Annotated in this window: 54 protein-coding genes (2 of these 54 running past the window's edge); 23 read left to right on the top strand and 31 right to left on the bottom strand. The window is 64.8% G+C overall.

The window, feature by feature from the left end:
* The 7 genes from ACMGT0_RS01515 to ACMGT0_RS01485 all read left to right on the top strand — a co-directional run.
* A protein-coding gene (locus ACMGT0_RS01515; protein WP_054059151.1) for a Na/Pi cotransporter family protein crosses the window boundary here: on the top strand, positions 1-128 show its final stretch. Its footprint begins 1,531 nt before the window's first position; the window shows 128 of its 1,659 coding nt (coding positions 1,532-1,659); its start codon lies beyond the left edge, outside the window; it ends in the stop codon at positions 126-128.
* Positions 129-183: 55 nt separating this feature from the next.
* Entirely contained in the window at positions 184-1,560 is a 1,377-nt protein-coding gene (locus tag ACMGT0_RS01510; protein WP_054063370.1) for a M16 family metallopeptidase, read from the top strand.
* A 188-nt stretch (positions 1,561-1,748) separates the two neighbouring features.
* Positions 1,749-2,780: a DUF5924 family protein gene (locus ACMGT0_RS01505; RefSeq protein WP_416771214.1), complete on the top strand. Its 1,032-nt coding sequence runs from the start codon at positions 1,749-1,751 to the stop codon at positions 2,778-2,780.
* Positions 2,781-2,844: 64 nt separating this feature from the next.
* Positions 2,845-3,990 (top strand): ABC transporter permease, encoded by a 1,146-nt coding sequence (locus tag ACMGT0_RS01500; protein ID WP_054059154.1) that lies wholly within the window; start codon positions 2,845-2,847, stop codon positions 3,988-3,990.
* Positions 3,987-4,790, top strand: a complete 804-nt coding sequence (locus tag ACMGT0_RS01495) for an ABC transporter ATP-binding protein (RefSeq protein ID WP_054059155.1) — start codon at positions 3,987-3,989, stop codon at positions 4,788-4,790. The genes ACMGT0_RS01500 and ACMGT0_RS01495 overlap by 4 nt, the downstream gene beginning before the upstream one ends.
* Before the next feature lies 1 nt (position 4,791).
* Positions 4,792-5,730 carry an MlaD family protein gene (locus ACMGT0_RS01490; protein ID WP_054059156.1) on the top strand — a complete coding sequence of 313 codons (939 nt, stop codon included), beginning with the start codon at positions 4,792-4,794 and terminating at the stop codon, positions 5,728-5,730.
* Positions 5,727-6,359: an ABC-type transport auxiliary lipoprotein family protein gene (locus tag ACMGT0_RS01485; RefSeq protein ID WP_054059157.1), complete on the top strand. Its 633-nt coding sequence runs from the start codon at positions 5,727-5,729 to the stop codon at positions 6,357-6,359. Before ACMGT0_RS01490 ends, ACMGT0_RS01485 begins: the two co-directional genes overlap by 4 nt.
* A 34-nt stretch (positions 6,360-6,393) precedes the next feature.
* Here the strand turns inward: ACMGT0_RS01485 and ACMGT0_RS01480 are convergent, their stop codons facing one another.
* The 5 genes from ACMGT0_RS01480 to ACMGT0_RS01460 form a co-directional block, all read right to left on the bottom strand.
* A complete protein-coding gene (locus tag ACMGT0_RS01480) occupies positions 6,394-7,629 on the bottom strand; it encodes a nucleoside recognition domain-containing protein (RefSeq protein ID WP_416771211.1) in 1,236 nt (411 codons plus the stop codon).
* Positions 7,630-7,753: 124 nt separating this feature from the next.
* On the bottom strand, positions 7,754-9,055 hold the full coding sequence (gene gltP / locus ACMGT0_RS01475) for a glutamate/aspartate:proton symporter GltP (RefSeq protein WP_054059159.1): 1,302 nt from the start codon (positions 9,053-9,055) through the stop codon (positions 7,754-7,756).
* Between the two features lie 669 nt (positions 9,056-9,724).
* On the bottom strand, positions 9,725-10,192 hold the full coding sequence (locus ACMGT0_RS01470; RefSeq protein ID WP_054063373.1) for an inhibitor of vertebrate lysozyme family protein: 468 nt from the start codon (positions 10,190-10,192) through the stop codon (positions 9,725-9,727).
* 2 nt (positions 10,193-10,194) lie between these two features.
* Positions 10,195-10,359: a DUF1328 domain-containing protein gene (locus tag ACMGT0_RS01465; protein ID WP_017902664.1), complete on the bottom strand. Its 165-nt coding sequence runs from the start codon at positions 10,357-10,359 to the stop codon at positions 10,195-10,197.
* 89 nt (positions 10,360-10,448) lie between these two features.
* Positions 10,449-10,733, bottom strand: a complete 285-nt coding sequence (locus tag ACMGT0_RS01460; RefSeq protein ID WP_054059161.1) for a hypothetical protein — start codon at positions 10,731-10,733, stop codon at positions 10,449-10,451.
* Between the two features lie 450 nt (positions 10,734-11,183).
* Between ACMGT0_RS01460 and algB the strand changes: the two genes are divergently transcribed.
* Both algB and ACMGT0_RS01450 read left to right on the top strand, forming a co-directional pair.
* On the top strand, positions 11,184-12,530 hold the full coding sequence (gene algB / locus ACMGT0_RS01455) for a sigma-54-dependent response regulator transcription factor AlgB (RefSeq protein ID WP_054059162.1): 1,347 nt from the start codon (positions 11,184-11,186) through the stop codon (positions 12,528-12,530).
* Positions 12,531-12,540: 10 nt separating this feature from the next.
* Entirely contained in the window at positions 12,541-14,316 is a 1,776-nt protein-coding gene (locus ACMGT0_RS01450; protein WP_054059163.1) for an ATP-binding protein, read from the top strand.
* Positions 14,317-14,320: 4 nt separating this feature from the next.
* Here ACMGT0_RS01450 and ACMGT0_RS01445 read toward each other — a convergent pair whose 3' ends face one another.
* The 7 genes from ACMGT0_RS01445 to ACMGT0_RS01415 form a co-directional block, all read right to left on the bottom strand.
* The gene (locus ACMGT0_RS01445) at positions 14,321-15,937 is read right to left on the bottom strand and encodes an EAL domain-containing protein (RefSeq protein ID WP_416771207.1); all 1,617 of its coding nucleotides are present in this window, start codon (positions 15,935-15,937) and stop codon (positions 14,321-14,323) included.
* Between the two features lie 76 nt (positions 15,938-16,013).
* Positions 16,014-16,796, bottom strand: a complete 783-nt coding sequence (locus tag ACMGT0_RS01440; RefSeq protein WP_054059164.1) for an N-acetylmuramoyl-L-alanine amidase — start codon at positions 16,794-16,796, stop codon at positions 16,014-16,016.
* A gap of 99 nt (positions 16,797-16,895) precedes the next feature.
* Entirely contained in the window at positions 16,896-19,031 is a 2,136-nt protein-coding gene (locus ACMGT0_RS01435; protein ID WP_054063376.1) for a GGDEF domain-containing protein, read from the bottom strand.
* A gap of 19 nt (positions 19,032-19,050) precedes the next feature.
* Positions 19,051-19,908, bottom strand: coding sequence for an endonuclease/exonuclease/phosphatase family protein (locus ACMGT0_RS01430; protein ID WP_416771205.1), 858 nt, complete (start codon positions 19,906-19,908; stop codon positions 19,051-19,053).
* A gap of 12 nt (positions 19,909-19,920) precedes the next feature.
* Positions 19,921-20,571: a thiol:disulfide interchange protein DsbA/DsbL gene (locus tag ACMGT0_RS01425; protein ID WP_054061259.1), complete on the bottom strand. Its 651-nt coding sequence runs from the start codon at positions 20,569-20,571 to the stop codon at positions 19,921-19,923.
* Between the two features lie 193 nt (positions 20,572-20,764).
* On the bottom strand, positions 20,765-21,370 hold the full coding sequence (locus ACMGT0_RS01420) for a c-type cytochrome (protein WP_054061260.1): 606 nt from the start codon (positions 21,368-21,370) through the stop codon (positions 20,765-20,767).
* 44 nt (positions 21,371-21,414) lie between these two features.
* Complete coding sequence (locus ACMGT0_RS01415) at positions 21,415-21,705, bottom strand: c-type cytochrome (protein WP_054061261.1); 291 nt, start codon at positions 21,703-21,705, stop codon at positions 21,415-21,417.
* A gap of 201 nt (positions 21,706-21,906) precedes the next feature.
* On the opposite strand from ACMGT0_RS01415, the gene yihA reads away from it, so the two are divergent.
* Positions 21,907-22,551, top strand: coding sequence for a ribosome biogenesis GTP-binding protein YihA/YsxC (gene yihA, locus ACMGT0_RS01410; protein ID WP_054061262.1), 645 nt, complete (start codon positions 21,907-21,909; stop codon positions 22,549-22,551).
* A 612-nt stretch (positions 22,552-23,163) separates the two neighbouring features.
* Here yihA and polA read toward each other — a convergent pair.
* The gene (gene polA / locus ACMGT0_RS01405; protein WP_416771201.1) at positions 23,164-25,977 is read right to left on the bottom strand and encodes a DNA polymerase I; all 2,814 of its coding nucleotides are present in this window, start codon (positions 25,975-25,977) and stop codon (positions 23,164-23,166) included.
* A 74-nt stretch (positions 25,978-26,051) separates the two neighbouring features.
* Between polA and ACMGT0_RS01400 the strand changes: the two genes are divergently transcribed.
* A complete protein-coding gene (locus tag ACMGT0_RS01400) occupies positions 26,052-26,342 on the top strand; it encodes a DUF2782 domain-containing protein (protein WP_054061264.1) in 291 nt (96 codons plus the stop codon).
* Between the two features lie 59 nt (positions 26,343-26,401).
* Positions 26,402-27,352 carry a homoserine kinase gene (locus ACMGT0_RS01395; RefSeq protein ID WP_054063379.1) on the top strand — a complete coding sequence of 317 codons (951 nt, stop codon included), beginning with the start codon at positions 26,402-26,404 and terminating at the stop codon, positions 27,350-27,352.
* 66 nt (positions 27,353-27,418) lie between these two features.
* Here ACMGT0_RS01395 and ACMGT0_RS01390 read toward each other — a convergent pair whose 3' ends face one another.
* Complete coding sequence (locus ACMGT0_RS01390) at positions 27,419-28,348, bottom strand: zinc ABC transporter substrate-binding protein (protein WP_416771199.1); 930 nt, start codon at positions 28,346-28,348, stop codon at positions 27,419-27,421.
* A gap of 57 nt (positions 28,349-28,405) precedes the next feature.
* On the opposite strand from ACMGT0_RS01390, the gene zur reads away from it, so the two are divergent.
* Genes zur through ACMGT0_RS01370 form a run of 4 tightly spaced genes read left to right on the top strand, consistent with a single transcriptional unit; the run spans position 28,406 to position 31,211 of the window.
* Positions 28,406-28,888 (top strand): zinc uptake transcriptional repressor Zur, encoded by a 483-nt coding sequence (zur, locus tag ACMGT0_RS01385; RefSeq protein WP_054063381.1) that lies wholly within the window; start codon positions 28,406-28,408, stop codon positions 28,886-28,888.
* Complete coding sequence (gene znuC, locus ACMGT0_RS01380) at positions 28,888-29,676, top strand: zinc ABC transporter ATP-binding protein ZnuC (protein WP_054061499.1); 789 nt, start codon at positions 28,888-28,890, stop codon at positions 29,674-29,676. The genes zur and znuC overlap by 1 nt, the downstream gene beginning before the upstream one ends.
* A complete protein-coding gene (znuB, locus tag ACMGT0_RS01375; protein ID WP_054063382.1) occupies positions 29,669-30,457 on the top strand; it encodes a zinc ABC transporter permease subunit ZnuB in 789 nt (262 codons plus the stop codon). The genes znuC and znuB overlap by 8 nt, the downstream gene beginning before the upstream one ends.
* 37 nt (positions 30,458-30,494) lie before the next feature.
* Positions 30,495-31,211: a PA5502 family lipoprotein gene (locus tag ACMGT0_RS01370; RefSeq protein ID WP_054063383.1), complete on the top strand. Its 717-nt coding sequence runs from the start codon at positions 30,495-30,497 to the stop codon at positions 31,209-31,211.
* A 67-nt stretch (positions 31,212-31,278) separates the two neighbouring features.
* On the opposite strand, the gene katE is transcribed toward ACMGT0_RS01370, so the two are convergent.
* Complete coding sequence (katE, locus tag ACMGT0_RS01365) at positions 31,279-33,417, bottom strand: catalase HPII (protein WP_416771195.1); 2,139 nt, start codon at positions 33,415-33,417, stop codon at positions 31,279-31,281.
* Positions 33,418-33,672: 255 nt separating this feature from the next.
* Here katE and ACMGT0_RS01360 point away from each other — a divergent pair, with 255 nt between their 5' ends.
* From ACMGT0_RS01360 to ACMGT0_RS01350, 3 genes are all read left to right on the top strand, one after another.
* The gene (locus ACMGT0_RS01360) at positions 33,673-34,680 is read left to right on the top strand and encodes a methionine ABC transporter ATP-binding protein (protein ID WP_054058284.1); all 1,008 of its coding nucleotides are present in this window, start codon (positions 33,673-33,675) and stop codon (positions 34,678-34,680) included.
* Positions 34,680-35,354 (top strand): methionine ABC transporter permease, encoded by a 675-nt coding sequence (locus tag ACMGT0_RS01355; RefSeq protein WP_017902568.1) that lies wholly within the window; start codon positions 34,680-34,682, stop codon positions 35,352-35,354. The genes ACMGT0_RS01360 and ACMGT0_RS01355 overlap by 1 nt, the downstream gene beginning before the upstream one ends.
* Positions 35,355-35,443: 89 nt before the next feature.
* A complete protein-coding gene (locus ACMGT0_RS01350) occupies positions 35,444-36,217 on the top strand; it encodes a MetQ/NlpA family ABC transporter substrate-binding protein (protein WP_054058285.1) in 774 nt (257 codons plus the stop codon).
* 115 nt (positions 36,218-36,332) lie between these two features.
* Here the strand turns inward: ACMGT0_RS01350 and ACMGT0_RS01345 are convergent, their stop codons facing one another.
* Complete coding sequence (locus ACMGT0_RS01345; RefSeq protein WP_416771192.1) at positions 36,333-37,187, bottom strand: LysR family transcriptional regulator; 855 nt, start codon at positions 37,185-37,187, stop codon at positions 36,333-36,335.
* Between the two features lie 141 nt (positions 37,188-37,328).
* Between ACMGT0_RS01345 and ACMGT0_RS01340 the strand changes: the two genes are divergently transcribed.
* The gene (locus tag ACMGT0_RS01340) at positions 37,329-37,754 is read left to right on the top strand and encodes a VOC family protein (RefSeq protein ID WP_416771190.1); all 426 of its coding nucleotides are present in this window, start codon (positions 37,329-37,331) and stop codon (positions 37,752-37,754) included.
* Between the two features lie 56 nt (positions 37,755-37,810).
* On the opposite strand, the gene ACMGT0_RS01335 is transcribed toward ACMGT0_RS01340, so the two are convergent.
* Genes ACMGT0_RS01335 through ACMGT0_RS01315 form a run of 5 tightly spaced genes read right to left on the bottom strand, consistent with a single transcriptional unit; the run spans position 37,811 to position 41,725 of the window.
* On the bottom strand, positions 37,811-38,446 hold the full coding sequence (locus tag ACMGT0_RS01335) for an SCO family protein (protein ID WP_416771188.1): 636 nt from the start codon (positions 38,444-38,446) through the stop codon (positions 37,811-37,813).
* Positions 38,443-39,342, bottom strand: a complete 900-nt coding sequence (gene cyoE, locus ACMGT0_RS01330) for a heme o synthase (protein WP_273824910.1) — start codon at positions 39,340-39,342, stop codon at positions 38,443-38,445. Before cyoE ends, ACMGT0_RS01335 begins: the two co-directional genes overlap by 4 nt.
* Positions 39,330-40,409 carry a COX15/CtaA family protein gene (locus ACMGT0_RS01325; protein ID WP_273824908.1) on the bottom strand — a complete coding sequence of 360 codons (1,080 nt, stop codon included), beginning with the start codon at positions 40,407-40,409 and terminating at the stop codon, positions 39,330-39,332. Before ACMGT0_RS01325 ends, cyoE begins: the two co-directional genes overlap by 13 nt.
* 10 nt (positions 40,410-40,419) lie before the next feature.
* Entirely contained in the window at positions 40,420-41,013 is a 594-nt protein-coding gene (locus tag ACMGT0_RS01320) for a hypothetical protein (RefSeq protein WP_054057602.1), read from the bottom strand.
* Entirely contained in the window at positions 40,979-41,725 is a 747-nt protein-coding gene (locus ACMGT0_RS01315) for an SURF1 family protein (protein WP_054057603.1), read from the bottom strand. Before ACMGT0_RS01315 ends, ACMGT0_RS01320 begins: the two co-directional genes overlap by 35 nt.
* 72 nt (positions 41,726-41,797) lie before the next feature.
* Between ACMGT0_RS01315 and ACMGT0_RS01310 the strand changes: the two genes are divergently transcribed.
* Positions 41,798-42,001, top strand: coding sequence for a twin transmembrane helix small protein (locus ACMGT0_RS01310; RefSeq protein ID WP_054063391.1), 204 nt, complete (start codon positions 41,798-41,800; stop codon positions 41,999-42,001).
* 13 nt (positions 42,002-42,014) lie between these two features.
* Here the strand turns inward: ACMGT0_RS01310 and ACMGT0_RS01305 are convergent, their stop codons facing one another.
* From ACMGT0_RS01305 to coxB, 4 genes are read right to left on the bottom strand one after another with little or no spacing between them, the layout of a single operon-like run.
* Complete coding sequence (locus tag ACMGT0_RS01305; RefSeq protein WP_054057605.1) at positions 42,015-42,911, bottom strand: cytochrome c oxidase subunit 3; 897 nt, start codon at positions 42,909-42,911, stop codon at positions 42,015-42,017.
* Positions 42,912-42,944: 33 nt separating this feature from the next.
* Positions 42,945-43,493: a cytochrome c oxidase assembly protein gene (locus ACMGT0_RS01300; protein WP_273824901.1), complete on the bottom strand. Its 549-nt coding sequence runs from the start codon at positions 43,491-43,493 to the stop codon at positions 42,945-42,947.
* 16 nt (positions 43,494-43,509) lie between these two features.
* Positions 43,510-45,099: a cytochrome c oxidase subunit I gene (gene ctaD, locus ACMGT0_RS01295; RefSeq protein ID WP_186686870.1), complete on the bottom strand. Its 1,590-nt coding sequence runs from the start codon at positions 45,097-45,099 to the stop codon at positions 43,510-43,512.
* Between the two features lie 55 nt (positions 45,100-45,154).
* Positions 45,155-46,282, bottom strand: coding sequence for a cytochrome c oxidase subunit II (gene coxB / locus ACMGT0_RS01290; protein ID WP_054057608.1), 1,128 nt, complete (start codon positions 46,280-46,282; stop codon positions 45,155-45,157).
* A gap of 360 nt (positions 46,283-46,642) precedes the next feature.
* On the opposite strand from coxB, the gene ACMGT0_RS01285 reads away from it, so the two are divergent.
* Positions 46,643-47,293, top strand: coding sequence for a hypothetical protein (locus ACMGT0_RS01285; RefSeq protein ID WP_054057609.1), 651 nt, complete (start codon positions 46,643-46,645; stop codon positions 47,291-47,293).
* 16 nt (positions 47,294-47,309) lie between these two features.
* Here ACMGT0_RS01285 and ACMGT0_RS01280 read toward each other — a convergent pair whose 3' ends face one another.
* From ACMGT0_RS01280 to ACMGT0_RS01270, 3 genes are all read right to left on the bottom strand, one after another.
* Positions 47,310-48,848, bottom strand: a complete 1,539-nt coding sequence (locus tag ACMGT0_RS01280) for a SulP family inorganic anion transporter (RefSeq protein WP_054063392.1) — start codon at positions 48,846-48,848, stop codon at positions 47,310-47,312.
* A 176-nt stretch (positions 48,849-49,024) separates the two neighbouring features.
* Positions 49,025-49,756, bottom strand: a complete 732-nt coding sequence (locus tag ACMGT0_RS01275) for a carbonic anhydrase (RefSeq protein ID WP_416771183.1) — start codon at positions 49,754-49,756, stop codon at positions 49,025-49,027.
* 258 nt (positions 49,757-50,014) lie between these two features.
* Positions 50,015-51,073 carry a PA0069 family radical SAM protein gene (locus ACMGT0_RS01270; protein WP_054057611.1) on the bottom strand — a complete coding sequence of 353 codons (1,059 nt, stop codon included), beginning with the start codon at positions 51,071-51,073 and terminating at the stop codon, positions 50,015-50,017.
* A gap of 172 nt (positions 51,074-51,245) precedes the next feature.
* Between ACMGT0_RS01270 and ACMGT0_RS01265 the strand changes: the two genes are divergently transcribed.
* Complete coding sequence (locus ACMGT0_RS01265) at positions 51,246-51,893, top strand: dual specificity protein phosphatase family protein (protein WP_416771181.1); 648 nt, start codon at positions 51,246-51,248, stop codon at positions 51,891-51,893.
* On the opposite strand, the gene ACMGT0_RS01260 is transcribed toward ACMGT0_RS01265, so the two are convergent.
* The 3 genes from ACMGT0_RS01260 to prlC form a co-directional block, all read right to left on the bottom strand.
* The gene (locus tag ACMGT0_RS01260) at positions 51,870-54,095 is read right to left on the bottom strand and encodes a M3 family metallopeptidase (RefSeq protein ID WP_416771179.1); all 2,226 of its coding nucleotides are present in this window, start codon (positions 54,093-54,095) and stop codon (positions 51,870-51,872) included. The genes ACMGT0_RS01265 and ACMGT0_RS01260 overlap by 24 nt on opposite strands.
* Positions 54,096-54,201: 106 nt before the next feature.
* Complete coding sequence (locus ACMGT0_RS01255; protein ID WP_054057613.1) at positions 54,202-54,483, bottom strand: YheV family putative zinc ribbon protein; 282 nt, start codon at positions 54,481-54,483, stop codon at positions 54,202-54,204.
* Positions 54,480-55,526, bottom strand: partial view of an oligopeptidase A gene (prlC, locus tag ACMGT0_RS01250; protein WP_416771177.1) — the final stretch only. Its footprint extends 1,053 nt past the window's final position; 1,047 of the gene's 2,100 nt are visible here — the last part of the coding sequence; its start codon lies beyond the right edge, outside the window; its stop codon occupies positions 54,480-54,482. Before prlC ends, ACMGT0_RS01255 begins: the two co-directional genes overlap by 4 nt.

Here is a 55,526-nt window from a genome sequence, read left to right as displayed (position 1 = left end):
TGGAGCTGATTGCCGACATGAAGCGTTTGAATTCGTTATTCTGCAGCAGCGCCTACGTGGTCCTGGAAACCTCCGAGACCGGGGCGCTGGCCTCGGAAGAAACAGCCGATATCACCCACTCGCCCTGAACGTCCACGGTTCGACCGTTGTCTGTGCGTAGGAACCCGTCCGCGGAAATTGGTTATGCGTTGCCTGCTGTTCGTTTGCCTGCTGTTCACGCTGATCCCCGCCCAGGCCCTTGATCGCTTCCAGGTCGAGGGCTACCAGTTACCCAACGGCCTGCAACTGCTGCTCAAACCGGGCAGCGAGCGTGGGCACGTGTCGATCCGGTTGGTGGTGGGCGTCGGTTTCGACGATTTCGCCTGTGCCGACAAGGAACTGCCGCACCTGCTCGAACACCTGCTGTTCAGCGGTATCGACGCCAGCGGCGAAGGCGGCCTGGAAGAACGCATGCAGGCCCTGGGCGGCGAATGGAACGCCTATACCAGTGACGCCGACACCACCTTCGTGATCGAGGCGCCGGCCGCCAACCAGCGCAGGATTCTCGACCTGCTGCTCGCCGTGCTGACCAGAACCCGCTTCAGCGATGCCGATATCGCCGCCGCCAAGCAAGTGGTCGAGCGCGAGGACGGCGGGCATTACTCGCACCTGCAACGCTGGCTGGACATTCAGCAGACCGGCCATCGCAGCAGCGAGCAGTTGGCCGTGGAGCTCGGGCTGAAATGCCGCGAGCGGGCAGGGGTCGCGGACCTCACCCGGGAACAGCTGGAGGCGCTGCGCAAGAACTGGTACGCACCGAACAACATGACCCTGATCATGGTCGGCGAGCTTGACCGCCTGCTGCCGGCCTATCTGGATCGGACCTTCGGCGCACTGGAGCCGGTGGAGCCCAACGATCACCTGCCGCTGCCGCAGATCCTGCACCACGCCGCCGCCGAGCGGGACCTGATCCGTGGCTGGGTCGGCAACGGCGCGAAGATCCACTGGCTGTTTCCCGAACCGGCGCTGGAAGACCAGCCCGACGCGGCCGTCGACCTGCTCAAGGACTACCTGGACTGGGCGCTGTATCGCCAGTTGCGCCTGGCCCACAGCCTGTCCTACGGGCCCTGGAGCGAGCGCGAAGTGCTCGGTGGCGTCGGTTTCTTCAGCCTCAATGCCGATGTCGAGCGGGACAATCTGGGCCAGGCCAGACAGGTGCTGGCCGACCTGAAGGCGCAGTTGCTCAGGGACGGCCTCGACCCGGCCACCTTCGCCCGCCTGCAGCAGGCCGCGATCGCCCGCCAGGCCTGGGCGGTGCAGGGCAACAGTGCGCTGGCCGACTATTACTGGGGGGCCCTGGGCGATTACGAGGACGGCCACTTCAGCAACCCGGCCAAGGCCCTGCAGGCGGTGACTCTCAAGCAGGCCAACCAGGCCCTGCGCAAACTGTTCGAACAACCGGGCTACCTGCGGGTCGAGAAGCCGCTGCTCAGCTATGACCAACTGATGTGGCTGGGTGCCAGCCTGCTGGCATTGCTGGTGCTGATTCCCCTGGGATGGCGGGCCTGGCGCCGGCGCTAGCCGCACCCCTGGCAGGAGCGGGCGTGTCCGCGAAAGCGCCCCCGAGGCCGCCAAGGGCTTCGCGGGCAAGTCCGCTCCCACCAAAGGGGCCTCCAGGGGTGCTGTCAGGCAGCGGGATCGCTCCCATCCCTGGCACTAAAACTGTATTGTGTCGGGCCATTTCGCACCCCAGTCCAGTGAACCACCGCATGACCAAGCTGACCCTTCTCATCCAGCGCGTCCTCGAACTGATGAAGCGTTACCCGGGAGCCATCGCCGCCTTCGGCTTCTGCTCGGGGATCGCCAGCTTCATCCTGGTCGACCGCCAGCAGAGCAAGGCCAGCCTGATCGCCATCGTGCTGTTGCTGAGCTGGGTCTGGCTGATGCTGGAAAACACCCTGACCCAACTGTTCAGCCGCCTGTTCAAGCGCGAAATCCCCGAACCGCTGCTGCGCTACGCCACGCAACTGATCCACCAGGAAAGCCTGTTCTTCGTCCTGCCGTTCTTCTTCATCACCACCACCTGGAACAGCGGCCAACTGATCTTCACCAGCCTGCTCGGCGCCGCGGCACTGGTGTCGATCACCGACCCGCTGTATTACAAATGGCTGGCGCCCAAGCGCTGGCTGCTGCTCGGCCTGCACACCCTGACGCTGTTCGCCGCCATGCTCACGGCGCTGCCGATCATCCTTCACCTGACCACCGCCGAAAGCTACAAGCTGGCCCTGGGTACCGCGCTGCTGCTGTCGATTCCGAGCCTGGCGGTGAGCCTGCCGCTGCGCAACCTGCGCGGCTGGCTGATGCTGGTCTGCGTGACCCTGGCCATCGGCGGCGCCGGCTGGCTGCTGCGCTCCTGGGTGCCACCGGCGACCCTGTGGATGACCGAAGTCGCGGTGACCACGCAACTGCAGGACCGCACCCCCGGCGCCAGCCTGGAGCAGGTGGACGCCGCCCAGGTGCGCAGCGCCGGCCTCTATGCCTACACCTCGATCAACGCGCCACGGGGGCTGGATGAGCGGATCTACCATGTCTGGGAGTTCAACGGCCGTGAAGTCGACCGGATCGCCCTGGACATCCATGGCGGGCGCAAGGAGGGCTACCGGGCCTGGACCCACAAGCAGAACTTCCCCGCCGATCCCAGCGGCAGCTGGCTGGTACGGGTGCTGACCGAGGACGGGCAGATGCTCGGCGTGCTGCGTTTCGAGATCACCGGTCCGGCAAAGACCGCACAAGGGTCCTAGTGATGGATCAGGCTATCGTGCTATTACAGTGGTTTGCGTAAACGCCTGTTAAGCCCGGAAGCCCATGATCATCAGCACGACGGCCGGCAACGCCCAGCTGGACACCTCGACGAGCCCCGCACGGCTGCGGATCAGCGGTGACTGGACGCTGGCCCACTACAGCGTCCTGAAACGCCGCAGCGCCGAGCTGCTCGGCCACTATGACGCGAGCACCACCGTCGACCTGGACCAGTTGGGCGCCCTCGACACCGCCGGCGCCTCGCTGCTGGTGGAGCTGCTGGGCGCCCAGCGCCTCGGGCAACTGGCCGAGCACAGCGAACACCTGTCCGCCGCCGACCGCGCGCTGTTGCAGACCGTCTACTGCTCGCTGACCGACTTCTGCGTCCCGGTCAGGGAGCCGGAACAGGCCGCCGGCATGCAACTGCTCGAACGGATCGGCCGGGCCGTCGACCAGGTCTGGCAGGACACCCGGCAACTGCTCGGTTTCATCGGCCTGATCCTCGAAACCCTCGCTCGCGGTCTGCTGCGACCCTCGCGCTGGCGGCTCACGCCGATGGTCGCGCATATCGAGCAGACCGGCCTCGACGCCGCCCCGATCATCGCCCTGCTGACCTTCCTGGTCGGTGCCGTGGTGGCGTTTCTCGGCGCGACGGTGCTGGCCAGTTTCGGCGCCAGCATCTTTACCGTGGACCTGGTGGCGTTCTCCTTCCTGCGTGAATTCGGCGTACTGCTGACCGCGATCCTGATGGCCGGCCGTACCGCCAGCGCCTTTACCGCCCAGATCGGCTCGATGAAAGCCAACGAGGAGATCGACGCCATTCGCACCCTCGGCCTGGACCCCATGGAACTGCTGGTGCTGCCACGGGTGCTGGCACTGCTGATCGCCCTGCCGATGCTGACGTTCCTCGCCATGCTCTGCGGGATCGTCGGCGGAGGCGTGGTCTGCGCGCTGTCGCTGGGGATTTCGCCGGCGATGTTCCTGTCCCTGCTGCAGGCCGACATCGGCCTCCAGCATTTCCTGGTCGGCCTGGTGAAGGCTCCGTTCTTCGCCTTCCTGATCGCCGCGGTGGGTTGCCTGGAGGGCTTCAAGGTCAGCGGCAGCGCCGAATCGGTCGGGGCCCACACCACCTCCAGCGTGGTCCAGTCGATCTTCATCGTGATCGTGCTCGACGCCGTCGCCGCGCTGTTTTTCATGGAGATGGGCTGGTGAGCCGGGTAGCAAGGCCGCCCAGCGAGGCGGTGATCCAGGTTCGCGGGCTGTGCAACCGCTTCGGTGCGCAGAGCGTCCACGAAAATCTCGATCTCGACCTGTACAAGGGCGAGATCATGGCGGTGGTCGGCGGCTCCGGCACCGGCAAGTCGGTGCTGATGCGCAGCATCATCGGCCTGCGCCGGCCCAGCGACGGCCAGGTACGGGTGTTCGGCCAGGACCTGCCGAGTCTGCCGGAACAGGCCCGTTCGCAGGTCGAGCGGCGCTTTGGCGTGCTGTTCCAGCAGGGTGCGCTGTTTTCCTCGCTGACCGTGGTGGAAAACGTCGCCCTGCCACTGATCGAACACGCCGGCCTCAGCCGCGCCGACGCCGAACACCTGGCCTGCGTGAAACTGGCGCTGTCCGGCCTGCCGCTGTCGGCCGCCAACAAGTACCCGGCGTCGCTGTCCGGTGGCATGATCAAGCGTGCCGCCCTGGCTCGCGCCCTGGCCCTGGACCCGGACATCCTGTTCCTCGACGAGCCCACCGCCGGCCTCGACCCGATCGGTGCCGCCGCCTTCGACCAGTTGATCCTGACCCTGCGCGACGCCCTCGGCCTGAGCGTGTTCCTCATCACCCATGACCTGGACACCCTCTACACCATCACCGACCGGGTCGCAGTGCTGGCGCAGAAACGCGTGCTGGTGGCCGACGCCATCGACCGGGTCGCCGAAACCGACGACCCCTGGATTCACGAATACTTCCACGGCCCGCGGGGCCGCGCCGCCTTTGACGCGGCCACACCGCTCAAGGAGGGATGAGATGGAAACCCGTGCCCATCATGTGATGATCGGCCTGTTCAGCGTACTGGTGGTGCTCGGCGCGCTGCTCTTCGGCCTGTGGCTGGCCAAGTCCAGCGTCGACACCGCGTTCAAGGACTACGAAGTGGTCTTCAACGAGGCGGTCAGCGGCCTGTCCCGCGGCAGCCCGGTGCAGTACAGCGGGATCAAGGTCGGCGACGTGCTGCAACTGAGCCTCGACCCGAAAGATCCGCGGCGGGTACTGGCGCGCATCCGCCTGGTCGGCGACACCCCGATCAAGGAAGACACCCGGGCCAAGCTGGCGTTGACCGGAATCACCGGTACCTCGCTGATCCAGCTCAGCGGCGGTACCCCGCAGAGCCCCGAACTCAAGGGCAAGGACGGCAGGCTGCCGGAGATCATCGCCACACCGTCGCCGATTTCCCGCCTGCTCAGCGACAGCAGCGACCTGATGAGCGGCATCAACGTGCTGCTGCACAATGCCAATGAGCTGTTCTCCCAGCAGAACGTCGAGAACGTCAGCAAGACCCTGGACAACCTGCAACAGACCACCGGTGCCATCGCCGGCCAGCGCGACGACATCCGCCAGGTGCTGCAGCAGATGACCCAGGTCGGCAAGCAGGTCAGCGGTACCCTGGAGCAGACTTCGCAACTGATGCGCAACGCCAACAACCTGCTCGACAAGCAGGGCACCCAGGCCCTGGGCAGCGCCGAGCGGGCCATGCAGTCGCTGGAACGCAGCAGCGCGACCCTCGACAAACTGCTCGCCAGCAACCAGGACTCGGTCAACAGCGGCCTGCAAGGGCTCAACGAACTGGCGCCGGCGATCCGCGAGCTGCGTGAAACCCTGAGCAGCCTGCGCACCGTCTCGCAGCGCCTGAACGCCAACCCCAGCGGCTACCTGCTGGGCCGTGACAAGAACAAGGAATTCACTCCATGAGGCTTGCCCGTCGTGCCCTGAGTTACCTGACCCTGATCGCCGGCCTGACCCTGGGCAGCGCCTGCTCGATCCTGCCCGAAGCCGAGCCGGTGGACGTCTATCGGCTGCCGACCGCGCAGGGCAGCCAGGCGGCGTCTGCCGTCCAACCGGTCGAGTGGTCGTTGCGGATCGCCAAGCCGATTGCCGGCGAGGCCCTGAACAGCCCGAATATCGCCGTGGTGCCCCAGGGTGACCTGCTCAGCCACTACAAGGCCTCGCGCTGGAGCGACCCGGCCCCGGTGCTGCTGCGCAACCGCCTGCTCGACGCCTTCCAGCGTGATGGCCGGGTGCGCCTGCTGAGCACCGACGACAGCAACCTGCGCGCGGATTTCGAGCTGGGCGGTGAGTTGCAGGCATTCCAGACCGAGTATCACGGGCAGGACGCCGAGGTGGTGATCCGTTTCGATGCCCGGCTGGTGCGCGACAGCGACCAGCGGATTCTCGCCAGCCGGCGCTTCGAGGTGCGCCAGCCGCTGGGCGACAAGCAGGTACCCGCCGTGGTGGCCGGCTTTGGTCAGGCCGGGGACAAGCTGACGGGGCAGGTGATCGGCTGGGCGGTGCAGCAGGGCGGGATTTCAGCCAGACACTAGAAATTGCTTCGCGGGCTTGCCCGCGGACAGGGCTTCAGCCTCCGCCAAAGAACCAGTAGCAAACCCCGATCGCCGCCACCACCCCGGCCAGCTCTGCCAGCAGGGCACAGCCCACCGCATGACGGGCGCGCTGGATGTTCACCGCGCCGAAGTACACCGCCAGCACATAGAAGGTGGTCTCGGTGCTGCCCTGGATGGTCGCCGCCGCCAGCGCCGGGAAGCTGTCCACGCCCTGGGTCTTCATGGTTTCGATCAGCATCGCCCGGGCGGCACTGCCGGAGAACGGCTTGACCATCGCCGTCGGCAGCGCATCGACGAAACGCGTGTCCCAACCGGCCCACTGCACCAGGTGGCGAATGCCGTCGAGGCCGAAATCCAGCGCACCGGAGGCCCGCAGCACACCGATGGCGCAGAGCATCGCCACCAGGTACGGCAGCAGATTCTTCGCCACGTCGAAACCTTCCTTCGCGCCCTCGACGAAGGCCTCGTAGACCTTCACCTTGCGCAAGGCACCGATCACCAGGAACAGCATGATCAGGCCAAACAGCGTCAGGTTGCCAAGAATCGACGACAGGCTCGCCAGCGCCGTGGCCGACAACCCGGCCAGCACCGCCATGAAACCGCCGAGGAGCAACGCCCCCGGCACCAGGTAGGCCAGCACCACCGGGTCCCACAGGCGCAGGCGCTGCACCAGCGCCACCGACAGCAGACCGACCAGGGTCGAGGCACTGGTCGCCAGCAGGATCGGCAGGAACACCAGGGTCGGGTCCGGTGCGCCCTGCTGGGCGCGGTACATGAAGATGGTCACCGGCAGCAGGGTCAGCGACGAAGCGTTGAGCACCAGGAACAGGATCTGCGCATTGCTCGCCACGGTCTGGCTCGGGTTGAGCTCCTGCAGCGCGCGCATGGCCTTGAGCCCGATGGGCGTGGCGGCGTTGTCCAGGCCCAGGCCGTTGGCGGCGAAGTTGAGGGTGATCAGGCCGATGGCCGGGTGGCCGCGCGGCACTTCCGGCATCAGCCGGCTGAACAGCGGCCCGAGGGCCTTGGCCAGCCAGTCGACGATCCCGGCCTTTTCGGCGATGCGCAGGAAGCCGAGCCAGAGCGTCAGGGTGCCGAACAGCAGGACCATGACCTCCACCGACAGCTTGGCCATGGCGAAGATGCTTTCAACCATGCTGGCGAAGATCGCGTGATTGCCACCCACCAGCCATTGCGCCAGCGCCGAAACGGTCGCCACCACGAAAAAGCCAAGCCACAGGCCATTGAGCATCGGGAAAACTCCTTGAAGATGCGGCGAATGATAGCGGTCGGGCCAGAAACAACAAACCCCGGAAAGTCCGGGGTTCGTTGTTCGGTGAGGTGTTCCCACGCGGAGCGTGGGAACAATCGGGGGGTCAGGCCTTGCTGCGCCAGTGCGGCAGCGAGTTCCAGTAGCGCTCGCCCTTGGCCTCGTCATACAGACCTTCCCAACGGGCGATGACCAGGGCGGCCAGGGCGTTGCCGATCACGTTCAGGGCGGTACGCGCCATGTCCATGATGCGGTCGACACCGGCGATGAAGGCCAGGCCCTCCAGCGGAATGCCGACGCTGCCCAGGGTCGCCAGCAGCACCACGAAGGACACGCCCGGTACGCCGGCGATGCCCTTGGAGGTGACCATGAGGGTCACCACCAGCAACAGTTGCTGGCCGACGGACATGTCGATGCCGTAGAGCTGGGCGATGAAGATCGCCGCGATGCTCTGGTACAGGGTCGAACCGTCGAGGTTGAACGAGTAGCCGGTCGGCACCACGAAGCTGCAGATGGCCTTTGGCGCACCATAGGCTTCCATCTTCTCGATGATCCGCGGCAGGGCGGTTTCCGAGCTGGCGGTGGAATAGGCCAGGATCAGCTCGTCCTTGAAGATGCGCATCAGCCGGATCACCGAGAAACCGAACAGGCGGGCGATCAGGCCGAGCACCACGAAGGCGAACAGGAGGACGGCGACGTAGACCAGCACCACCAGCTTGGCCAGTGGCAGCAGCGAGGCGAAGCCGAAGTTGGCCACGGTCACGGCGATCAGGGCGAACACACCGATCGGCGCGTAGTTCATGATCATGTGGGTGACCTTGAACATGGTTTCCGACACACCCTGGAACATTTTCACCAGCGGGTCGCGCAGCTCGGCCTGCAGGCTCGACAGACCGAGGCCGAAAATCACCGAGAAGAAGATGATCGGCAGCATCTCGCCACGGGCCATGGCCGCGATGATGTTCGACGGGATCAGGTTGAGGATGGTCTCGATGAACGCATGCTCGTGCTGTACTTCGGCGACAGTGGCCTTGTACTTGGAGATGTCCACGGTGCCCAGGGTGCTCATGTCGATGCCGGCGCCCGGGTGGACCACGTTGGCCAGCACCAGGCCGACGAGAATGGCGATGGTGGTGACGACCTCGAAGTAGATGATGGTCTTGAGGCCGATACGCCCCAGTTGCTTGGCGTCACCGACGCCGGCGATGCCGACCACCAGCGAGGAAATGACGATCGGGATCACGATCATCTTGATCAGGCGGATGAAGATATCGCCTGCCGGTTGCAGCACGTTACTGATCCACCAGGCCTTTTCCGCACTGAAATGGTTGAGCAGCGCACCGAGTGCAATCCCCAGTACCAGACCGATGAGGATCTGCCAGGCGAGGCTGAGCTTTGCCTTCTTCATCTTGTTACCCTTACTTCAAGTGGACTCGGGCCAATGCGTCCTGCCCGCACGCCCAGGCATGCGGGAAGTCCCCATCTGCCCCCCATGGAAGGTCACCGCCAGCAGGCCGGGAAGCTCGCTGGCTGGCAAAAAAGGGCGCAACTATTGCGGCGCGGGGATGGCACGTCTAATGCCGTAACCGTCTACCCCATGCCGAATCGGCATAAATTTTGTCCGACAATAGCTCATATCAAGGGGAGGCAAACAGGTCATTTCCGCCGCCATGATGGCCGTAATCCGGCCATCGCAGAGCGATTAGTATCGCTCGGCAAATGAGTAGGACAGCCTGGGAGTTTTCGAAAAACCCTACAGAATCGGGATTTGACCGGTACGACGGAAAAGGTTTTTCTGGATGTACGGTCAAGACTGGATTGGATCCGATACTAATCCGCACTTCATGTCCAAACGACATAAGACGACAGCAGTGGCAAACCGCAGGGACCGCCCCACGGCTTGCCGACTGCCGCCTTCGCCTGACCCGGCCCTTGCGCAGGTACTCCCTGTACCCGTAGGTCGCTCCGATCCTCAAACAATCAGAGCATCCCGGCCCCCTGGTCATGCATTCGCCGTCCTCGGGCGATGCAGGGGTAGAAGCCCTCGACGGGCTCCTGCTCTTTCACTCTCTCGAACTCAGTACCAGTTCGGGTCCTTCTTCAGTTGCTCCCTCAACAGCCCCTGCATGCCTTCGTCCGGCTTGCCGAGGAAGCGATAGTCGGCATGGCGGGTTGGCGACTTGTCGGCCGGCAGGCCCGCAGGCACTTCCACCAGCATCGCGTAGGCGTGCTTCCTGTCGAAGCTGAAGGCGACGATCAGGCGCTTGTTGCGGCAACTGTCCGCGGTCTCGCAGAGCGGGCCGACCAGATACTGGTCGCCATCCTCTTCAACCGCAGTCATCTGTTCGGAACTGCCCGACAGGTTCATCACCCACTCGGGCAGGCGTTCCTCCTTGCGCACGACGTCCTGCCAGGCTTCGCGGTACTCGGGCGACGAACTCAGCAGTTCGTTGACCCGCGCCTGGCCGTCGTTGGCCGCCAGCGCCATGGCGCTGCTGCCCAGCAGCAGGGCAGCGGCCATGGTTTTCAGGGTTGGCTTGAACATGTTCAGCCTCGACCGCGACGACCGAACAGGAACGAAGCGATGAACATCACCAGGAACACGACAAAGAGAATCTTGGCGATACCTGTGGCGGTGCCGGCGATACCACCGAAGCCCAGTACCGCGGCGACAATGGCAATGATCAGGAATGTGATTGCCCAACTCAGCATGATGACTCTCCTTACCTTGGTCCTGCGATGTGTGGCTGTTGCCTTTACTGCGGGTTGTCACGCCAGGCCCGATGGCCGGCGCGTCCTGCCTAGAACACCCAACGATCCTGCCGTGGCAGCTCGTCCAGCGGTTCGGCCTGCTCCACCGGCGTCAGGCGGTAGGCGACCGGGTCGCTCGACGCACTGCCGATGGCGCTGAAATGGGTTTGCACGGGAGCCTGGAAAAACACCCGCGGGTGCTCGACAGTCGGCTGGGTCCAGCGCATGAACGCCTGGCCGACGACCAACGTGATCAGCAGCGCGAGGACAGCGAACAGCCCTTGCTGCACGTGGAGCGACGAGATACGCGATGGGGCGGCAAGTTGGCGATTCATCCTGAAACTCCTCCGACACTGTCTTTATCTTTATTCCTGGCTGGCGCGGCACGATGCCGGTCCAACCTTGCGCAAGAGGTACATTGCAGAGCGCATGCCAATTTTTTTGTCAGATAAAAACCAATAAAATCAGGCAGTTATAAACAAACACCGACTCACCCGGGCAGCATCCTGCACGATCCCCCGCTTAGGCGTCGTGCACAATGCACGACAGCCCCAGGGGACAGCGCCTAAGATGCAGGGAGAGCGACACGGCAAATCCGCCGGAATTTGCCGGACTGTCGGTTGTCGGAAGCAGAGACGACAAAAATTCCCCAAATCAGCGAGTTAGCAAACAGCGGCGGGGATGGTTACCCTGCACGCGCAGGTCACGGTCAAAACGGACCATGCAAGCTGCCCGAATCGCCCGGGGTCCATCGGCAACACACACATATATAAGGAGCGCGGGTGATGGAATCTGCCCCGGAACACCAAGGCCGTATTCTGCTGGTGGATGACGAGTCGGCCATCCTTCGCACTTTCCGCTATTGCCTGGAGGACGAGGGCTACAGCGTCGCCACGGCCAACAGCGCGGCCCAGGCCGACGCCCTGCTGCAGCGCCAGGTATTCGACCTGTGCTTCCTCGACCTGCGCCTGGGCGAGGACAACGGACTTGACGTGCTGGCGCAGATGCGTATCCAGGCCCCGTGGATGCGGGTGGTGATCGTCACCGCCCACTCGGCGGTCGATACCGCCGTCGACGCGATCCAGGCCGGCGCCGCGGACTACCTGGTCAAGCCCTGCAGTCCCGACCAGTTGCGCCTGGCCACGGCCAAGCAACTGGAGGTCCGGCAACTGTCGGCGCGCCTCGAAGCCCTCGAGGGCGAGGTGCGCAAGCCCAAGGACGGCCTCGACTCCCACAGCCCGGCGATGATGGTGGTACTGGAAACCGCGCGCCAGGTCGCCAGCACCGACGCCAACATCCTCATCCTCGGCGAGTCCGGTACCGGCAAGGGCGAGCTGGCCCGGGCCATCCACGGCTGGAGCAAGCGCGCGAAGAAGTCCTGCGTCACCATCAACTGCCCGTCGCTGACCGCCGAGCTGATGGAAAGCGAACTGTTCGGCCACAGCCGCGGCGCCTTTACCGGTGCCAGCGAAAGCACGCTGGGGCGGGTCAACCAGGCCGATGGCGGGACCCTGTTCCTCGACGAGATCGGCGACTTCCCCCTGACCCTGCAACCCAAGCTGCTGCGCTTCATCCAGGACAAGGAATACGAGCGGGTCGGCGACCCGGTGACCCGTCGGGCCGACGTGCGCATCCTCGCCGCCACCAACCTCAACCTGGACGACATGGCACGCGAAGGGCGCTTCCGCGAAGACCTGCTCTATCGGCTCAACGTCATCACCCTGCACCTGCCGCCCCTGCGCGAGCGCAGCGAAGACATCCTGACCCTGGCCGACCGCTTCCTCGCGCGCTTCGTCAAGGAATACGCGCGCCCGGCCCGCGGCTTCAGCGAGGAGGCCCGCGAGGCGCTGGTCAACTACCGCTGGCCGGGCAATATCCGCGAGCTGCGCAACGTGATCGAGCGCGCCAGCATCATCTGCCCACAGGAGCGGGTGGAAGTCAGCCACCTGGGCATGGGCGAGCAGCCGGTCAACAACGCCCCGCGCATCGGTGCGCCGATGAGCCTGGACGAGCTGGAGAAAGCCCATATCGGCGCGGTGCTGGCCACCAGCGACACCCTGGACCAGGCCGCCAAGACCCTGGGCATCGATGCCTCGACGCTGTACCGCAAACGCAAACAGTACAACCTGTGAGCCACGCCCGATGAAGCTTGCGATGAAGCTGCGCACCCGTCTGTTCCTGAGCATTTCGGCACTGATGACCGTGGCCTTGCTGGGGTTGCTGCTGGGGCTGGTCAGCGTGATGCAAATGGCCAAGAGCCAGGAGTCACTGATCCGCGACAACTTCATCACCCTCGACCTGGGGCTCAAGATGCGTCAGAGCCTGGGCGACCAGTTGGCCATGATGCTCAGCGAACATCCCGATCAGGCCGCCTTGCAGGCTTCACGCGAGCAATATTGGCAGTTGCTCCACGAAGGTATCAGGCACGAACAGGACAAGGACCTGCGCGGCGGCTTCGCCCAGGCCCGGATCGACTACGAAAACTTCCTGCAGGCCTTCGATTCCTTTGACAGGAAGGCCAGCAACAGCGAACTCGTCGAACGCTTCAACACCCTGCGCAACGGCCTGCTCAGCGCACACAAGGAGGCCCTGAACGATATCAGCGGCGCGGAAAGCTCCGCCCGCAGCAGCGCCATGCTGATCGCCGGGCTGCTCGGCCTGGTCGCCCTGGCGGTGCTGATCATCGGCTTCATCACCGCCCATGGCATCGCCCAGCGCATCGGCGTACCGATCGAGGCGCTGGTCAAGGCCGCCGATCGGATCGGCCAGGGCAACTTCGACGTCACCCTGCCGATTTCCTCGGCCTCCGAGATGAACCTGCTGACCCGGCGCTTCGGCCTCATGGCCGAGGCGCTGCGCCAGCACCAGGCAACCAACATCGACGAACTGCTGGCCGGCCAGCAACGGCTGCAATCGGTGCTCGACAGCATCGACGACGGGTTGCTGATGATCGATCGCCAGGGCCATCTGGAGCACCTCAACCCGGTGGCCCAGCGCCAGTTGGGCTGGGACGCCGACCGCCTCGGCCAGGGCCTGGGCGAAGCCCTTGGCCGCCCGGAGTTCGACGAGCAACTGAGCCTGATCCTCCGGGGCGGCAGCCTCGAGCGGGCACCGGAAGACCTCGAAGTCGAGGTCGATGGCGAATCCCGCCTGCTGACCTACAGCCTGACGCCGGTCAGCCATCCCCAGGGCCACATCCTCGGCGCGGTGATGGTGCTGCACGACGTCACCGAACAGCGCGCCTTCGAACGGGTGCGCAGCGAGTTCGTCCTGCGCGCGTCCCACGAGCTGCGCACGCCGGTGACCGGCATGCACATGGCGTTCGGCCTGCTGCAGGAGCGCGTGCACTTCGATGCCGAATCGCGCGAAGCGGACCTGCTCAGTACGGTCAATGAAGAGATGCAGCGGCTGATGCAACTGATCAACGACCTGCTGAACTTCTCGCGCTACCAGAACGGCCTGCAGAAGCTCGCGCTGGCCCCTTGCGACATCGGCCAACTGCTGGAGAAGGCCCGCGAGCGTTTCACCGGCCAGGCCAACGACCAGGGCATCGAGCTGCTGATCGAGGTCCAGCCGCCATTGCCACGCCTGCATGCGGACCAGGCGCAGCTGGAGCGGGTGCTCGACAACCTGATCGGCAATGCCCTGCGCCACACCGCCAGCGCCGGGCAGATCCGCCTGCAGGCACGCCGGCATGGCGAACGGGTGATCATCAGCGTCGAGGACAATGGCGAAGGCATTGCCTATGGCCAGCAGGGGCGGATCTTCGAACCTTTCGTCCAGGTCGGGCGCAAGAAGGGCGGAGCAGGCCTGGGCCTGGCGCTGTGCAAGGAAATCGTCCAACTGCATGGCGGACGCATGGGCGTCTATTCACGACCGGGGCAGGGCACCCAGTTCTACATGGCGCTGCCGGTCTAGCCGTTCAGGCCTCGTCATCCAGCCGGCGGCTCGCCAGGCGCCGGCCACGGGTGATCATCTCGATGAACTGCACCGCGGTCAGTGCCTGGGCGAACAGCCAGCCCTGGCCGTAATTGACACCTTCGCTGCTGAGCAGCATGGCCTGGGACTCATATTCGATGCCCTCGGCGATCACCCGCAATTGCAGGGCATGGGCCATGCGGATGATATGCGGCGCCACGCCGCTGCTGGCCGCGTCATGGCCGAGGGCGTCGATGAACGCCTTGTCGATCTTCAGGCAGTCCACCGGCAGGGTCTGCAGGTAGGCGAGGCTGCAATAGCCGGTGCCGAAATCGTCGATCAGCACCTGGTGCCCGAGATTGCGCAGGGCCTGCAGGTTGTCCCGCGCCACCACCACGTCGATCAGGCCGCGCTCGGTGACCTCGAAGGCGATCTGCCGCGGCGACACCCGGTAGGCCCGCAAAAGCCGGCCGATGACCTCGGCGATGCGCGGCACCATCACATCGCAGGCCGCCAGGTTGACCGAAATATACAGCTGCGGATTGGCCCGCAGCGTCTGGCCGAGCTGTTCCAGCAGGCGCTGCAGGACAAAATCGGTGATCTGGCGGATCTGTCCGGTATCTTCCGCCAGGGGGATGAACAGGTCGGGGCTGGTCAATGTGCCGTCCGGGCGCCGCCAGCGGACCAGGGCCTCGGCACCGACGCAATGCCGGCTGCCGAGATCGAAGATCGGCTGGTAGAGCACCTGCATCTCTCCGCGGCGCAGCGCGCCCTGCAACTCGCCGTTGAGTGACTGGCGCTGCCGGGCGAGCTGCAGGGTCAAACCACCGATGCAGGTGGCAATCAGCAGGCTGGCGGACAGCAGCCACCACCACAGCGGGCTGAGGCGCAAGCGCATCGCACTGCGCGGGGCGACCATCACCAACTGATACTCGGGGGTGCTGGTCGGCATGCGATAGATCAGTTCGCGGTCGGTGGTCAGCAACGGATCACGGCCGCGGCTGCTCCAGCCTTGCGGCGGCCAGATCTGCAGCGGCCCGAGCACCGGGATCGCCCGCCGACCATGATTGACCACCACCAGCAGGCTCGCGCCGGGCGGCAGCTCGACGACATCGCTCAGGTGGCCGCGGGAGGTCGAGACCCGGAAGCTGCCGCGCCCGAGCATCAGCGCCGCCAGGTTGTCGTTGGGCTCGGTCGAGGTGTTGAGCCAGTAGCTGTAGGTCGGGCCACGGATATCCGGCTCACGGTAGGAGATCTGCGAGTCCTGGCGCGGCCAGTTGGAACAGGACTCGATGGAGTCGATGTAGAAGGCCTCGTAGATGAAGCGGTAGCTGAAGCTCAACTGCTGCAGGGTTTCGATCATTCGCCCGTTGCAGCCCCGCAGCGGCTGCCCTTCGAGCACATCGAGGCCCTCGCGCAACTGGCCGAACAACTGCTCCAGGCGCTCGAGGAAACGCCGGCCCTGGGCGTTCATCTGCTCGCTTTCCTGCTGCCGGACCTGGCGCACGACCACACCCAGGCTGCCGCTCAGCAGCAGGACGGCACTGAGCGAGGCAGCCAGCAATGCCTGCGACCAGGGACGATGGAACCAGGCGCGCAACGTCTCACGGGAGGCCGGCATCATGGAATATCCGAAGGATTACCAATGAGTTATAGCAACTGATTGATAACATCGCCCGGACCGTCCGGCGGTGACGTTATTTTGACTGGTTGAGCACCTGCAGGATCGCCGCGCTTTGCGCATCAGCCACGCCATCGAAGCGCGCCGGGCGGAAATGCATCTGGAACGCCGCCAGCGCGTGACGCGTGCCCGCATCCCACTCGCCGGTCTGTGGCGTGGTGGTATAGCCCAGGTAGCGCAGCTGCTGCTGGAACCAGCTGGCACTCGGCAGCTGGTACGCGTACACCTGCTGCTGGCGGGCCACCGCCTGCTCGTTCGGCCAGACGCCCAGGCCCTCGGCGGCCAGGCGCTTCCAGGGAAACAGCGGGCCCGGGTCCTGCTTGCGCATCGGGGCGATATCGCTGTGACCGATCACATGGCGGGGCTCGATGTTGTTGCGCTTGACGATGTCCTTGAGCAGCACGATCAACGCCTGGATCTGCGCTTCGCTGTAGGGGTACCAGACGCGCCCGGTCGGCGTCTCGCGGAACCCCGGGTTGACGATTTCGATACCGATGGAGCTGGAGTTCAGCCAGGTACGACCCTGCCACTCGCTTTCCCCGGCATGCCAGGCACGCTGGCTCTCATCCACCAGCTTGTAGGTGGTGGCCGGGTTGTTGTCGCCGATCAGGTAATGGCTGCTGACCTGGCCGTGGGTCAGCAGGCGCAACGAGTTTTCCATGTTCGCCGAGGTGTAGTGGACGATGACGAACTGCGCGCGGCTGTCGTGATTGACCGAGGGGTGGCTGGTGTCGAGGCGCGGACCGCTGGCGCAGCCCGCGAGCAACAGGGCCGCGCTGAGGAGAGGGAGCAATTTCATGACGGAAACGAAAACCAGAGCAGTAACGCTCTAGCATAACGTACCCCGGCCTCCGGTACCGGCCAAAGCAAGACTCTGTGACAAAACGACAGCTGCGGTTCAGCCGAGCTCCACCCGGTTGCGTCCGCCGTTTTTCGCCCGGTACAGCGCCTCATCGGCTCTTTTGAGCACATGATCGCTCCGTTCACCGGCCTTGAACGCCGACACGCCAAGGGACACGGTAATGGTCACCCGTTCGCCCCTGAAGTGGAAAGGGCAGGCCTCGACGGCCGCGCGCAGGTGCTCGGCCAGCTTGAGGCCGGTCGCCACCGGCGTCGCCGGCATCAGCAGGACGAACTCCTCGCCGCCGAAACGGGCGATGAAATCGCTGCCGCGCAGGTGCTTGCGCAGCACGGTCGCAATGATCTTCAGCACCTTGTCGCCGGCCAGGTGGCCGTAGCCATCGTTGATCCGCTTGAAATGGTCGAGGTCGAGAATGGCGATCAGCAGGGTATTGCCGTGCTGCTGCCACTGCGCGACCTCGTGGTCCAGACGCTCGCTCCAGGCCGCCCGGTTCGGCAGGCCGGTGAGCGGGTCGATCAGGGCCTTCTGCCGTTGTTCCTCGAGGTGGTCGCGATAAACCTGGGCTTCCTGTTCCATATGCGCAACGCGCTCGGCCAGGCTCTGCAGGCGGCTGGCGACTTCCTGCTCGCGCACATTGCGCTCCTGCTGGTGGCGGTCCATGGTGCCCAGCAGGTCTTCGAGGCGGTTTTCCAGCACATGCTTGAGGCTGTCGAGGTCGGCGGCAGCCTGCACGCTGCTCTGCAGCCCATCGACGTGCTCACGCAACTGGCTGTGCAGGTCGTTGGCCGCCGAACGGCCCTCGGCATGGCCTTCACTGGCCGCGCGCAAATTGCTCTGGAAGGATTCCAGGCGCTCGTTGAGCTGCTTGAGGTACACCTCGAACTCATGTTGCCCGCTGTCGTTGATCGCCAGCATCAGCACGGCCAGATCGTCGAGGATCGGCAGCAGTTCGTACCAGTTCAACCCGTGTTCGAGGCGATGACGCATGCCTTCGGCGTGGGGCCGGTGGCGCTCGGGCAGCACCAGCCCATCCAGCAGGCCCAGCAGCGTCGACTCGATGTGCTCGGCCACCGAACTGTAGGACGGCTCCGGCGATTCCGGCAGGGCGTAGAGCACGTCCTGGTCGTTATCCTCGGGATGAACCGCCGCCAGGGCTTCGGCCATCACCGGCGGCAGTGGCAGGCTGTCGAGGAAGGGCAGGGCGGGTGCCGGGGTGACGGCTTCGGGCTGCTCGGCGAGTGGGGCCTTGACCTCGGGTTCGGCCGCAGCCTGCGGCTCAACCGCCGCAGCCGTCTGCGCAGCCGACACGACCGGCGACGCTTCTGGCTCGACGGCACCGGCCACAGGCTCGGCCTCAGGCGTGACCACGGGTGGTTTGTAGGCCGCGACCTCGACGGGTGCGATCGTTGGCACGGCCTCGGCAACGGGCTCCATGACCGCTGCAGCCGGGGCTGGCTGTTCAACCGCCGGCGCAGCCGCGGCAGCAACGACGGGCTGGGCAACGGGAGCCACGGCCTCGACCGCAGGCGCCACAGGCGCGTCCGGTTCATCGTCCTCATCCGCCTCTGCCGAAGCGGGCACAGGTGTCGGCATCCCCGCCGCCGGTGCCACCGCCGGGGCGCTTTCAACGCTCGCCTCGGCCCCCTCCTTCGTGCCGAACAGGCGCTGCAGCAGGCCGGGCCGGGCCGGCTCGGCGGGGTGATCGAGTTCCGTCAGGATCTTGCCCTGCAGGTTGCTCAGTTCGCTGAGCAGCAGGGGCATCTCGCGGGCTTGGCTAACGCGGCCATCGAGCTGCTTGGCAAAGTTCTTCAGCGGCCGACGCACATCCCGCGGCAAGGGCAGAGCCTGCAGCTGGGTCACCAGCGCGGTCAGCGCGGTGCCCATCTGTTCGATCCGGGTTTCGCGCCGCTGCTCGGAGTCGAGCACGGCCTTTTCCAGGCGTGGCAGCAGGTTGGCCAGGGCCGCATCCATGTCATCGGTGCGGATCACCTCGCGCATTTCCTTCATGCACTGATCCACCGCCTTGTCGGTGCCTTCGGCCGCCAGGGTGCTGCGCACCAGCCCGCGCCGGAGCAGGTCGAGACGGGCGTCCCAACGCCGTTCGAGCTTTTCCTGTTGTTCGATGCTTTTGAGGTACTTCTCTTTCCAGCGCTCGGCTTCTTCGCTGCTCATTGCAGGGTGTCCGTGAGATTCAACGACTCAAGGCGGGCAACGTATCAGAACCGATGGATCCTGGCAGGCGAATTTCAACGGCAACCGGCAAATGGTCGGAAATCGGCTGCGCCAGTACCTCGACACGCTCCAGCGTCAGGCTCGGACTCAACAGGATATGGTCGAGGCAGCGCTGTGGACGCCAGCTGGGAAAGGTCGCCTCGACCTGCGGCGCAAGCAGCCCGAGGTCGCGCAAGGGCGAGTGCTGCAGCAGGTCGGCGGCATGGGTGTTCATGTCCCCCATCAACACCTGGTGCTTGAAGCCATCGATCAGCTCGCGGATATAGGCCAACTGCCGGGTCCGCGTACGCGCGCCCAGCGCCAGGTGCATCATGACCACCACCAGCGACTCCGGGCCCTCGCCGAAACGCACCAGGATCGCCCCGCGACCGGCCGGGCCGGGCAGTGGATGATCCTCGATCGCCCAGGGGCGCAGGCGGCTGAGCACGCCGTTGCTGTGCTGGGCCAGGCGGCCAAGATTGCGATTGAGTTGCTGGTACCAGTAGGGAAAGGCGCCGAGCTGCGCCAGGTGTTCGACCTGGTTGATGTAGCCCGAACGCAGGCTGCCACCATCGACCTCCTGCAGCGCCACCAGGTCGAAATCGCCGAGCAGGCTGCCGATCCTCTGCAGGTTGTCGGCGCGCCCGGTGTGCGGCAGCAGGTGCTGCCAGCCCCGGGTCAGGTAGTGTCGGTACCGCTGGGTGCTGATGCCGACCTGGATGTTGAAGCTGAGCAGCCTCAGGCGTTTGTCCGCCGGCAGGCCGCTGGATTGCAGATGGTGTTCATTGACCTTCGGCTGGTGAAGGCCAACGATGCGTTCCGATCCCCAGCGAGCCATGGCCGGGGCGCCTTACTTGCCGGCGGTCGCGCCGGCCGCCCGCTCCTTGGCGATCAGTTGGTCGGCGACGTTCAGTGCAGCCTCCGGCCCACCGGCGGTGCCGAGGTCGAAGCGATACTTGCCGTTGACGATCATGGTCGGTACACCGCTGATCTCGTACTTCTTGGCCAGTTCGCGCGCGGCAACGATCTTGCCCTTGATGGCGAAGGAGTTGTAGGTGGCCAGGAATTTCTCCTTGTCGACACCTTGGGTAGCGACGAAGTCGGCCATGTCTTCAGGCTCGAGCAGCTTTTTGCCTTCCTTCTGGATCGCGTTGAACACCGCCGAGTGCACCTTGGACTCGACGCCCATGGCGTCCAGGGTCAGGAACAGTTGGCCGTGCTTGTCCCATGGGCCGCCGAACATGGCGGGAATGCGCACGAAGTGCACGTCGGACGGCAGTTTCTCGATCCATGGGTTGATGGTCGGTTCGAAGGCGTAGCAATGCGGGCAGCCGTACCAGAACATCTCGACCACTTCGATCTTGCCAGGCTCCTGCACCGGCACCGGGGTCTTGAGTTCCACATAGGTCTTGCCGGCTTCGAGCGGCACGTCGGCGGCCTGGGCCGTCATGCCGAACAGGCTGGCGGTGACGAGTGCGGCGCTGAGGATCAGATTACGCATGCTTTACTCCTGGGTATTTAGAAGTCGCCTCCGTCGCGACCTGTAGTTTCTGACAGACCGAGCAGGCTCTTGGTTCGATTAGTGTAACGGCAGCGGCCACAAAAAAGGGCGGCCAGGGCCACCCTTTTATCCTTGCAACAAAGGATTAATCGATTATTAACGCGAACGCGCCGCGCCATTCATCGAGCGCACCTCAGTGCAGGCCCTGCACGTAGCTGGACACGGCCTCGATGTCCTTGTTGCTCAGCTTGGCGGCGATGCTCTGCATGATCTTGGTGTCGCCGTCGTTGGTCCGCACACCCTCGCGGAAATCGGTGAGCTGCTTGGCGACGTACTGGGCATGCTGGCCACCCAGGTGCGGGAAGCCGGCGGCGGCGTTGCCCGCGCCGTTGGGCGAGTGGCAACCGGTGCAGGACGGCATGCCCTGGTCGAGCTTGCCACCCCGGAACAGTTCTTCACCACGGGCGACGAGCTTCGGATCGGCCGCACCGACGCTGCCCTTCTGGCTGGCGAAGTAGGCGGCGATGTCGGCGAGGTCCTGATCGCTGAGGTTGGTCAGCAGGCCGGTCATTTCCAGGACGGTGCGCTTGCCGGACTTGATGTCGTGCAGCTGCTTGTCCAGGTAACGCTCACCCTGGCCCGCCAGTTTCGGAAAGTTGGGCGCCATGCTGTTGCCATCAGGACCATGGCAGGCGCCACAGACAGCAGCCTTGGCCTGGCCGGCGGCGGCATCGCCGGCGGCATGGGCGAGACCGGTGATCCCCAGGGTCAACAGCAGACTCACGATCAATTTGTTCATCAGCTAATCCAATACGGCTAAGGGTTAAGAGTTATGGACCGGGCTTACTCGCTCATCCACTGGATGATGCTTCGGTAATCCTCGGTACTGCAGTCCATGCACAAACCACGCGGCGGCATCGCCTTGAAACCCTGAGTCACGTGTTGCACCAGCACATCCATGCCTTGGGCCATTCTTGGCTTCCACGCGGCCTGATCGCCCTTCTGTGGGGCCATCGGCAGCTGTCCGGCATGACAGGCACTGCAAACACGGTTGTACACGGCTTCCGGATCCTGTGCAGCCTGAGCGCCGTGAAGCGTGATCAGGACACTGGCAGCAAGCAGCCATCTGCTCATGAACCGAAGGTTCCAGTCATGAACTTCAGGGTTGGGAACGTGCCGCGTTCTAATGCGCAGCCTGGGTCAATCGCTCCCGCATGCGTCATCCTACGTCGGGACAAAGCACACACTAAATCTGCGGCATTATATACTGGCGTCCATGAAACGGAAACGACACAGCTTGTCGCGCCTCCCGGCACCGTCCACATTGGAAATCCCATGCAACTGAAAAACCCCATTCTCGGTCTGTGCCAGCAGTCCACCTTCATGCTCAGCGCCGCCAAAGTCGACCAGTGCCCGGACGACGCCGGTTTTGAAGTGGCCTTCGCCGGTCGTTCCAATGCTGGCAAATCCAGCGCGCTGAACACCCTGACCCACGCCAGCCTCGCGCGCACCTCGAAAACCCCGGGCCGCACGCAGCTGTTGAATTTCTTCAAGCTAGACGATGAACGCCGTCTGGTCGACCTGCCGGGCTACGGTTATGCAAAAGTCCCGATCCCGCTCAAGCAGCACTGGCAGCGTCACCTGGAGGCCTACCTGGGCAGCCGCGAGAGCCTCAAGGGCCTGATCCTGATGATGGACGTGCGCCACCCGATGACCGACTTCGACCGGCTGATGCTCGACTGGTCGATCGCCAGCGGCATGCCGATGCACATCCTGCTGACCAAGGCCGACAAGCTGACCTACGGCGCGGCGAAGAACACCCTGCTCAAGGTCCAGTCGGAAATCCGCAAGGGCTGGGGCGACACGGTGACCATCCAGCTGTTCTCGGCGCCCAAGCGCCTGGGCCTGGAAGAGGCCTACACGGTGCTGGCCGGCTGGCTGGGACTGATGGAGAACGGCGGCGAGGAAGAGGCGGAGTAATCCGCCGAGCGCTACCCTCGGTGGATGGCGGCGGTTCGGCCGCGAACGACCCGGATACCGCAGCGTACGCCAAACGGTCTGTGGTGTGTTCGGGCAAGGCAAAAGTGCGGCTCGAAAGCGGAGTTTAGTGGTCTAAATGAGCATTTCGAGCCGAGCTTTTAACGCAGCCCGAGCGCACCACAGGCCGTTTGGGGGATAAAAAAAACCCCGGACTTCGTATGGGGAGGGGAAGTTCGGGGTCCAAGCTCCGGACCGCTAGGGCGGGGTCCAGAATATCTGCCAACACTTAACACAACATAGGAGCATCGAAGGGCTTCACCAGCCATTCAGTAACTCTGAGTAGCCGTATCCCGATTTAGTTCAAAATATCTTCAAAAACTATTTGGCATAGCCACTGAAGGTTTCAGAACCAAACGCCCTTTGTGTTCTCTCGGGCACCTGCACCCCTTTGTGAGGGTGAGCAAGTCTTTCGGGCGCATTCGCGGGCAAGCCCGGCTCCTACAGTACGATGTTATCCACAACGTCGTGTACGACGCCCCCCCTGTAGGAGCCGGGCTTGCCCGCGAACCGCCGCAGGCGGCCATCCCCCTCGAACACCCGGAAAGGCCGCGATCAGTGCGCCTCGTCCCAGTTGTCGCCCACCCCGACCTCAACCAGCAACGGCACATCCAGCTGCGCCGCGCTGCTCATGTGCCCGCGGATCTGCTCGCTGACCTCGGCCACCAGGTCCTCGCGCACCTCCAGCACCAGTTCGTCGTGCACCTGGAGGATGACCTTGGCGTCCAGCCCGGAGCGGGTCAGCCAGTCGTCGACCTTGACCATGGCCTTCTTGATGATATCCGCCGCGGTACCCTGCATCGGCGCGTTGATCGCCGTGCGCTCGGCGGCCGCACGCTCCTGGGGCTTGTTGGAGTGGATGTCCGGCAGGTACAGCCGGCGGCCGAACAGGGTCTCGACATAGCCCTGCTCCGAGGCCTGGCCACGGGTGCGCTCCATGTACTCGCGCACCCCGGGGTAACGGGCGAAATACACGTCGATATAGGCCTTGGCGGTCTTGGTGTCGACGCCGATGTCCTTGCCCAGCTTCTGCGCGCCCATGCCGTAGATCAGGCCGAAGTTGATCGCCTTGGCGCTGCGTCGCTGGTCGGAAGTGACCTCACCCAGCTCGACCTTGAACACCTCGGCCGCAGTGGCCGTGTGCACGTCGAGGTTGTCGCGGAAGGCATTGAGCAGGCCTTCGTCCTTCGACAGATGAGCCATGATCCGCAGTTCGATCTGCGAATAGTCCGCCGCCAGCAACTTGTAGCCCTTGGGCGCGACGAATGCCTGGCGAATGCGTCGGCCTTCGGCGGTACGCACCGGAATATTCTGCAGGTTCGGGTCGCTGGAGGACAGCCGCCCGGTCGCCGCCACCGCCTGGTGGTAGGACGTGTGGATACGCCCGGTGCGCGGGTTGATCTGCTCCGGCAGGCGGTCGGTGTAGGTGCTCTTCAGCTTGCTCATGGAACGGTACTGCATCAGCACCCTGGGCAGCGGATAGTCGTCCTCGGCCAGCTTGGCCAGCACTTCCTCGGCCGTGGACGGCTGACCCTTGCCGGTCTTCTTCAGCACCGGCAAGCCGAGTTTCTCGTAGAGGATCACCCCCAACTGCTTGGGCGAACCGAGGTTGAATTCCTCGCCGGCGATCTCGAACGCCTGGCGCTCCAGTTCGACCATCTTGTTGCCCAGTTCGATGCTCTGTACGCCCAGCAGGTCCTTGTCCACCAGCGCGCCCTGGCGCTCGATGCGCGCCAGCACCGGCACCAGCGGGATCTCGATATCGCTCAGCACGCTGGCCAGGCTCGGAATCGCAGCCAGTTGCGCACGCAGCGCCTGGTGCAGGCGCAGGGTCACATCGGCATCTTCGGCGGCGTAGTGGCCGGCCTGCTCCAGGGGAATCTGGTCGAAGGTCAGCTGCTTGGCGCCCTTGCCGGCGATGTCCTGGAAGCTGACGGTGTCGTAGTCCAGGTACTTCTTCGCCAGGCTGTCCATGTCATGCCGGGTCGCGGTGGAGTTCAGCACATAGGATTCGAGCATGGTGTCGAAGGCGATGCCACGCACGCTGATGCCGCACTCGGGATCGCCGCCGATGGCGCAGTTGGCGAGGATGTTCATGTCGAATTTGGCGTGCTGGCCGACCTTGAGCTTCTGCGGGTCTTCCAGCAGCGGCTTCAGCGCCAGCAGCACGCTGTCGCGGTCCAGTTGCTGCGGCACGCCGATGTAGGAATGGGCCAGCGGGATATAGGCCGCCTCATTGGCCTGCACGGCGAAGGACACGCCGACCAGTTGCGCCTGCTGGGCATCGATCCCGGTGGTCTCGGTGTCGAAGGCGAACAGTCTGGCCTCCTGCAGCTTCTTCAGCCAGACGTCGAAACGCGCCTGGTCGAGGATGGTTTCGTATTGCGGCTCGGCAGTCACGGGCGCGGTGCTTTCAGCCGCCACTTCCTCGACCGCCGCCGCGGTCGCCGCTGGCGCTGGCGCAGCAGCCTCCTGCAACCCGGCACGCTTGGCCTCGCGGTTCAGCTCGTCGAGCCAGCCCTTGAATTCCAGCGAGCTGTACAGCTCGATCAGTTTCTCGCGGTCCGGCTCGCCCAGGTGCAGGTCGTCCAGGCCGACCTCCAGCTCCACGTCGACCTTGATGGTCGCCAGCCGGTAGGACAGGAAGGCCATTTCCTGGTGCTCGAGCAGCTTGGCCGGCAGGGTCTTGGCCCCGCGGATCGGCAGGGTCGGCACCAGGTCGAGGTTGGCATACAGCTCCTTCAGGCCGCCGTTGACCCCCACCAGCAGGGCCACGGCGGTCTTCTCACCCACCCCCTTGACCCCGGGGATGTTGTCGGCGGAGTCGCCCATCAGCGCCAGCAGGTCGATGATCTGCTCGGGCGCGACACCGAACTTGGCCTTCACGCCCTCCACGTCCATGGACGTTTCGGACATGGTGTTGACCAGGGTGATATGGCCGTCGACCAGTTGCGCCATGTCCTTGTCGCCGGTGGAAATGATCACCGGGCGATTGGCCGCCGCGCTGCTGCGGGCCAGGGTGCCGATCACGTCGTCGGCCTCCACGCCTTCCACGCACAGCAGCGGGAAGCCCATGGCGCGTACGCTGGCGTGCAGCGGTTCGATCTGCACGCGCATCTCGTCGGGCATGCTCGGCCGGTTGGCCTTGTAGTCGGCGAACATTTCGTCGCGGAAAGTCCCGCCCTTGGCATCGAACACCACGGCGAACGGGCTGTCCGGGTACTGCTTGCGCAGGCTGCGGAGCATGTTCAGGACGCCCTTCACCGCCCCGGTGGGCACACCCTTGGAATTGGTGAGCGGCGGCATCGCGTGAAACGCGCGGTACAGGTATGAAGAACCGTCCACCAGGACGAGGGGAGCTTGGCTCATGAGTATGATCAACCTTTTCGGCGGGTCCGGCGGTAGAATGATGGGACCGTTGACGACAAAGGGACAAGGTTATCATGCGTACGCTCAATCGCCTGTTGTTGGCCGGCCTGTTTGCATTCACTCCGTTGGCGGCGATCGCCGCGGATGATGCACCCGCAGCCGATCCAGAAGTCACCATTCGCACGGAAGGCGACAAAACCATCCAGGAGTACCGGCAAAATGGCTTTCTGTACGCCATCAAGGTCACCCCGAAAGGGGGCAAGCCATACTTTCTGGTGCGCGCCGACGGAACTGATGCAAACTTCATCCGCTCGGATCAGCCCGATATGCTGATTCCGTCATGGAAGATCTTCGAGTGGAAGTAACCCTTTAACCCTCATCGGCGCCGGCTCGATCGCGGCGCCCGGACTGGCAGCTCTTAAACATGTCTGTGTTCACCCCGCTGGCTCGACCCGAGCTGGAAACCTTTCTCGCCCCCTACGGGCTCGGTCGCCTGCTCGATTTTCAGGGAATTGCCGCCGGCAGTGAAAACACCAATTTCTTCATCAGCCTGGAGCAGGGCGAGTACGTCCTGACCCTGGTCGAGCGCGGCCCGGTGCAGGAAATGCCGTTCTTCATCGAACTGCTCGACGTGCTCCATGACGCCGATCTGCCGGTGCCCTACGCCCTGCGTACCACCGACGGCCAGGCCCTGCGCGAACTGGCCGGCAAGCCGGCGCTGCTGCAACCGCGCCTGGCCGGCAAGCACATCAGGCAGGCCAACGCCCAGCATTGCGCCCAGGTTGGCGAACTGCTCGGCCACCTGCACCTGGCGACCCGCGGGCGGATCATCGAACGCAAGACCGACCGCGGCCTGGACTGGATGCTCGAGGAAGGCAACAAGCTGAAATCGCATCTGGGCAGCGAGGCTCACGACCTGCTGGAAACCGCACTGGCGGAGATCGAGCGCTGCAAGGCACAGATCCTCGCCCTGCCACGGGCCAACCTGCATGCCGACCTGTTCCGCGACAACGCGATGTTCGAAGGCACGCACCTGACCGGCCTGATCGACTTCTACAATGCCTGCTCCGGGCCGATGCTCTATGACGTGGCGATCTCGCTGAACGACTGGTGCTCGGACGACAACGGCCTGCTCGACGGCCAGCGCGCCCGGGCCCTGCTGGGTGCGTATGCGGCGTTGCGGCCGTTCACCGCGGGCGAGGCCGAGCTGTGGCCGACGATGCTGCGGGTGGCGTGCGTGCGCTTCTGGCTGTCACGGTTGATCGCAGCCGAGTCCTTTGCCGGGCAGGACGTGCTGATTCACGACCCGATGGAGTTCCAGCTGCGGCTGGCGCAGCGGCAGCAGGTCAGCGTGCCGTTGCCGTTCGCGCTCTGATCGACAGAAATATACAGGGAGCTCAGGGGCCCATTCGCGCGGTTGGCGCGAATAGGCCGGCCCTGCCTACAAGGACTCCAGGCAGCCGGCTAAATCGTTACCGAGTTTTTCCAGCAACTGCTCATAGCCATGGGCACTCGCCGGCGTATAACCGCCCAACGCATCCAGTTCCGCCAGCTTCACCGGCAGCCCGGACACCAGCGTCTCGGCCAGCCGCGGCCGCAGCGGCGGCTCGCTGAACACGCAGGTCTTGCCCACCTCCTGCAAGCGCGCACGCATCGCCGCGACATGCTGGGCCCCCGGCTGCACCTCGGCCGCCACGCTGAACACCCCGGCATGCCTGAGCCCATAGGCACTCTCGAAATAGTCGAACGCCTCGTGGAACACGAAATACGGCTTGTCCGCGACACCCGCCAGGCGCGCCTTGAGCCGCGCATCCAGGGCATCCAGGCGGCCGGCGAAAGCCTCGGCGTTGCGCCGGTAGCGCTCGGCGTTGGCCGGATCGGCCTTGGCCAGGTCCGCGGCCATGCGCGCGGCGATCACCCGCGCGTTGACGGTCGACAGCCACAGGTGCGCATCCAGCGAGCCCGGACGATGATCATGGTCATGCTCGTCGGCTTCTTCGGCATGGGAGTGGTTATCCTCGGCGAACCGGCGCAATTTCATGCCCGGCAGGTCCTGCACCGCCACGGTCGGCAGGCTGCGGCCCTTGAGCACCCGCGGCAGGAAGCTCTCCATGTCCGGACCGATCCAGTACAGCAGGTCCACCGACTGCACCTTGCGCACATCGGACGGCCGCAGCGCGTAGTTGTGCGGCGAGGCGCCCGGTGGCAACAGCACCTCGGGCGTCTCCACGCCGTCCTCGACCGCAGCGGCGATCAATTGCAGGGGCTTGATGCTGGTCAGCAGGCTGACCTGGGCCTGGACCGGTCCGATCACGAACAAACCGGCGCATATAGCGACAAAAAAGACAAAAAGACGGGGCACGATGGACACTCAAGGCGGCAGGAACGGGTAACATAATAACGTCTCTCACAACAATCGTCGCCGCTCATGCCTAAAACCCCTCTCGCCAGCCGACCCCACGATCACTCTCACTGCGTGCACAGCGCGCTGTCCGAGGCCGATGCCCTGTGCGCGCGCCAGGGCCTGCGCCTGACCGCCCTGCGGCGGCGGGTGCTGGAGCTGGTCTGGCAGAGCCACAAGCCGCTGGGCGCCTACGACATCCTCGCCGTGCTCAGCGAGCAGGACGGCCGCCGCGCCGCGCCGCCGACGGTGTACCGTGCACTGGACTTCCTGCTGGACAACGGCCTGGTCCACCGCATCGCCTCGCTCAACGCCTTCGTCGGCTGCAACAACCCGGAGCACGCCCACCAGGGCCAGTTCCTGATCTGCCGCAACTGCCACGCGGCCATCGAGCTGGAGCAGAAGAGCATCAGCGACGCCATCGTCCAGAGCGCCAGGGACGTCGGTTTCGTCGTCGAGGGCCAGACCGTCGAGGTGGTCGGCCTCTGCTCGGGTTGCCAGGGGGCCTGATGAGCACTGCGCTGATTCGCCTCGACCAGGTCGGCGTGACGTTCGCCGGGCAGGACGTGCTGGACAACATCCACCTGAGCGTCGAACCGCGGCAGATCGTCACCCTGATCGGCCCCAACGGTGCCGGCAAGACCACCCTGGTGCGGGCCGTGCTCGGCCTGCTCAAGCCAAGCCGCGGCAGTGTCTGGCGCAAGCCGCGACTGCGGGTCGGCTACATGCCGCAGAAGCTGCACGTCGACCCGACCCTGCCGCTGTCGGTGCTGCGCTTCCTGCGGCTGGTGCCGGGGGTCGACCGCGCCCGGGCACTGGCCGCCCTCAGCGAGGTCGGTGCCGAACAGGTGATCGACAGCCCGGTGCAGAGCATTTCCGGCGGCGAGATGCAGCGCGTGCTGCTGGCCCGGGCGCTGCTGCGCGAACCCGAGTTGCTGGTGCTCGACGAGCCGGTGCAGGGCGTCGACGTCGCCGGGCAAGCCGAGCTCTACAGCCTGATCACCCGCCTGCGCGACCGCCATGGTTGCGGGGTGCTCATGGTTTCCCACGACCTGCACCTGGTGATGAGCACCACCGACCAGGTGGTCTGCCTCAACCGTCACGTCTGCTGCTCCGGCCACCCCGAGCAGGTCAGCGGCGACCCGGCCTTCGTCGAGCTGTTCGGCAGCAACGCGCCGAGCCTGGCGATCTACCACCACCATCACGACCACGCCCATGACCTGCATGGCACGGTGGTCAGCGAAGAGGCCGCCCCGGCCCACGTCCACGTTCACGGAGATAGCTGCAAGCATGGCTGATTTTCTGCTCTACGCCCTGCTCGCAGGCCTGGCCCTGGCCGTGGTGGCAGGCCCCCTGGGGTCGTTCGTGGTCTGGCGGCGCATGGCCTATTTCGGCGACACCCTGTCCCACGCCGCCTTGCTCGGCGTGGCCCTGGGCTTCCTGCTGGACATCAGCCCGACGCTCGCGGTGACTGTCGGCTGCCTGCTGCTGGCCGTGCTGCTGGTGACCCTGCAACAGCGCCAGCCGCTGGCCTCCGACACACTGCTGGGGATTCTCGCGCCGAGCACGCTGTCCCTCGGCCTGGTGGTGCTGAGTTTCATGCATGAGGTGCGCATCGACCTGATGGCCTACCTGTTCGGTGACCTGCTGGCGATCAGCGGCACCGACCTGGCCTGGATCCTCGGCGGCAGCACGGCGGTGCTGGCGCTGCTGGTCGCCCTGTGGCGGCCGCTGCTGGCGATCACCGTGCACGAGGAACTGGCGACCGTCGAGGGCCTGCCGGTGGCCTCGCTGCGCATGGCGCTGATGCTGCTGATCGCGGTGGTGATCGCCGTGGCGATGAAGATCGTCGGCGTGCTGCTGATCACCTCGCTGCTGATCATCCCCGCCGCCGCGGCCCAGCGGCACGCCCGCTCACCGGAGCAGATGGCCCTCGGCGCCAGCTTCCTGGGGGTCCTTGCGGTGTGCGGCGGGCTGGCGCTTTCGTGGTTCAAGGACACCCCCGCCGGCCCCTCCATCGTGGTGGTGGCGGCCGGGCTGTTTCTGCTGAGTTTTGTCCTGCCACGCAGAGGGGTGTAGACTTGCTCGTTTTTTGCGCAATTAGAGAGTCGCAGGAATGAAGCTTTCCGCCTCCCGTTATCTGCTCCTTGCCGCATTTTCCCTGCTGTTGGGTGCCTGCCAGAGCACTCCGCCGGCCGACACCGCCGTGCCCGATGCCCGGGCCACGGCGATTGCCGCGCTGGAGCAGAGCATCAACAGCAACGAACTGGCCACCGCCGAGGACCAACTGGCCGCCTTGCAGGCGCAGTCCGCAGACGACCCGCAACTGGTCCAGTACCAGCGGCAACTGGCCGAAGCCTACCTGCAGCGTAGCCAGATCGTGCTGCAGAAGGGCGACGTCAATGCCGCCGCCACCGCACTGAGCCGCGCCCGCGCCCTGATGCCCAAGGCCCCGGCCTTGACCGGCGGGGTCAACGGCGCCATCGCCCAGGCACGCAAGGCGGAGCTGGACAAGGCCGAGGCCGAGCTCCAGGCCGCCGAGGCCAGGCCAGCGGCCCGGGTGATCGACCCGAGCGCGCAAAGCAGCACCATCGCCCTGAACATCCAGGACATCGCGCTGCTGCGCAAGCAGATGGACGCGCTGGCGGCGGACGTGGTCAATTACCAGTGCGCAGTGACCTTCCAGGTGCCCCGGACCCAGGACTACCCGTGGCTGGCGACGCTGCTGGGCAAGCGGGTGAAGAAGCTCGACCCGAACTTCGAGCTGAAGATCGACAGGCAGATCGACCGCAAGGTGCAGGCCCAGGTCGTGCTGAGCCCGCGCAAGCCCTGAGCCCGCTGATCGCCAGCAAGCCCGGCGCCGACGCTATAGGAGCCGGGCGTGCCCGCGAATGGGCCCATCAGGCCGGCACCGCCTTGGCCCGCTCCTCCCGCTCCCACACCCGATGCCGGGCCAGCGCCGCGACGAAGGCCTCCAGCGCCTTGGCATCACTGCCCACCATCAGCCCCGCGTCCACCTGCAGATGCAGCTTCTCCAACAACACCTTCGCGTCCTCGTGCACGGCGATCGGCTTGAGATGCTTGTAGGCCTCCAACAGGTAGTGCAGGGCCACGCCGTTGCCGCCAAGCGCCTTGGCCGACTCGGCGCCACCCGGCACATACACCGCATCGAACGCCACTGACGGCAGGCCTTCCATCGAAGCGTCCACCGCCAGGCGCTCGCCCTGGGCGCTGGTGATCGCCGCCGAAGTCGGCCCGAGCAGCCGGGCATGGGCACCTTCCGCCGCCAACAGCTGGCGCAGTGCCGCGATCGCCGCACCCTCGACGCCATTCGCCGCGAGGATCGCCACCTTGCGCGTCCTGATATGCCCCGCCAGCAGATTCGCCTGACTCAGCGCCGGCGACTGCTCCAGCGCAGTCTTGCGCGTTGCCACCGTGCCCGCCTGCGGCGCCGGCAGGCCAAGGTTGGCGGCAACCCGCGCGGCCAGTTCCAGGTCGATATTGGCCAGGATCTCGTTCACCTGCCGCGCACGGATGAACTCGCGTTCCACCTTGCCCAATTCGAAGCTGTAGGCGGCGATGATGTGCTCCTTCTCGTGCGGGCTCATGCTGTTGAAGAACAGCCGGGCCTGGGAGAAGTGGTCGGAGAAGGATTCGCTGCGCTGACGGATCTTGGCCGCATCGATCCGCTCGGGGTAACTCTCGAAGCCACCGTCCCGAGCCGCCGGAGGGGTTTCACGGGGCCAGCCGCCATCGATCGAGTTGGGCTCGTAGGACGCCCGGCCCTTGTCGATCACCGTACGGTGCTGGGCGTCGCGCTGGCTGCTGTGGAAGGGCGCCAGCGGCCGGTTGATCGGCAACTCGTGAAAGTTCGGCCCACCCAGGCGACTGATCTGGGTATCGGTGTAGGAAAACAGCCGGCCTTGCAGCAGCGGGTCGTTGGAGAAGTCGATCCCCGGCACGATATGCCCGGGGCAGAAGGCGACCTGCTCGGTTTCGGCGAAGAAATTGTCGGGATTGCGATCGAGCACCATCTTGCCCAACGGTGTGATTGGCACCAACTCCTCGGGAATCAGCTTGGTCGGGTCAAGGATGTCGAAGTCGAAGCTGTGCTCGTCTTCCTCGGCAATCACCTGTACCCCCAGCTCCCACTCGGGGTAGTCGCCGCTCTCGATCGATTCCCAGAGATCGCGACGATGGAAGTCGGTGTCCTTGCCCGCCAGCTTCTGCGCTTCGTCCCAGACCAGCGAGCAGGTGCCGACGCTGGGCCGCCAGTGGAACTTGACGAAGCGCGAGCCACCCTCGGCATCCACCAGGCGGAAGGTGTGCACGCCAAAGCCCTGCATGCTGCGCAGGTTGCGCGGAATCGCCCGATCGGACATGGCCCAGATCACCGCATGGGCCGACTCCGGCACCAGCGAGACGAAGTCCCAGAAGGTGTCATGGGCCGAGCCACCGGTGGGGATTTCATTGTGCGGCTCGGGTTTCACCGCGTGGACGAAATCGGGAAACTTGATCGCGTCCTGGATGAAAAACACCGGCACGTTGTTGCCGACCAGGTCGAAATTGCCTTCCGTGGTGAAGAACTTCACTGCGAAACCGCGGATGTCGCGCACGGTATCCCCGGAACCGCGGGGGCCCTGCACCGTGGAGAAACGCACGAACACCGGGGTCCTGATGGCGGGGTCCTGGAGGAAACCGGCCTTGGTCAACGCCGCATGGTTGCCGTAGCTTTGAAAGTAGCCATGGGCGGCGGTGCCCCGGGCATGCACGATGCGCTCGGGGATCCGCTCATGGTCGAAATGCGTGATCTTTTCACGCATGATGAAATCTTCCAGCAATGAAGGCCCGCGCGCGCCGGCTTTCAGGCTGTTCTGGTTATCGGCGACCTTCACCCCCTGGTTGGTACGCAACGCCTGGCCGCTGGCATCGGAGCGGAACGGCTCCAGGCTCTGCAGCTTGTCGTTGGTGTTGCCGCGATCCAGGGTGTCGGTGCCAGCCAGTTGGCTCTGGTTGGCCTTGGGTTTCTTGGTACTCATCAGACGGTTTCCTCGGTTACAGTCGCCGCAGAGCTGCCGGATGATCGACAGGGTCCCGGCGAACGGGATTCGAAGTGCCTAACGAGTGACTGCCGCGGGTCCGAAGCCGTTCCTTTTTTCTGACCACTGATCGTGTTATTGCCAAATCGCAGGTCGCATGCGAAATAAATGCTAATAGCATCTATACGGACAGGCTAAAATGCGCGCCCGGCTAACCGCTGACCCCTTTCCATTGCGCCCCACAAGGTTCGCTACGTGATCGAGTTTCATAACGTCCATAAAACCTACCGGGTCGCCGGTAAGGAAATTCCCGCCCTGCACTCGACCCACCTGCGTGTCGAGGCAGGCCAGGTGTTCGGGCTGATCGGCCATTCCGGCGCCGGCAAAAGTACCCTGCTGCGCCTGATCAACCGCCTGGAAGCGCCCAGCGGCGGCAAGATCATCGTCGACGGCGAGGAAATCACCGCGCTCGACGCCAATGGCCTGCGGCGTTTCCGCCAGCAGGTCGGGATGATCTTCCAGCACTTCAACCTGCTGGCCTCCAAGACCGTCGCCGACAACGTCGCGCTGCCGCTGACCCTGGCCGGTGAACTGTCCCGCCGGGAGATCGACCAGCGCGTCGCCGAGCTGCTGCAGCGCGTCGGCCTGGCCGATCACGCGAAGAAATATCCGTCGCAACTGTCCGGCGGGCAGAAACAGCGCGTCGGCATCGCCCGCGCCCTGGCGACCAAGCCCAAGATCCTGCTGTGCGACGAGGCCACCAGCGCCCTCGACCCGCAGACCACCGCCTCGGTCCTGCAACTGCTGGCCGAGATCAACCGCGAGTTGAAACTGACCATCGTCCTGATCACCCACGAGATGGACGTGATCCGCCGTGTCTGCGATGTAGTCGGCGTGATGGACGCCGGCGTGATCGTCGAGCAGGGCCCGGTGGCCGATGTGTTCCTGCACCCCAAGCACCCGACCACCCGGCGCTTCGTCCAGGAAGACGAACAGATCGACGAGAACGAGCAGCGCAACGACTTCGCCCACGTGCCGGGGCGCATCGTGCGCCTGACCTTCCAGGGCGATGCCACCTACGCGCCGCTGCTGGGCACCGTGGCCCGTGAAACCGGAGTCGACTACAGCATCCTCGCCGGCCGTATCGACCGCATCAAGGACACCCCGTACGGGCAACTGACGCTGGCCATCACCGGTGGCGACCTGGACGCCGCCTTCGCCCGCTTCACCGCGGCTGACGTCCATATGGAGGTACTGCGCTGATGGATCTGTTCCTGAGCTTTTTCGCCAACATCGACTGGTCGGATATCTGGGAAGCCACCGGCGACACCATGATGATGCTTGGCGGCTCGCTGCTGTTCACCGTGCTGCTCGGCCTGCCGCTGGGCGTGCTGCTGTTCCTGTGCAGCCCGCGCCAACTGCTCGAGCACAAGCCGACCTACTCGGCGCTGTCGTTCGTGGTCAACGTCGTGCGTTCGCTGCCGTTCATCATCCTGCTGATCGTACTGATTCCCACCACCGTGTTCCTCACCGGTACCTCGCTGGGCGTGGCCGGCGCCATTCCGCCGCTGGTGATCGGCGCCGCGCCGTTCTTCGCCCGGCTGGTGGAAACCGCGCTGCGCGAAGTCGACCGCGGCATCATCGAAGCGACCCAGGCCATGGGCGCGACCACCCGCCAGATCGTCTTCAATGCACTGCTGCCGGAGGCCCGTCCGGGCATCCTCGCGGCCATCACCGTGACGACCATCACCCTGGTAGGCTATACCGCCATGGCCGGTGTGGTCGGGGCCGGCGGCCTCGGCGACCTGGCAATCCGCTATGGTTACCAGCGGTTCCAGAACGATGTGATGCTGGTCACCGTGGTCATGCTGGTGGTGCTGGTGCAGGTCCTGCAGACCATCGGCGACAAGCTCGTGGCGCGGTTCTCCCGCAAGTAACGGGCAACACCCCAACGCTTTCGCAACCTACTGAATCGCCGGCCCCGGGGCCGGCAGATGCCAAGCGGCATCTCACATGGAGTCGTTCGATGAAAAAACTGATCGCTGCCTTCGCCGCCGTCGCGGCGTTTTCCGCCAACGCCGCGCAAACCCTGAGCGTGGCCGCCAGCCCGGTGCCGCACGCGGAAATCCTCGAATTCGTCAAGCCAGTCCTGGCCAAGGAAGGCGTGGACCTGAAGGTCAAGGTCTTCACCGACTACGTGCAGCCGAACGTACAGGTCGCCGAGAAGCGCCTGGACGCCAACTTCTTCCAGCACCAGCCGTACCTGGATGAGTTCAACAAGTCCAAGGGCACCCACCTGGTCAGCATCGCCGGCGTACACGTCGAGCCGCTGGGCGCCTACTCCAGCAAGTACAAGAAGCTGGAAGACCTGCCAGGCGGCGCCACCGTGGTGATCCCGAACGACGCCACCAACGGCGGCCGGGCGCTGCTGGTGCTGGAAAAGGCCGGCCTGATCAAGCTCAAGGACGCGCACAACATCCTGTCGACGCCCAAGGACATCGCCGAAAACCCGAAAGACCTGAAATTCCGTGAACTGGAAGCGGCGACCATCCCGCGCGTGCTGACCCAGGTCGACCTGGCGCTGATCAATACCAACTACGCCCTGGAAGCCAAGCTCGATCCGTCCAAGGACGCACTGTTCATCGAGGGCAAGGACTCGCCTTACGTGAACATCCTGGTGGCCCGTCCGGACGACAAGGATTCGGACGCCCTGAAGAAGCTGGTTGCCGCGCTGCACAGCCCGGAAGTGAAGGCGTTCATCCTCGAGAAGTACAAGGGTTCGATCGTTCCGGCGTTCTGACCCCCAGGCCCATTCGCGGCGGTTCGGCGCCCCGACAAGCCCTGCTCCTACAAACGGCGCTGACCTGTGCCGATCGTTCCCACGCTCCGCGAGGGAACGATCAGCGCGGGCCGTTTCAGGCCTGCAGGCACTCCAGCAGGCAATCCAGCGCCGGCTGGCGCTGGGCGCGGCGCAATACCGCGATCAGCTGACGCTCGAAGGTCAGCTCGCCCAGCTCGATGACCCGCAACTGATCCACTCGCTGCAGCCAAAGCCCGGCCCTGGGCACCAGCGACACTCCCAGCCCGCATTCGACCATCCGCGCAATCGCCTCGATCTCGTCCAGCTCCAGCACATCACGCACCTGGATCCGTTGCTCGCGCAGGAACTGGCTGACCAGCCGCCCACCGAACGAACCCCGGTCATAACGCACGAACGGCTGCTCGGCGAGCAGTTGCCGCGGGTCGTCGCCCGTGACCTGCCGGGGCGCGATCAGTACGAAGGCCTCGCTGGCCAGGGGAATCGCCAGCAACTCCTTGGGCAGCTCGAATGGCGGCCGGATCAGCAACGCCAGGTCCAGCTCACCGGCATCGACCTGGCTCAGCAGGTTGAGCGACACCCCGGGCACCAGCTTCAGGTCGACCCGCGGCGCCGCCTCGCGGAACCTCGGCAGGGCCCGCGGCAGCAGGCCGGTCTGCACCGTGGCGATGGCGCCGATGCGCAGCTCGCCCTGCCATTGCGCAGCGGCCGTGGGTAACGCCATCGCGCGATACAGGCTGAGGATCTGCTCGGCCAGCGGCAACGCATGGCGCCCGGCCGCGTTCAACTCCGCCGCACGGCCGCTGCGGTCGAACAGGCGTACGCCGAGGTTCTGCTCCAGCACCCGCATCTGTGCGCTGACCGCCGACGGGGTCAGCCCCAACTGCTGCCCGGCGGCGACGAAGGTGCCTTCGCGGGCCACACGGATGAAGGTCTTGAGTTCTCGCAACATCAGGCTCGTCCAGGGAGATGAAACAGGCGGTGGAGGGCAGCATACGACAAAATAATTTGATCTCGACCGCAAGAATATGCGCTTTTCAACAAAATAATCGTCTCTAGACTGAAAGCTCCTTTCTCACTGATGGTACCCGCCATGGCGCTTTCTCCCTTTCATCTGGCCATTCCTGTCCATGACCTGGCCGCGGCCCGGCACTTCTATGGCGAAGTATTCGGCTGCCCCGAGGGGCGCAGCAGCGATCATTGGGTGGACTTCGATTTCTTCGGCCACCAGTTGGTGATCCACTACCAGGCCAGGACCGCGGCGCAGGAACAGGCCATGAGCAACCCGGTGGACGGTCATGATGTGCCGGTGCCACATTTCGGCGTCGTGCTGGGCTGGGCCGAGTGGGAGGCGCTGGCCGAACGGCTGCGGGCTCGCCAGACACGGTTCGTGATCGAACCCTACGTGCGCTTCAAGGGCCAGGTCGGCGAGCAGGCGACCCTGTTCCTGCTCGACCCCTGTGGCAATGCGCTGGAATTCAAGGCGTTCAAGGATATCGGGCAGTTATTTGCGAAATAGTCTAGCGGTGGCCTTTGGGGCCTCTTCGCGGCGATGCGGCCCTCAAGGCCACAACACTAGTTGCGCTTGAGCATGTTCGGCAACTGCGCCACCAGCTTCTGGTTGTTCAGCGGCGCCCGAATGAACCCGCGCTGGTTGCCATCCGGCCCGACGATCGCCAGGTTGCCGCTGTGGTCGACGGTGTAGTTCGGCTTGCTGGTATCGGCCGGAATGAACGGAATGCTCACCGCATTCGCCAGCTTCTGCAGGTCCTCGATGGAGCCCGCCGTCAACCCGCGGAACTGCGGGTCGAAATACCCCAGGTACTGCTTGAGCTGCCTGGGGTTGTCCCGGTTGGGGTCGACACTCACCAGGATGATCTGCAGCTTGTCCACCGCGTCCCTGGGCAGTTCGCTCTTGATCTGCCGCAACTGCGCGAGGGTGGTCGGACAGATGTCCGGGCAGAAGGTGTAGCCGAAGAACAGCAGGGTCCACTTGCCCTTGAGCTGGTCGATCGACACCGGCTGGCCGTCCTGGTCGGTCATCTTCACGTCCGGCAGCGTGCGGCTCTGCGGCAGCAGGATGATGCCGGCATCGATCAGCGCGGTGATATCGCCCTGGCCCTTGCCGTTGAGGACCTTGTTGACCGTCAGCCCCAGGATCAGGGCCACCACGGCGACGAGAATGAAAACGGTTTTCTGAGTTCGAGTCATAGGTTCAACAGTAGGTAGTGGTCGACGAGCAGCGCGATGAACAGCAGGAACAAGTACCAGATAGAGTACTTGAAGGTGCCGATCGCCGCCTGCGGCCGGCTGCCACGGTACAGCACCCAGGCCCATTGCAGGAAGCGCGCGCCCAGGCCCAGGGCGCAGAGCAGGTAGAGCACGCCGCTCATGTGGATCACGAACGGCAGCAGGCTGACCGCCAGCAGGACGCAGGTGTACAGCAGGATATGCACCTTGGTGTAGTGCTCGCCGTGGGTCACCGGCAGCATCGGGATATCGGCCTTGGCGTACTCCTCCTTGCGGTGGATCGCCAGGGCCCAGAAATGCGGCGGGGTCCAGGCGAAGATAATCAGCACCAGCAGCAGCGGCTCGGCGCCCAGGTGCCCGGTAGCCGCGACCCAGCCCAGCAGCGGCGGCGCCGCGCCGGCCAGGCCGCCGATCACGATATTCTGTGGCGTGGCGCGCTTGAGGAAACCGGTGTAGATCACTGCGTAGCCGAGCAGCGAGGCCAGGGTCAGCCAGGCGGTCAGCGGGTTGGTGAAGGCCAGCAGCAACGCCTGGCCGAGCACCGCCAGCAGCAGCGCGAAGGCCAGTGCCGCCGACGGCGAAACGCGGCCCTCGGCGAGCGGGCGCTTGTGGGTCCGGGCCATCACCGCGTCGATCCGCCGGTCCACCACATGGTTGACCGCCGCCGCGCCGGCCGCGCACAGGCCGATACCGAGGTTGCCGAACACCAGCACCGTCCACGGCACCCCGGCGCGCGTGGCGAGAAACATGCCCACCAGCGAGGTGATCAGCATCAATACCACCACCTTGGGCTTGGTCAGCTCCAGATAGTCGCGCCAGATCGCCTGGCGGTGACGCTCGCCGGCTACAGTCGCCATGGCATCTCTCCCTTGATGGTGATAGGCCCGTGCACCGCCCCGCGGGGGCTGAGCCGCCAGCGGGCAGGCGCCTGCCGACGCACCCGCACCAGGGCGGTCCGCGCGTGATAGTTGACCAGCACCAGCGTCAGCAGCAGCAGCGCGCCGCCGGCGTTGTGGGCCACGGCCACCGGCAGGGGCAGGTGGAAATAGACGTTGCTCAGGCCCAGGCCGATCTGTGCCGCCAGGGCGCACAGCAGCAGCCCGGCCAGGCGGGTCATGCCGACCACCCGCAACTGCCAGGCCAGCCCCAGCAGCACCAGGGTCACCAGCAGCGCGCCAATGCGGTGGGTCAGGTGAATCGCCGTGCGGGCCTCGCTGTCGAGCTGGCCGCCCAGGTAGTTCGGGCCGATGTGCTGGGTCAGGTGAAAACCGTTGGCGAAGTCCGCCGCCGGCCACCATTGGCCATGGCAGGTCGGCAGATCGATGCAGGCCACCGCGGCATAGTTGGAACTGACCCAGCCGCCGAGGGCGATCTGCAGGATCACCAGCAACAGCCCGGCCGTTGCCCAGCGTTGCAGGCGCCGGGGCACCGCCAGCGCCGGCAACACGCCGGACAGGCGCAGGGTCAGCAGGAACAGCAGGCTCAAGGTGGCGAAACCGCCGAGCAGATGGCCGGTCACCACCTGCGGCCAAAGCTTGAGGGTCACCGTCCACATGCCGAACGCGGCCTGGGCGAGCACCACCGCCAGCAGGAACAGCGGCAGCTTCAGCGGCTGGCCTTCACGGCGCCGTTCCCTCCAGGAACGGGCCGCCAGGACGATGATCGCCAGGGCCAGGGTACCGGCGAAATAGCGGTGGATCATTTCGTTCCAGCCCTTGTGCGCCTCCACCGGCGAATCGGGGAAATGCAGTTCGGCATGGGCCAGCTGGGCCTCGCTCTTGGGCACACCGATGAATCCGTAGCAACCCGGCCAGTCCGGGCAGCCGAGGCCGGCATGGGTCAGGCGGGTGTAGGCACCGAGCAGCACGACGATCAGCGCCAGCAGGGTGGCAAACAGCGCGAGGCGGAATCCTGGCTTGGCCATACCGTTCTCCTTAGCCGATGTTCGACAGTTTCAGCAGTTGGCGCAGGTCGTTGAGCAGGTCCTTGCCCTTGACCCGGGCGTCATAGCGCAGTACCAGGTTGCCGTGGGGGTCGATGATCCACAGTTGTGGCGCGGCGGCGCCCCGGATCTGGCGGGTGTAGGCGGGCAGATCGAGGGCATAGCGTTGCAGTTGCGGATACTCGCGTTGCAGCTTGGCCGCGTAGTCGTCGGCCAGTGGCTGCGCGGTCGCGAGCGCGTGACTGGCCCGCGAAGCATCGCGTCCCAGGCCGATATGGATCTGCCGCGCCAGGTAGACCAATTGCTGGCAGTCCACCGAGCAGGCCTGCGGCGCGGTCACCAGCAGTTGCCAGCGGGTCTCTTCGGCCTGTATCCCGAGGTCGGCACGGCCCTGGCCGTTGCCGATCAGTTCGCCGTGGTAGCTGCGGCCTTCCGGCACCCAGAACTGCAGCTTGTACATGCCGGTGGCCAGGAGCATCGGTCCGATGACCATCAGCACGATGAGGATCAGTTGCCAGCGACCACGGGCACGCACGCCCGGCTGACGTGGCTCAGTGGTGTCGAATGGATTCATGGCCGCTCCCATGCTGTTTCTCCCTTGCGTTATGCCATCCGAGATAGAGATAGAGACCGAACAGGGCCAGGGCCATGGCGAACCACTGCACGGCGTAGCCGAGGTGCTTTTCCGGCCCCATGCCTTCGGCCACTACCGGCCAGCCGGTTTCGTAGCTGCCGGGGCCAGGCTCCTGGCGCAGTTCGTAGGCGAAGCCGTCACGGCCCAGTTCCTTCCACAGCCTGTCCGGTTCGATCGCGGTCACCAGTCGCGGCCAGGCGGCATCGGCCGGGTCGGCGTGCAACTGGAAGGTCGCGCCCGGCGCCACGTAGACCCAGGCGTCGAGGTTCAGCACCTGCTCCGGCGTGCTGAACGACGGTGGCGTGCGCCGTTGCGGCCAGGGCAGCCAGCCACGGTTGACCAGCAACCAGAGCCCGCTGGCCTGGTCGTGGAACGGCTGGATCAGTTCGACGCCAACCCGGCCGTTGCGAATGCGGTTGTCCAGCAGGTAGCTGTGTTCGCCATCGAACTGGCCGCGCAGGCGCACCCGGCGAAAGGCCGGATCGGCCTTGTCGTGGAGCTGCCCGACGCTCAGCGGCTCGGCCATGCGCCGCTGGGCATGACTGTCGAGCAACACCCGCTTCTCCTCGCCACGGTGCAGTTGCCAGAAACCCAGCGACACCAGCACCGGCAGCAACAACAGCACCACCAGGGTCGGGGCCACGCCGGGACGAAAGTGCCTCATGCTGGCACCCCATGGACAGGAAGCGGGCTCGCTATACTCAAATACATGCGCATCTCCCCCCGGAGTCTCACCATGCTCAAAGCGGCGATAGTCCTGATGCTGATTGCCACGGTGGTCAGCCTGTTCAGCGGTCTGTTCTTTCTGGTCAGGGACGAGGGTCCGTCCCATCGCCTGCTGACCGCGTTGACCCTTCGTGTCGTCCTCGCCGCGGCCACCCTCGGCTTGATCACCTGGGGCTTCTACAGCGGCCAACTGGTCTCCAGCGCCCCCTGGTAGGCGGGCGCCGCGTTCACAGCACGTAGACGAAAACGAACAGACCGATCCAGACCACGTCGACGAAGTGCCAGTACCAGCTCGCCGCCTCGAAGCCGAACTGGTGCTCGGCGTCGAAGTGCCCGCGCAGGATGCGTACCAGCATCACGAACAGGATCAGCGTGCCGATGGTCACGTGGGCACCGTGGAACCCGGTGAGCATGAAGAACGTCGCACCGTAGATGCCCGAACCGAGGGTCAGGCCCAACTCGTGGTAGGCGTGCAGGTATTCCTTGGCCTGGAAGCCGAGGAACGCCAGCCCGAGCAGCACCGTCAGCGCCAGCCAGGCTTTCAGCGCGCCACGGTGGCCCTTCTTCAGGGCATGGTGGGCAAAGGTCACCGTCACGCTGGAGCTGACCAGCAGTACGGTGTTGAGCAGCGGCAGGCCCCACGGACTGATGGTGCCCTTGGGTGACGGGAAGAGTTTCGGATCCGGGTTGTCCAGCAGCGGCCAGGCTTTCTGGAATTCCGGCCAGAGCATATGGGCCAGGCCCTTGGCGCCACCTTCACCGGCCAGCCACGGCACCGACATGTGCCGCACGTAGAACAGCGCGCCGAAGAAGGCGATGAAGAACATCACCTCGGAAAAGATGAACCAGCTCATGCCCCAACGGAACGAACGATCCATCTGCGGGCTGTAGAGGCCGGAGCGGCTTTCCCTGATCACCGCGCCGAACCAGCCGAACAGCATGTAGGCCAGCAGCAGGCCGCCGACGAAGAAGATCAGCGGGCCATGGGATTCCGGGCGGGCCGCCTTGAGGTCGTTGAACCAGGTGCCCAGGCCGTAGACCGTGACCAGCAGGCCGAGGGTGGCGATGATCGGCCACTTGCTCTGGGCCGGGACGTAGTAATGCTCGTGGGTTGGAGTCGCCATCTATTGTTCTCCTTGTCGGGCACGCCGACTGGCCTACCCACCCGAGTGGGCCACGGGTGGGTTGTGGGCGGTGATGTCGAACAGCGTGTAGGCCAGCGTCAGGTGCTTCACATCCCTGGGCATGTCACGGTCAACGATGAAACGGACCGGCATCTCGACCCGCTCCCCGGGCTTGAGCGTCTGCTGGGTGAAGCAGAAACATTCGGTCTTGTGGAAATACACCGCCGCATTGCCCGGGGAAATGCTCGGGATGGCCTGGGCCTTCATCACCCGGTCGGTAGGGTTGTAGGCGACGAAGATCATCTCGTTCACGGCACCGGGGTGGACGTCGATCCGGTCGGCCTTGGGGTAGAACTCCCAGACCATGTCCACCGCGTTGGTGGAGAGGAACTGCACGCCGATCTGGCGCGAGGCATCCACCACCTGCTCACCCTCGTACTGGCCGGCGGTCTTGCCATTGATGCCGAACGCCTTGCACATCACGTCGTAGATCGGCACCAGGGCGAAGCCGAAGGCGAACATCGCCACCACCACCAGCAGCAGTCGGCTGACCAGGCGCCTGAGTGAAACCGAGTCGCTCATCGGACGGTCCTCCCGGTCACTTCACTTCCGGCGGCGTGGTGAAGGTGTGGTACGGCGCCGGCGACGGAATGCTCCACTCCAGGCCCTCGGCACCGTCCCACGGCTTGGCCGGCGCTGCCGGGCCGCCACGGATGCACTTGATGACGATGAACAGGAACAGCAACTGCGTGGTGCCGAACATGAAGCCACCGATCGATGAGACCATGTTGAAGTCGGCGAACTGCAGGTTGTAGTCGGGAATCCGCCGCGGCATACCGGCAAGGCCCACGAAGTGCATCGGGAAGAAGGTCAGGTTCATGCCGACGAACGACAGCCAGAAATGCAGCTTGCCCAGGGTTTCGTCGTACATGTGGCCGGTCCACTTCGGCAGCCAGTAGTAGGCCGAGGCGAAGATGCCGAAGATCGCCCCCGGCACCAGCACGTAGTGGAAGTGCGCCACCACGAAGTAGGTGTCCTGATACTGGAAATCCGCCGGCGCGATCGCCAGCATCAGCCCGGAGAAGCCGCCGATGGAGAACAGGATGACGAACGCCACGGCGAACAGCATCGGCGTCTCGAAAGTCAGCGAACCCTGCCACATGGTGCTGACCCAGTTGAACACCTTCACCCCGGTCGGCACCGCGATCAGCATGGTCGCGTACATGAAGAACAGCTCGCCCACCAGCGGGATGCCGACCACGAACATGTGGTGCGCCCAGACGATGAACGACAGGAAGGCGATGCTCGCCGTGGCGTAGACCATCGAGGTGTAGCCGAACAGCGGCTTGCGCGAGAAGGTCGGGATGATCGCGCTGACGGCGCCGAAGGCCGGCAGGATCATGATGTACACCTCGGGATGGCCGAAGAACCAGAACACGTGCTGGAACAGCACCGGGTCACCGCCGCCGGCGGCACTGAAGAAACTGGTGCCGAAGTGGATGTCCATCAGCATCATGGTCACGCAGCCGGCCAGCACCGGCATCACCGCGATCAGCAGGAAGGCGGTGATCAGCCAGGTCCAGACGAACAGCGGCATCTTCATCAACGTCATGCCCGGGGCCCGCAGGTTGAGGATGGTCGAGACCACGTTGATCGCGCCCATGATCGAACTGATGCCCATCAGGTGGATGGCGAAGATGAAGTAGGTGACGCTTTCCGGCGCGTAGGTGGTCGACAGCGGCGCATAGAAGGTCCAGCCGAAGTTCGGTCCGCCACCGGCGGTGAACAGGGTCGAGACCAGCAGGCCGAACGCCGCCGGCAGCAGCCAGAAGCTGAAGTTGTTCATCCGCGGCAGGGCCATGTCCGGCGCACCGATCATCAGCGGGATCATCCAGTTGGCGAGGCCGACGAAGGCCGGCATCACCGCGCCGAAGACCATCACCAGGCCATGCATGGTGGTCATCTGGTTGAAGAACGCCGGCTGCACGATCTGCAGGCCGGGCTGGAACAGCTCGGCGCGGATCACCATGGCGAACGAGCCGCCGATCAGGAACATGGCGAAGCTGAACCACAGGTACAGCGTGCCGATATCCTTGTGGTTGGTGGTCAGCACCCAGCGCATCAGGCCCTTGGCGGGACCGTGGGCGTGGTCACCGGCGTGACCATGGTCATCGATCACAGCACTCATGTCCTGTCTCCTGCAGAGGTTTGAACCGGACGGCCCGGGAACACGACGGGCCCGGTCATTTGCTTTCTGCCTGTTTCAGCGCCAGCACGTCTTTCGGCGTGACCATGTCGCCCTTGTTGTTGCCCCAGGCGTTGCGCTCGTAGGTGACGACCGCGGCGATATCGACTTCCGAAAGCTGCTTGCCGAAAGCCGCCATCGCGGTACCCGGCTTGCCGTGGAAGACCAGGCTCAGGTGGGCCTCCTTGGGCCCGGTGGCGATTTTCGAGCCCTTGAGCGCCGGGAACATCGGCGGCAGGCCCTGGCCTTCGGCCTGGTGACAGGCGACGCAGGTGGTGTGGTAGATCTTGTCGCCACGGGCCACCAGCTCGTCGAGGGTCCATTCCTTGCTGGTCAGCTCCTTGAGCTTGGCCGCCTCGGCCTTGCGCTCGGTCAGCCAGGCGTCGTAGTCGGCAGGGGATTTCACGTCGACGACGATGGGCATGAAACCGTGGTCCTTGCCGCACAGCTCGGCGCACTGGCCACGGTAGATGCCGGGCTTGTCGACCTTGGTCCAGGCCTCGTTGACGAAACCGGGGATGGCGTCGCGCTTGACCGCGAAGGCCGGCACCCACCAGGAGTGGATCACGTCGGCGGCGGTCACCAGGAAACGCACCTTCACCCCCGCCGGCAGCACCAGCGGCTGGTCGACCTCGAGCAGGTAGTGCTCGCCCTTGGCGGCCTGGTTGTGGATCTGGTCCTGGGGCGTGGCCAGGTTGCTGAAGAACTCGACGTCCTGGCCCAGGTACTTGTAGTGCCACTTCCACTGGTAACCGGTGATCTGGATGTCCACGTCCGATTCGCTGGTGTCGTACATCCTGATCAGCGTGGCGGTGGCCGGAATCGCCATGGCCACCAGGATCAGCAGCGGCACGACGGTCCAGAGGATCTCCACCGTGGTGCTTTCGTGGAAGCGGGCGGCCACCTGGCCGGTGGAGCGGCGGTGAATGATCATCGACCAGAACATCGCCCCGAAGACGATGACACCGATCACCACGCAGATCCAGAAGATGGTCATGTGCAGGTCGAAGACCGCGTGACTGACCTCGGTCGCCCCCTGCGTCATATTCGTGGTCCAGGCGGCTTGCGCCTGGCTGAATAACGACCACAACAGCAGGCCCATCCAGACCCGTGGATGTCGCATCATTGCGCGTTCCCCTTATCGTTCTTGTTATCCCGTCGGCTTTCACCTGGGGCAAAGGGGAATGGTCGGACTACGCACGCGGACCATTCGGTCTTGCCGAAACACAAAGCCGGACGTCATCAGCTAACTCCATACAAAACCGAGTATAGACAGCGACCGGGACCACGCAATGCAATACAAAAAATGAACCTGTCAGTTTCCTGAAAGCCACGAATGGCGTGGGCTGTAGCGAAATGATGGCAATTCAATATAACGCACGCATATAACCATGAAATAATTATTACAAATACGTCTTAACAGCTTTTATAACCCAGCTACCTTATGGTCTCCCTTTTTCCCTTTGTATTACCGACTGGAGCATTCATGAACACCGCCGCATTGCGCGAGCAAATACAACGTGCACATCAACACGAAGCCGAAACCGGCCAATTGACGCGACAACTGGAAGTTCAACTGCCGCACCTGCACCCTGCCATTCAATTACCGGAGATCGATGCCACGGGAGTCATGACCCGTTTTGTAACCGCCTACATCGAGCTGGTCCCCGACCTGCTGGATGCCGCCAATTCGGTCGCCCGCGAAGCGGGTATCGAATCGCAGATCAAACCTGTGCTGAAAATTGCCGAGCAGTTCTTCCTGCAACCGCCCAGCATTCTCGAAGGCCATGTCGGCCTCGACGGCCTGCTGGACGAAGCCTATCTGGCACATCGCCTGGTGGAGGAGGTCAACGATCTGTACATCGTGCATTTCGGCCAGTCGCTGATCCCGCTGAACACCACCGTGGCCAACCTGATCGCCCACCAGTTGATCGGCGAAGCGTTCGCCAACCAACTGGATGAAGCGGTGCATCACGCGGTCGATGAAATGCTCGACGAGGAGAGTTTCGCCCTCGAATCGGTGGAAGCCTATCGCGACCGCCTCAACAGCCCGGACACGGAAGCGGCGTGGAAACGCTGGCCTTGCCTGTCCCGCCAACTGGGTGTGGAGCTGGAACTGGAACAGCCCGCCGCCTGACCTTGCCGCTGCGCACCTAGACCGTCGACCCCACACCGGTCGTGGTGCGCAGGCGACCCTCCAGACGCCGTTTCAACCCACGGGATTCGATCACCAGCCGCGAGCCCTTGGCCGCGTTGGCGCGCCCCCATTCCTCGAGCAGTTCCAGGCAGGAATGGTCGATGTAGGTCAGGTTGCTCAGTGGCACATGCAGCGTGGTTCCCGGCGGCACCTTCGACAGCACCTGAGTCAGTACCGGCACCTTGAGAAAGGTCGCCGCCCCGGTCAGGCGCAGTTCCTGCTCGCCTTCACTCGGCAGGTCCACCAGGCTGACCTTCAGCCGCGAGGCCTTCCAGGCCAGCTTCGCCAGGGTCAGGCCGAAACCGATCAGCACGCCGGTCAGCAGGTCGGTGAAGACGATCGCCAATGCCGTCGCGGCATAGGTGAACATCGGCATCCGCCCGTAGCGGCCCAGGCTGCGGAAGACCTTGAGGTCGACCAGCTTCAACCCGGTGAACACCAGCACGCCGGCCAGGCTCGCCACCGGAATGCTCTGCAGCACGCTCGCCAGCAACAGCACGAAGGCCAGCAGCCAAAGGCCATGGAGCATGGTCGACAGGCGGGTGCGGGCGCCAGCCTGGACATTGGCCGAACTGCGCACGATCACCCCGGTCATCGGCAATGCCCCAAGCAGGCCGCAGAGCATGTTGCCGACCCCTTGCGCCGACAGCTCGCGGTCGAAGTCGGAGCGCTGGCCGTCATGCATGCGGTCGACCGCCGCCGCCGAGAGCAGGGTTTCGGCACTGGCGATGAAGGCCACGGCAAAGGCCGCGACCAGGATCGCCGGGTCGGCCAGGTTGAGCAGGTCGGCCGGACGCAGCCAGTCGATGGCCTCGGCCAGGTTCTCCGGCACCTCCACGCGGCGTACCGGCAACGCCAGCACCAGGCTCACCAGTGTCGCCAGGCCCACGCCCAGCAGGGCGCCCGGCACGAAGCGCAGGCGCTGTGGCTTGAACTTCTCCCAGAGCCACATCACCAGGATCGTCAGCAGGCCCAGCAAGCCGGCCTGCCAGCCGATGCCGGCACCGACCAGCGGCAGGGCCTTGCCCAGGGCCTGGGGAAAGCCCAGCAGGTTGTCCAGGCCCGAAGGCAAGGGCGATGCGTCGAACATCACATGGATCTGCGACAGCACGATCAGCACGCCAATACCGGCGAGCATCCCGTACACCACGGCCGGAGCGGTAACCCGGAACCAGCAGCCCAGGCGCAGGCGCCCGGCGAGCAGTTGCAGCAGGCCGGCCAGCAGCAGGATCGGCCCGAGCATGGCGAGGCCATGCTGGCGCACCAGCTCGAACACCAGCACCGCCAGGCCCGCGGCCGGACCGCTGACCTGCAGCGGCGAACCCGCCAGCCAGCCGACCACCAGGCCACCGACGATACCGGTGATCAGACCCTTGGCCGGCGGCACGCCGGACGCAATGGCGATTCCCATGCACAGCGGCAGGGCGACCAGGAACACCACCACGGAAGCCAGCAGCTCCCGGGGTAAAACAGCTTTCAGTTGCGCAGCACGCATGACGAATCTCCTGAGGATTTCTTCAGGCATGGCAAAGCCAGACCGCTCTGTGGCAGTCATGGCAGAACCTTATCGATTGAGAAGAGCTTTAGGCAGAAGTGACCTGTCCCGGCAATACCGCTCCCTTCTGACGACGTCGACGGCCGTCAAAAGGGCGAATACCGCCGAGCCCGGCTCTAGAAGCGTGCCTTGGGCGTCGCGCAGGGGATGGGGTGGGTGCCATCCAGAGGCAGGAAATCGCCCCGGTCCGCGTCGTAGGCTTTGATTTCGCTGGTTTCGATGTTGTACACCCAGCCATGAATGAACAGATGCCCGCTGGCGATGCGCGAGGCCACCGAAGGGTGGGTACGCAGGTGCTGCAGTTGGGCGATCACGTTCTCTTCGGTCACCACGTGCATGCTTTCACGTTCGTCGGCGCAATTGCAGTTGTCGTGGACCATGGTCCGCGCGACTTCGGCATGCTGCAGCCAGGCCTTTACCGTGGGCATCTTTTCCAGGGTATGGGGGTTCAGCACCGCGCGCATGGCGCCGCAGTCGGAATGACCGCAGATGATGATGTGCTGCACGCCAAGGGCGAGTACGGCGTACTCGATGGCGGTGGATACACCACCGTTCATCTGGCCGTAAGGCGGGACGACGTTGCCGACGTTGCGGGTGACGAACAGGTCGCCGGGGCCGGTCTGGGTGATGAGTTCGGGAACGATGCGCGAGTCGGCGCAAGTGATGAACATGGCCCGGGGAGCCTGGGCCGTGGCGAGTTTCTTGAAAAGTTCTTCCTGCTGCGGAAAGACTTCATGGTGAAAACGCAGAAAACCATCGACGATATGTTGCAGTGCTGCATCGGCGCTTTCGGTCTCGGGGAGCACTGAAGCCGACGCAGCCAACGGCTGTTTATCCTTGTCACTCATGATTCATCCTCTTTACGGGCGGATTTAAGGGGATTTTCCTGATTTGGCTTGCTCAGGGCCAGCGTTCTTCGGGTCAGCGCGCCCGATTCCTTGAACACTACCTGCAAAAACACAGGCCTGGTCACCATAACCCTGGAAACTTAACTCAAACTGAATCAGAGGCTCTAGGACGGGTGTTCCACATCACTCCCGAGGGACAGTCCCGACGCCGGCCATCACGAAGAAGCATTATATGGCATACCTCATCCAAAGCTTACGTCAGAGCAGTGACATCTGCGCTCCCGGCGGGCAGAAAAGACTGCAATCGAGGTTGAAACCGTCCCGGCGGTCCAGACCCAGGCGCTTGAGGGCCTTGGCGAAGCGCTGGGCGAGCAGGTCGGCGAACGGTCCCTCGCCACGCATCCGCGCACCGAAGCGGCTGTCGTACAGCTCGCCGCCGCGGCTCTGGCGGATCAGGCTGAGGACATGGGCCGCCCGCTGCGGGTAATGCGCGGCCAGCCATTCCTCGAACAGCGGCGCCACCTCCAGCGGCAGCCGCAACATCATGTAGGCGGCGCTCCGGGCACCGGCGGCATGGGCCTCGCCGAGCAGGCTTTCGAGTTCGCTGTCGTTGATCATCGGAATCATCGGCGAGCACAGCACGCCCACCGGAATGCCTGCCTCGCGCATCACCCGGATTGCCCGCAGGCGCGCCCTGGGTGCCGCGGCGCGGGGTTCGAGGATGCGCTTGAGTTCGTCGTCCAGGGTGGTCAGGCTGATCATCACCGCCACCAGCCGCTGCCGGGCCAGCTCCGCCAGCAGGTCGAGGTCGCGCAGGATCAGCGCGCCCTTGGTCACGATCGTCACCGGATGCCGGTAACGCAGCAGCACTTCGAGGGTCTGCCGGGTCAGCCGGTGCTCGCGCTCGATCGGCTGGTAGGGGTCGGTATTGGAACCCAGGTTGATCGGCGCGCAGCGGTAGCCCGGTTTCGACAACTGTTGTTCGAGCACCGCCGGCGCGTTGCTCTTGGCGATCAGCCGGGTCTCGAAATCCAGGCCCGGCGACATGTCCCAGTAGGCGTGGCTGGGCCGCGCGTAGCAGTAGATGCAGCCGTGCTCGCAACCGCGATAGGGGTTGATGGAGCGGTCGAAGGGCAGGTCCGGCGAGGTATTGCGGGTGATGATGGTCTTCGCCGTCTCGATGCGCACCTCGGTGCCCTGGGTTGGCGGCACCTCCTGGTACCAGCCGTCGTCCTCGACCACCGAGCGGCTCGGCGCGAAGCGGTTGTGCGGGTTGCTCGCGGTGCCACGACCGCGTGGCGGGAGAGGAGTGGACATTGGCGAAGCCCTTGACTGTATTTATATACAGTAATCGAGCAGACGGGATCTGACCAGCACTCGCCGCCCTGCGGGCTTCACCGACGAATCTTTGACATGAGCCTCACAGGCTTTTGATCCCTCGGGGGGCATGCTGCGTGCCAGTCTCCCCTCTCTCCCGGGTCAACCTGTCATGTCCATCACTCGTGCCCTCGCGATCCTGTGCATCACCCTGAGCAGCCTGTTCATGCTGGCCCAGGCCCAAGCCGACAGCACCTTCGCCCGCCCGCCCCAGTGGGCCCAGCCGGTCGGCGACAAATACAACCTGAACCAGATGAGCCCGACGCTCTACCGCAGCGCCCTGCCGGACGCCGACGCCCTGCCGCTGCTGGAACAGCTGAAGATCGGTACGGTGATCAACTTCCTGCCGGAGTCGGACGCCAGCTGGCTGGCGACCCCCAACGTCAAGAAAGTGCAACTGCCCTACCGCACCAACCATGTCGACGACGCCGACGTGCTGGCCGCCCTGCGGGCGATCAGGGACGCCGAAGGCCACGGCCCGGTGCTGATGCATTGCAAGCACGGCTCCGATCGCACCGGCTTGATGGCGGCCATGTACCGGGTGGTCGTCCAGGGCTGGAGCAAGGAGGACGCCCTGGCCGAAATGACTCAGGGTGGCTTTGGCGAAAGTTCCCACCATAAGGACGGCATTCGCTACATGATGAAGGCCGATATCGACAAACTTCGCACGGCCCTGGCCAATGGCGATTGCAGCACCAGCCCATTCGCCACCTGCAATGTGCAGAACTGGTTCAAGTCAGCTTCGGCCAACGCCCACTGAGGGCGATGCCGGGCCGGCACTGACCCGTGGCGCCTTCAACGCCGAACCGAACATCATCGCCGCCCACGCCGGGACCGAGCGCGGCCGGGCCGGGCCTGCAGGGTCGCTTTCGGTGTCCTGACCAGCGGCCTCGCCGTTCTGCACCTTGACCAGTTGCTCCATCAGGTCGATGAACTGCGGGTCGCTCGAGTCGCGCATGACGGCTTTCGCCGGTCGCCCGAGAAAGGCCGCGACGGATTCCGTCAACGAACGGATGGGCGCCGGAACAAACAGTTCCTCGCGCAGGCGACGGCCCTCCACAGCATCGAACAGCCCCTTTTCCACGAAACGCGCAAAGACCTCCGTAGCCAGTTCCAGTCCCCACAGATAGGTGAAATAGCGGGCCTCATAGCCCGTGACCAGGTGGGTGAAGGAGTAGATGAAACGGTCGGGCATCGGCTTGGGCCAATGGGCGAGGTTCTCCTGGGTCAGCGCGTGGATATTCGCGGTATCGACCGGCTGCAGCAGGTGCAGGAAAAAGTCCATGCCCGAATACATCAGTTGCATACTGTCATTCAGCCAGGTCTGGCTTTCCAGGAAGATCCGCAGGCGACGGGCCTGCTCGGTGGACAGGCTGGCCCCGGTCTGGTGGTGACGGCTCATGTCGACCAGGAAATCGACGTTGTAGCTCCAGCGTTCCATCAATCTGGAAAAAAACTCCCGCACATCCATCCCCGAATGCTCGCTGCACGACAACTGCCAGGTTTCCGACGTGTCGAGCAGTTGATACAGGCAATGCCCGAACTCGTAGAACAGGGTCCGCACCTGCCCGTGTTTCAGCAGCACGGGCGCACCTGCGCCATTGCCGGGCAGGGCACAGGACAACACCGCCACCGGCAGCTTCACTTCGCGCCCCTCGACCGACAGCAGGCGATGGGCAAGGGAAAACGTGGAGCCGGACTTGAACAGTTTCTGCTCGCGGGAAAACAGATCGAGAAACAGATAACCGAGGGTCTGCCCGGCTTCGCGGACCTCGAAGGCGCGCACGCTGGCGTGCCAGGTATCGAGCTGCGGGCGCTCGACGAACTCGATGCCGAACAGGCGCCTGGGCAAGTCGAACATCTTTTCCAGCACCCGTTCGAGTTCGAAATGGCGACGGAACTCGTCCTCATCCAGTGCCCCTTTGTGCAGGCGCCTCTTCTGCCCGTAGTACAGATAGTCCCAGGGTTGCAGGGGGGCGGGTGCCAATGAGGTCAGTTCTTCGCGCTCGGTGATCCAGGCGGGGGCCTTGCTCGCGATCTGCTGGTGGAGGAACCAGAGCACATGGGCCGGCTTGCGCACCGAAAGACGTTGCAGGGCCAGTTCGGCGAAACTGCCAAAGCCCAGCATCCGCGCCTGTTCCAGGCGCAGCCGCAGCAACTGTTCGAGCACCCTGCTGTTGTCGAAAGTCTTGCAGTCCGCCAGGCCCTGGTCGGAGGCCAGGGTGCCGCGTCGCTGGAACACCTGCTGGCGCAAGGCCGATGCCTGGGCGTCGGTCATGATCGTGCGGACCAGCTCCGGATCGCTCATGTCGATCTTCCAGCCCAGCAGTTGCTTGTCCTGATAGAGGGCCATGGCCGCCTTGTCGTGGCTGGACAGCCCGTCCAGCAGCGCCTCGTCCGCCACGTCGATCTGCCAGCTGGAACAGTCGGTGGCCGCGGCCACATTGCTGAGAAAGCGCAGGCGCAGTTCATCGGTCGTCTCGCCCAGTTCCCTGAACCGCTGGCGCTGCTCGGCGGGCAGCGCCATGCCATCCAGACGGAAGCGCCGCAGGACCCTGTCGAGCAGGACCCGGCGCGGCCGACTGAACTGGCGGGCCAGCGGGCTGGCGGCCAGCTTCTGGTAGAGGGCGTACAGCTGCTCGTTGCCCCAGAGCAGTTGGTCGAACTGCACCTCGATGCGAAAACAGCGCACGAACGCCTTGTTCCACTTCGCCCCGGAACGCGCGCGGGACAGGGCCAGGAGGGTGCCGACACACCAGGCCATGCGCGCGCCGAGCGCGTCGAGCGGCACGACGAAATCATCCCAGGTGGGCAGCTCGCGCTGACTGACGAGGATCGCCTCGATGGTGCTGCGGGCCTCGTTGCGCACCTGCAGCATCGCCGGTACCAGGTGATGGGCGCGTATGGACGAGTAAGGCGGCAGTTCGCCACAGTGATGCAGCAGCGGGTTGTAGGTACCCATGGTCACTCCTTGAGAGACGCGGCCCCGGAACGGGACCACTCAAGGAGCGAGCCTAGGTGGCGCAAGCCTGGCGCTGGACCTACATAGATAGGCCCGGCGCCCGCGATTACTCGCTCGGCTTTTTCAGCTTGGGATTGGGGAAGAACTGCACGGTTTGCACGGTCTTGTCGGCGACTTTCGCCGCCGGCGTATTGACCCGCGTGCTCAACTCCCTGGGCACCGACAGCCCCTGTTCGTTGAGCGTGTCGGCATAACCGCACGCCACGCATTCACGGTGCGGAACGTCATCCTCGCTCCACATCATCAGCTTGTCCTGCTCGCTGCACGCCGGGCAGACCGCCCCGGCGATGAAGCGTTTCCTGGTCTTGGTCACGACTACCTCACTCATGCCGCCGCGTCCTCGCTCAGGCCGCTGTGGCGCAACAATGCGTCAATCGAAGGTTCACGGCCACGGAAATCGACGAACAGCACCATCGGTGCCTGGGAGCCACCGCGGGCAAGGATCGCTTCGCGGAACGCGCGACCGGTCCGGGCATTGAGCACGCCTTCTTCCTCGAACCGCGAGAAGGCATCCGCCGACAGCACCTCGGCCCACTTGTAACTGTAGTAGCCGGCCGCGTAGCCACCGGCGAAGATGTGCGCGAAGCTGTTGGGGAAGCGGTTGTAGGCCGGTGGACGCATCACCGAGACCTCGTTGCGCACCGCCTCCAGCACCTGGGCCACGCTGCGGCCGTCGCCGTGGGTGGCATGCAGTTCGAAGTCGAACAGCGAGAACTCCAGCTGGCGCACCATCATCAGGCCGGACTGGAAGTTCTTCGCCGCGAGCATTTTTTCCAGCAGGTCCTGGGGCAGTGGCTCGCCCGTCTCGTAGTGGCCGGAGATCAGCGCCAGGCCTTCCGGCTCCCAGCACCAGTTCTCCATGAACTGGCTCGGCAGTTCCACCGCGTCCCAGGCCACGCCGTTGATACCGGATACCCCGGCATGCTCGACGCGGGTCAGCAGGTGGTGCAGGCCGTGGCCGAATTCGTGGAACAGGGTGGTCACTTCGTCGTGGGTCAGCAGCGCCGGCTTGCCGCTGTCGGCCGGGGCGAAGTTGCACACCAGGTTGGCCACCGGGCTCTGCAGCACGCCATCGGCGGTGCGGCGACGGTCACGGGCACCGTCCATCCAGGCGCCGCCCCGCTTGTTCGCGCGGGCATACAGGTCGAAGAAGAAGCGTCCGACGTGCTGGCCGTTCTCCCTGATTTCGAACAGGCGGACATCCGGGTGCCAGGTATCGAAACCGGTCTGCTCGGCGATCTCGATGCCGTAGAGCTTCTGCACGATGGCGAACAGGCCGCCGAGCACCTTGTCGATCGGGAAGTAGGCACGCAGGGCTTCCTGGGACACGCTGTAGCGCTGCTCACGAAGCTTCTCGCCGTAGAAGCCGCT

The sequence above is a fragment of the Pseudomonas sp. RHF3.3-3 genome, assembly GCF_048069595.1.
GTDB lineage: Bacteria > Pseudomonadota > Gammaproteobacteria > Pseudomonadales > Pseudomonadaceae > Aquipseudomonas > Aquipseudomonas fuscovaginae_B.
This window is presented reverse-complemented; position numbering and strand designations above follow the sequence as displayed.

What these genes read in the sequence shown, in the direction of transcription:
- ACMGT0_RS01510 (WP_054063370.1), top strand. Translation starts at nt 184, where the DNA reads ATGCGTTGCCTGCTGTTCGTTTGCCTGCTGTTCACGCTGATCCCCGCC.
- ACMGT0_RS01505 (WP_416771214.1), top strand. Translation starts at nt 1,749, where the DNA reads ATGACCAAGCTGACCCTTCTCATCCAGCGCGTCCTCGAACTGATGAAG.
- ACMGT0_RS01500 (WP_054059154.1), top strand. Translation starts at nt 2,845, where the DNA reads ATGATCATCAGCACGACGGCCGGCAACGCCCAGCTGGACACCTCGACG.
- ACMGT0_RS01490 (WP_054059156.1), top strand. Translation starts at nt 4,792, where the DNA reads ATGGAAACCCGTGCCCATCATGTGATGATCGGCCTGTTCAGCGTACTG.
- ACMGT0_RS01485 (WP_054059157.1), top strand. Translation starts at nt 5,727, where the DNA reads ATGAGGCTTGCCCGTCGTGCCCTGAGTTACCTGACCCTGATCGCCGGC.
- ACMGT0_RS01480 (WP_416771211.1), bottom strand. Translation starts at nt 7,629, where the DNA reads ATGCTCAATGGCCTGTGGCTTGGCTTTTTCGTGGTGGCGACCGTTTCG.
- gltP (WP_054059159.1), bottom strand. Translation starts at nt 9,055, where the DNA reads ATGAAGAAGGCAAAGCTCAGCCTCGCCTGGCAGATCCTCATCGGTCTG.
- ACMGT0_RS01470 (WP_054063373.1), bottom strand. Translation starts at nt 10,192, where the DNA reads ATGTTCAAGCCAACCCTGAAAACCATGGCCGCTGCCCTGCTGCTGGGC.
- ACMGT0_RS01465 (WP_017902664.1), bottom strand. Translation starts at nt 10,359, where the DNA reads ATGCTGAGTTGGGCAATCACATTCCTGATCATTGCCATTGTCGCCGCG.
- ACMGT0_RS01460 (WP_054059161.1), bottom strand. Translation starts at nt 10,733, where the DNA reads ATGAATCGCCAACTTGCCGCCCCATCGCGTATCTCGTCGCTCCACGTG.
- algB (WP_054059162.1), top strand. Translation starts at nt 11,184, where the DNA reads ATGGAATCTGCCCCGGAACACCAAGGCCGTATTCTGCTGGTGGATGAC.
- ACMGT0_RS01450 (WP_054059163.1), top strand. Translation starts at nt 12,541, where the DNA reads ATGAAGCTTGCGATGAAGCTGCGCACCCGTCTGTTCCTGAGCATTTCG.
- ACMGT0_RS01445 (WP_416771207.1), bottom strand. Translation starts at nt 15,937, where the DNA reads ATGCCGGCCTCCCGTGAGACGTTGCGCGCCTGGTTCCATCGTCCCTGG.
- ACMGT0_RS01440 (WP_054059164.1), bottom strand. Translation starts at nt 16,796, where the DNA reads ATGAAATTGCTCCCTCTCCTCAGCGCGGCCCTGTTGCTCGCGGGCTGC.
- ACMGT0_RS01435 (WP_054063376.1), bottom strand. Translation starts at nt 19,031, where the DNA reads ATGAGCAGCGAAGAAGCCGAGCGCTGGAAAGAGAAGTACCTCAAAAGC.
- ACMGT0_RS01430 (WP_416771205.1), bottom strand. Translation starts at nt 19,908, where the DNA reads ATGGCTCGCTGGGGATCGGAACGCATCGTTGGCCTTCACCAGCCGAAG.
- ACMGT0_RS01425 (WP_054061259.1), bottom strand. Translation starts at nt 20,571, where the DNA reads ATGCGTAATCTGATCCTCAGCGCCGCACTCGTCACCGCCAGCCTGTTC.
- ACMGT0_RS01420 (WP_054061260.1), bottom strand. Translation starts at nt 21,370, where the DNA reads ATGAACAAATTGATCGTGAGTCTGCTGTTGACCCTGGGGATCACCGGT.
- ACMGT0_RS01415 (WP_054061261.1), bottom strand. Translation starts at nt 21,705, where the DNA reads ATGAGCAGATGGCTGCTTGCTGCCAGTGTCCTGATCACGCTTCACGGC.
- yihA (WP_054061262.1), top strand. Translation starts at nt 21,907, where the DNA reads ATGCAACTGAAAAACCCCATTCTCGGTCTGTGCCAGCAGTCCACCTTC.
- polA (WP_416771201.1), bottom strand. Translation starts at nt 25,977, where the DNA reads ATGAGCCAAGCTCCCCTCGTCCTGGTGGACGGTTCTTCATACCTGTAC.
- ACMGT0_RS01400 (WP_054061264.1), top strand. Translation starts at nt 26,052, where the DNA reads ATGCGTACGCTCAATCGCCTGTTGTTGGCCGGCCTGTTTGCATTCACT.
- ACMGT0_RS01395 (WP_054063379.1), top strand. Translation starts at nt 26,402, where the DNA reads ATGTCTGTGTTCACCCCGCTGGCTCGACCCGAGCTGGAAACCTTTCTC.
- zur (WP_054063381.1), top strand. Translation starts at nt 28,406, where the DNA reads ATGCCTAAAACCCCTCTCGCCAGCCGACCCCACGATCACTCTCACTGC.
- znuC (WP_054061499.1), top strand. Translation starts at nt 28,888, where the DNA reads ATGAGCACTGCGCTGATTCGCCTCGACCAGGTCGGCGTGACGTTCGCC.
- znuB (WP_054063382.1), top strand. Translation starts at nt 29,669, where the DNA reads ATGGCTGATTTTCTGCTCTACGCCCTGCTCGCAGGCCTGGCCCTGGCC.
- ACMGT0_RS01370 (WP_054063383.1), top strand. Translation starts at nt 30,495, where the DNA reads ATGAAGCTTTCCGCCTCCCGTTATCTGCTCCTTGCCGCATTTTCCCTG.
- katE (WP_416771195.1), bottom strand. Translation starts at nt 33,417, where the DNA reads ATGAGTACCAAGAAACCCAAGGCCAACCAGAGCCAACTGGCTGGCACC.
- ACMGT0_RS01355 (WP_017902568.1), top strand. Translation starts at nt 34,680, where the DNA reads ATGGATCTGTTCCTGAGCTTTTTCGCCAACATCGACTGGTCGGATATC.
- ACMGT0_RS01350 (WP_054058285.1), top strand. Translation starts at nt 35,444, where the DNA reads ATGAAAAAACTGATCGCTGCCTTCGCCGCCGTCGCGGCGTTTTCCGCC.
- ACMGT0_RS01345 (WP_416771192.1), bottom strand. Translation starts at nt 37,187, where the DNA reads ATGTTGCGAGAACTCAAGACCTTCATCCGTGTGGCCCGCGAAGGCACC.
- ACMGT0_RS01340 (WP_416771190.1), top strand. Translation starts at nt 37,329, where the DNA reads ATGGCGCTTTCTCCCTTTCATCTGGCCATTCCTGTCCATGACCTGGCC.
- ACMGT0_RS01335 (WP_416771188.1), bottom strand. Translation starts at nt 38,446, where the DNA reads ATGACTCGAACTCAGAAAACCGTTTTCATTCTCGTCGCCGTGGTGGCC.
- cyoE (WP_273824910.1), bottom strand. Translation starts at nt 39,342, where the DNA reads ATGGCGACTGTAGCCGGCGAGCGTCACCGCCAGGCGATCTGGCGCGAC.
- ACMGT0_RS01325 (WP_273824908.1), bottom strand. Translation starts at nt 40,409, where the DNA reads ATGGCCAAGCCAGGATTCCGCCTCGCGCTGTTTGCCACCCTGCTGGCG.
- ACMGT0_RS01320 (WP_054057602.1), bottom strand. Translation starts at nt 41,013, where the DNA reads ATGGGAGCGGCCATGAATCCATTCGACACCACTGAGCCACGTCAGCCG.
- ACMGT0_RS01315 (WP_054057603.1), bottom strand. Translation starts at nt 41,725, where the DNA reads ATGAGGCACTTTCGTCCCGGCGTGGCCCCGACCCTGGTGGTGCTGTTG.
- ACMGT0_RS01310 (WP_054063391.1), top strand. Translation starts at nt 41,798, where the DNA reads ATGCTCAAAGCGGCGATAGTCCTGATGCTGATTGCCACGGTGGTCAGC.
- ACMGT0_RS01305 (WP_054057605.1), bottom strand. Translation starts at nt 42,911, where the DNA reads ATGGCGACTCCAACCCACGAGCATTACTACGTCCCGGCCCAGAGCAAG.
- ACMGT0_RS01300 (WP_273824901.1), bottom strand. Translation starts at nt 43,493, where the DNA reads ATGAGCGACTCGGTTTCACTCAGGCGCCTGGTCAGCCGACTGCTGCTG.
- ctaD (WP_186686870.1), bottom strand. Translation starts at nt 45,099, where the DNA reads ATGAGTGCTGTGATCGATGACCATGGTCACGCCGGTGACCACGCCCAC.
- coxB (WP_054057608.1), bottom strand. Translation starts at nt 46,282, where the DNA reads ATGATGCGACATCCACGGGTCTGGATGGGCCTGCTGTTGTGGTCGTTA.
- ACMGT0_RS01285 (WP_054057609.1), top strand. Translation starts at nt 46,643, where the DNA reads ATGAACACCGCCGCATTGCGCGAGCAAATACAACGTGCACATCAACAC.
- ACMGT0_RS01280 (WP_054063392.1), bottom strand. Translation starts at nt 48,848, where the DNA reads ATGCGTGCTGCGCAACTGAAAGCTGTTTTACCCCGGGAGCTGCTGGCT.
- ACMGT0_RS01275 (WP_416771183.1), bottom strand. Translation starts at nt 49,756, where the DNA reads ATGAGTGACAAGGATAAACAGCCGTTGGCTGCGTCGGCTTCAGTGCTC.
- ACMGT0_RS01270 (WP_054057611.1), bottom strand. Translation starts at nt 51,073, where the DNA reads ATGTCCACTCCTCTCCCGCCACGCGGTCGTGGCACCGCGAGCAACCCG.
- ACMGT0_RS01265 (WP_416771181.1), top strand. Translation starts at nt 51,246, where the DNA reads ATGTCCATCACTCGTGCCCTCGCGATCCTGTGCATCACCCTGAGCAGC.
- ACMGT0_RS01260 (WP_416771179.1), bottom strand. Translation starts at nt 54,095, where the DNA reads ATGGGTACCTACAACCCGCTGCTGCATCACTGTGGCGAACTGCCGCCT.
- ACMGT0_RS01255 (WP_054057613.1), bottom strand. Translation starts at nt 54,483, where the DNA reads ATGAGTGAGGTAGTCGTGACCAAGACCAGGAAACGCTTCATCGCCGGG.